This is a genomic window from Elioraea sp. (assembly GCF_022842375.1).
Classification (GTDB): Bacteria; Pseudomonadota; Alphaproteobacteria; order Acetobacterales; family Acetobacteraceae; genus Elioraea_A.
The window spans coordinates 221,006-276,389 of the sequence record NZ_JALHPR010000002.1; the positions used below are offsets into that span (position 1 = coordinate 221,006).

54 protein-coding genes and 1 tRNA gene (2 of these 55 cut by a window edge) are annotated in these 55,384 nt (G+C 69.2%); 23 read left to right on the forward strand and 32 right to left on the reverse strand.

The annotated features are described in order from the left end of the window. The 7 genes in view from Q0C38_RS02865 to Q0C38_RS02895 are tightly spaced (at most 14 nt apart) and all read left to right on the forward strand, a layout consistent with a single transcriptional unit that may run on beyond the window. On the forward strand, positions 1-715 hold the 3' portion of the coding sequence (locus Q0C38_RS02865) for a RibD family protein (RefSeq protein WP_291295542.1). The gene continues 101 nt to the left of window position 1, outside the view; the window shows 715 of its 816 coding nt (coding positions 102-816); its start codon lies beyond the left edge, outside the window; it ends in the stop codon at positions 713-715. Beyond that, positions 712-1,689 (forward strand): zinc-binding alcohol dehydrogenase, encoded by a 978-nt coding sequence (locus Q0C38_RS02870; protein ID WP_291295543.1) that lies wholly within the window; start codon positions 712-714, stop codon positions 1,687-1,689. Before Q0C38_RS02865 ends, Q0C38_RS02870 begins: the two co-directional genes overlap by 4 nt. 14 nt (positions 1,690-1,703) lie before the next feature. After that, the gene (locus Q0C38_RS02875; protein ID WP_291295544.1) at positions 1,704-2,105 is read left to right on the forward strand and encodes a 6-carboxytetrahydropterin synthase; all 402 of its coding nucleotides are present in this window, start codon (positions 1,704-1,706) and stop codon (positions 2,103-2,105) included. After that, entirely contained in the window at positions 2,102-3,145 is a 1,044-nt protein-coding gene (locus Q0C38_RS02880) for a glycosyltransferase family 4 protein (RefSeq protein ID WP_291295545.1), read from the forward strand. The genes Q0C38_RS02875 and Q0C38_RS02880 overlap by 4 nt, the downstream gene beginning before the upstream one ends. Then, on the forward strand, positions 3,142-4,002 hold the full coding sequence (locus Q0C38_RS02885; RefSeq protein WP_291295546.1) for a class I SAM-dependent methyltransferase: 861 nt from the start codon (positions 3,142-3,144) through the stop codon (positions 4,000-4,002). The genes Q0C38_RS02880 and Q0C38_RS02885 overlap by 4 nt, the downstream gene beginning before the upstream one ends. A 4-nt stretch (positions 4,003-4,006) precedes the next feature. Then, complete coding sequence (otnK, locus tag Q0C38_RS02890) at positions 4,007-5,287, forward strand: 3-oxo-tetronate kinase (protein ID WP_291295547.1); 1,281 nt, start codon at positions 4,007-4,009, stop codon at positions 5,285-5,287. Continuing rightward, positions 5,284-5,922: an aldolase gene (locus Q0C38_RS02895; protein ID WP_291295548.1), complete on the forward strand. Its 639-nt coding sequence runs from the start codon at positions 5,284-5,286 to the stop codon at positions 5,920-5,922. The genes otnK and Q0C38_RS02895 overlap by 4 nt, the downstream gene beginning before the upstream one ends. A gap of 103 nt (positions 5,923-6,025) precedes the next feature. Here the strand turns inward: Q0C38_RS02895 and Q0C38_RS02900 are convergent, their stop codons facing one another. The 5 genes from Q0C38_RS02900 to Q0C38_RS02920 all read right to left on the reverse strand — a co-directional run bounded on the left by Q0C38_RS02900 (position 6,026) and on the right by Q0C38_RS02920 (position 10,875). Next, on the reverse strand, positions 6,026-6,493 hold the full coding sequence (locus tag Q0C38_RS02900) for a hypothetical protein (protein WP_291295549.1): 468 nt from the start codon (positions 6,491-6,493) through the stop codon (positions 6,026-6,028). Beyond that, positions 6,490-6,774, reverse strand: a complete 285-nt coding sequence (locus Q0C38_RS02905; protein ID WP_291295550.1) for a hypothetical protein — start codon at positions 6,772-6,774, stop codon at positions 6,490-6,492. The genes Q0C38_RS02900 and Q0C38_RS02905 overlap by 4 nt, the downstream gene beginning before the upstream one ends. Positions 6,775-7,006: 232 nt before the next feature. Beyond that, positions 7,007-7,957 carry a branched-chain amino acid transaminase gene (locus Q0C38_RS02910; protein ID WP_291295551.1) on the reverse strand — a complete coding sequence of 317 codons (951 nt, stop codon included), beginning with the start codon at positions 7,955-7,957 and terminating at the stop codon, positions 7,007-7,009. 115 nt (positions 7,958-8,072) lie between these two features. After that, a complete protein-coding gene (locus Q0C38_RS02915; RefSeq protein ID WP_291295552.1) occupies positions 8,073-9,212 on the reverse strand; it encodes a bifunctional 2-methylcitrate synthase/citrate synthase in 1,140 nt (379 codons plus the stop codon). Positions 9,213-9,225: 13 nt separating this feature from the next. Further along, positions 9,226-10,875, reverse strand: a complete 1,650-nt coding sequence (locus tag Q0C38_RS02920) for an MmgE/PrpD family protein (protein ID WP_291295553.1) — start codon at positions 10,873-10,875, stop codon at positions 9,226-9,228. A gap of 160 nt (positions 10,876-11,035) precedes the next feature. On the opposite strand from Q0C38_RS02920, the gene Q0C38_RS02925 reads away from it, so the two are divergent. Together Q0C38_RS02925 and Q0C38_RS02930 are read left to right on the forward strand one after the other, a co-directional pair. Next, entirely contained in the window at positions 11,036-12,430 is a 1,395-nt protein-coding gene (locus Q0C38_RS02925; protein WP_291295554.1) for a dihydroorotase family protein, read from the forward strand. Positions 12,431-12,434: 4 nt separating this feature from the next. After that, positions 12,435-13,418, forward strand: coding sequence for an N-carbamoyl-D-amino-acid hydrolase (locus tag Q0C38_RS02930; RefSeq protein ID WP_291295555.1), 984 nt, complete (start codon positions 12,435-12,437; stop codon positions 13,416-13,418). Here the strand turns inward: Q0C38_RS02930 and Q0C38_RS02935 are convergent. Continuing rightward, positions 13,391-14,611, reverse strand: a complete 1,221-nt coding sequence (locus Q0C38_RS02935) for an RNA polymerase sigma factor (RefSeq protein WP_291295556.1) — start codon at positions 14,609-14,611, stop codon at positions 13,391-13,393. The genes Q0C38_RS02930 and Q0C38_RS02935 overlap by 28 nt on opposite strands. After that, positions 14,608-14,976 carry a YciI family protein gene (locus tag Q0C38_RS02940; protein ID WP_291295557.1) on the reverse strand — a complete coding sequence of 123 codons (369 nt, stop codon included), beginning with the start codon at positions 14,974-14,976 and terminating at the stop codon, positions 14,608-14,610. The genes Q0C38_RS02935 and Q0C38_RS02940 overlap by 4 nt, the downstream gene beginning before the upstream one ends. A gap of 136 nt (positions 14,977-15,112) precedes the next feature. Here Q0C38_RS02940 and Q0C38_RS02945 point away from each other — a divergent pair, with 136 nt between their 5' ends. Beyond that, positions 15,113-16,093: an N-carbamoyl-D-amino-acid hydrolase gene (locus Q0C38_RS02945; protein WP_291295558.1), complete on the forward strand. Its 981-nt coding sequence runs from the start codon at positions 15,113-15,115 to the stop codon at positions 16,091-16,093. A 178-nt stretch (positions 16,094-16,271) separates the two neighbouring features. Here the strand turns inward: Q0C38_RS02945 and Q0C38_RS02950 are convergent, their stop codons facing one another. Then, positions 16,272-16,706 (reverse strand): hypothetical protein, encoded by a 435-nt coding sequence (locus Q0C38_RS02950; protein ID WP_291295559.1) that lies wholly within the window; start codon positions 16,704-16,706, stop codon positions 16,272-16,274. Further along, entirely contained in the window at positions 16,703-17,386 is a 684-nt protein-coding gene (locus tag Q0C38_RS02955; protein WP_291295560.1) for an aspartate/glutamate racemase family protein, read from the reverse strand. Before Q0C38_RS02955 ends, Q0C38_RS02950 begins: the two co-directional genes overlap by 4 nt. Before the next feature lie 202 nt (positions 17,387-17,588). On the opposite strand from Q0C38_RS02955, the gene Q0C38_RS02960 reads away from it, so the two are divergent. From Q0C38_RS02960 to mtnA, 3 genes are read left to right on the forward strand one after another with little or no spacing between them, the layout of a single operon-like run. Further along, positions 17,589-17,948 (forward strand): DUF983 domain-containing protein, encoded by a 360-nt coding sequence (locus tag Q0C38_RS02960; protein ID WP_291295561.1) that lies wholly within the window; start codon positions 17,589-17,591, stop codon positions 17,946-17,948. A gap of 6 nt (positions 17,949-17,954) precedes the next feature. Beyond that, a complete protein-coding gene (locus tag Q0C38_RS02965) occupies positions 17,955-18,434 on the forward strand; it encodes a UPF0262 family protein (RefSeq protein WP_291295562.1) in 480 nt (159 codons plus the stop codon). Positions 18,435-18,451: 17 nt separating this feature from the next. After that, positions 18,452-19,537 carry an S-methyl-5-thioribose-1-phosphate isomerase gene (mtnA, locus tag Q0C38_RS02970; RefSeq protein ID WP_291295563.1) on the forward strand — a complete coding sequence of 362 codons (1,086 nt, stop codon included), beginning with the start codon at positions 18,452-18,454 and terminating at the stop codon, positions 19,535-19,537. Here the strand turns inward: mtnA and Q0C38_RS02975 are convergent. Together Q0C38_RS02975 and Q0C38_RS02980 are read right to left on the reverse strand one after the other, a co-directional pair. Beyond that, a complete protein-coding gene (locus tag Q0C38_RS02975; RefSeq protein WP_291295564.1) occupies positions 19,519-21,543 on the reverse strand; it encodes a TRAP transporter permease in 2,025 nt (674 codons plus the stop codon). The two genes, mtnA and Q0C38_RS02975, sit on opposite strands and share 19 nt — an antisense overlap. Positions 21,544-21,618: 75 nt before the next feature. Then, positions 21,619-22,629: a TAXI family TRAP transporter solute-binding subunit gene (locus tag Q0C38_RS02980; RefSeq protein WP_291295565.1), complete on the reverse strand. Its 1,011-nt coding sequence runs from the start codon at positions 22,627-22,629 to the stop codon at positions 21,619-21,621. 139 nt (positions 22,630-22,768) lie between these two features. Between Q0C38_RS02980 and Q0C38_RS02985 the strand changes: the two genes are divergently transcribed. From Q0C38_RS02985 to Q0C38_RS03000, 4 genes are read left to right on the forward strand one after another with little or no spacing between them, the layout of a single operon-like run. Continuing rightward, positions 22,769-23,611 carry a transporter substrate-binding domain-containing protein gene (locus tag Q0C38_RS02985; RefSeq protein WP_291295566.1) on the forward strand — a complete coding sequence of 281 codons (843 nt, stop codon included), beginning with the start codon at positions 22,769-22,771 and terminating at the stop codon, positions 23,609-23,611. Between the two features lie 7 nt (positions 23,612-23,618). Continuing rightward, on the forward strand, positions 23,619-24,377 hold the full coding sequence (locus tag Q0C38_RS02990) for an amino acid ABC transporter ATP-binding protein (protein WP_291295567.1): 759 nt from the start codon (positions 23,619-23,621) through the stop codon (positions 24,375-24,377). Between the two features lie 15 nt (positions 24,378-24,392). Next, positions 24,393-25,073, forward strand: a complete 681-nt coding sequence (locus Q0C38_RS02995) for an amino acid ABC transporter permease (protein WP_291295568.1) — start codon at positions 24,393-24,395, stop codon at positions 25,071-25,073. 3 nt (positions 25,074-25,076) lie between these two features. Then, the gene (locus tag Q0C38_RS03000) at positions 25,077-25,748 is read left to right on the forward strand and encodes an amino acid ABC transporter permease (RefSeq protein WP_291295569.1); all 672 of its coding nucleotides are present in this window, start codon (positions 25,077-25,079) and stop codon (positions 25,746-25,748) included. A gap of 3 nt (positions 25,749-25,751) precedes the next feature. On the opposite strand, the gene Q0C38_RS03005 is transcribed toward Q0C38_RS03000, so the two are convergent. Further along, complete coding sequence (locus Q0C38_RS03005) at positions 25,752-26,315, reverse strand: D-Ala-D-Ala carboxypeptidase family metallohydrolase (RefSeq protein ID WP_291295570.1); 564 nt, start codon at positions 26,313-26,315, stop codon at positions 25,752-25,754. Positions 26,316-26,438: 123 nt separating this feature from the next. Next, positions 26,439-26,855, reverse strand: coding sequence for a rhodanese-like domain-containing protein (locus Q0C38_RS03010; RefSeq protein WP_291295571.1), 417 nt, complete (start codon positions 26,853-26,855; stop codon positions 26,439-26,441). 99 nt (positions 26,856-26,954) lie between these two features. On the opposite strand from Q0C38_RS03010, the gene Q0C38_RS03015 reads away from it, so the two are divergent. Continuing rightward, positions 26,955-27,971, forward strand: coding sequence for a cysteine synthase A (locus Q0C38_RS03015; RefSeq protein ID WP_291295572.1), 1,017 nt, complete (start codon positions 26,955-26,957; stop codon positions 27,969-27,971). 10 nt (positions 27,972-27,981) lie between these two features. After that, a complete protein-coding gene (locus Q0C38_RS03020) occupies positions 27,982-28,722 on the forward strand; it encodes an SDR family NAD(P)-dependent oxidoreductase (RefSeq protein ID WP_291295573.1) in 741 nt (246 codons plus the stop codon). Here Q0C38_RS03020 and Q0C38_RS03025 read toward each other — a convergent pair. Genes Q0C38_RS03025 through Q0C38_RS03040 form a run of 4 tightly spaced genes read right to left on the reverse strand, consistent with a single transcriptional unit; the run spans position 28,716 to position 32,698 of the window. Further along, entirely contained in the window at positions 28,716-29,498 is a 783-nt protein-coding gene (locus Q0C38_RS03025; protein ID WP_291295574.1) for an ABC transporter permease, read from the reverse strand. The genes Q0C38_RS03020 and Q0C38_RS03025 overlap by 7 nt on opposite strands. Further along, positions 29,495-30,676 (reverse strand): ABC transporter permease, encoded by a 1,182-nt coding sequence (locus Q0C38_RS03030; protein ID WP_291295575.1) that lies wholly within the window; start codon positions 30,674-30,676, stop codon positions 29,495-29,497. The genes Q0C38_RS03025 and Q0C38_RS03030 overlap by 4 nt, the downstream gene beginning before the upstream one ends. A 22-nt stretch (positions 30,677-30,698) precedes the next feature. After that, positions 30,699-31,730, reverse strand: coding sequence for an extracellular solute-binding protein (locus Q0C38_RS03035; RefSeq protein WP_291295576.1), 1,032 nt, complete (start codon positions 31,728-31,730; stop codon positions 30,699-30,701). Further along, positions 31,727-32,698 carry an aminotransferase class IV gene (locus Q0C38_RS03040; RefSeq protein WP_291295577.1) on the reverse strand — a complete coding sequence of 324 codons (972 nt, stop codon included), beginning with the start codon at positions 32,696-32,698 and terminating at the stop codon, positions 31,727-31,729. The genes Q0C38_RS03035 and Q0C38_RS03040 overlap by 4 nt, the downstream gene beginning before the upstream one ends. Positions 32,699-32,849: 151 nt before the next feature. On the opposite strand from Q0C38_RS03040, the gene Q0C38_RS03045 reads away from it, so the two are divergent. Together Q0C38_RS03045 and Q0C38_RS03050 are read left to right on the forward strand one after the other, a co-directional pair. Further along, positions 32,850-33,494 carry a DUF2272 domain-containing protein gene (locus tag Q0C38_RS03045; RefSeq protein ID WP_291295578.1) on the forward strand — a complete coding sequence of 215 codons (645 nt, stop codon included), beginning with the start codon at positions 32,850-32,852 and terminating at the stop codon, positions 33,492-33,494. Positions 33,495-33,571: 77 nt separating this feature from the next. Further along, positions 33,572-34,585, forward strand: coding sequence for a calcium-binding protein (locus tag Q0C38_RS03050; RefSeq protein ID WP_291295579.1), 1,014 nt, complete (start codon positions 33,572-33,574; stop codon positions 34,583-34,585). Positions 34,586-34,595: 10 nt separating this feature from the next. Here Q0C38_RS03050 and Q0C38_RS03055 read toward each other — a convergent pair whose 3' ends face one another. The 12 genes from Q0C38_RS03055 to Q0C38_RS03110 form a co-directional block, all read right to left on the reverse strand. After that, on the reverse strand, positions 34,596-35,915 hold the full coding sequence (locus Q0C38_RS03055) for an HlyD family type I secretion periplasmic adaptor subunit (protein ID WP_291295580.1): 1,320 nt from the start codon (positions 35,913-35,915) through the stop codon (positions 34,596-34,598). After that, positions 35,912-37,582 carry a type I secretion system permease/ATPase gene (locus Q0C38_RS03060; protein ID WP_291295581.1) on the reverse strand — a complete coding sequence of 557 codons (1,671 nt, stop codon included), beginning with the start codon at positions 37,580-37,582 and terminating at the stop codon, positions 35,912-35,914. The genes Q0C38_RS03055 and Q0C38_RS03060 overlap by 4 nt, the downstream gene beginning before the upstream one ends. Beyond that, positions 37,579-39,285 carry a type I secretion system permease/ATPase gene (locus tag Q0C38_RS03065; RefSeq protein WP_291295582.1) on the reverse strand — a complete coding sequence of 569 codons (1,707 nt, stop codon included), beginning with the start codon at positions 39,283-39,285 and terminating at the stop codon, positions 37,579-37,581. The genes Q0C38_RS03060 and Q0C38_RS03065 overlap by 4 nt, the downstream gene beginning before the upstream one ends. An 8-nt stretch (positions 39,286-39,293) precedes the next feature. Continuing rightward, positions 39,294-39,980 carry a hypothetical protein gene (locus Q0C38_RS03070; RefSeq protein ID WP_291295583.1) on the reverse strand — a complete coding sequence of 229 codons (687 nt, stop codon included), beginning with the start codon at positions 39,978-39,980 and terminating at the stop codon, positions 39,294-39,296. Next, positions 39,977-41,152 carry a polysaccharide pyruvyl transferase family protein gene (locus Q0C38_RS03075; protein WP_291295584.1) on the reverse strand — a complete coding sequence of 392 codons (1,176 nt, stop codon included), beginning with the start codon at positions 41,150-41,152 and terminating at the stop codon, positions 39,977-39,979. Before Q0C38_RS03075 ends, Q0C38_RS03070 begins: the two co-directional genes overlap by 4 nt. Further along, positions 41,149-42,549 carry a glycosyltransferase family 4 protein gene (locus tag Q0C38_RS03080; protein ID WP_291295585.1) on the reverse strand — a complete coding sequence of 467 codons (1,401 nt, stop codon included), beginning with the start codon at positions 42,547-42,549 and terminating at the stop codon, positions 41,149-41,151. Before Q0C38_RS03080 ends, Q0C38_RS03075 begins: the two co-directional genes overlap by 4 nt. Beyond that, on the reverse strand, positions 42,549-44,732 hold the full coding sequence (locus Q0C38_RS03085; protein WP_291295586.1) for a hypothetical protein: 2,184 nt from the start codon (positions 44,730-44,732) through the stop codon (positions 42,549-42,551). The genes Q0C38_RS03080 and Q0C38_RS03085 overlap by 1 nt, the downstream gene beginning before the upstream one ends. Next, the gene (locus Q0C38_RS03090; protein WP_291295587.1) at positions 44,729-45,991 is read right to left on the reverse strand and encodes a glycosyltransferase family 4 protein; all 1,263 of its coding nucleotides are present in this window, start codon (positions 45,989-45,991) and stop codon (positions 44,729-44,731) included. The genes Q0C38_RS03085 and Q0C38_RS03090 overlap by 4 nt, the downstream gene beginning before the upstream one ends. Positions 45,992-45,997: 6 nt before the next feature. After that, entirely contained in the window at positions 45,998-46,789 is a 792-nt protein-coding gene (locus Q0C38_RS03095) for a class I SAM-dependent methyltransferase (protein WP_291295588.1), read from the reverse strand. After that, positions 46,786-48,945, reverse strand: a complete 2,160-nt coding sequence (locus tag Q0C38_RS03100) for a glycosyltransferase (protein WP_291295589.1) — start codon at positions 48,943-48,945, stop codon at positions 46,786-46,788. Before Q0C38_RS03100 ends, Q0C38_RS03095 begins: the two co-directional genes overlap by 4 nt. An 89-nt stretch (positions 48,946-49,034) precedes the next feature. Next, entirely contained in the window at positions 49,035-49,799 is a 765-nt protein-coding gene (locus tag Q0C38_RS03105; protein ID WP_291295590.1) for a calcium-binding protein, read from the reverse strand. Positions 49,800-49,965: 166 nt separating this feature from the next. Further along, positions 49,966-51,153 (reverse strand): hypothetical protein, encoded by a 1,188-nt coding sequence (locus Q0C38_RS03110; RefSeq protein WP_291295591.1) that lies wholly within the window; start codon positions 51,151-51,153, stop codon positions 49,966-49,968. An 89-nt stretch (positions 51,154-51,242) separates the two neighbouring features. Between Q0C38_RS03110 and rfbC the strand changes: the two genes are divergently transcribed. Both rfbC and rfbD read left to right on the forward strand, forming a co-directional pair. After that, positions 51,243-51,848, forward strand: coding sequence for a dTDP-4-dehydrorhamnose 3,5-epimerase (gene rfbC, locus Q0C38_RS03115; RefSeq protein ID WP_291295592.1), 606 nt, complete (start codon positions 51,243-51,245; stop codon positions 51,846-51,848). Then, positions 51,838-52,812, forward strand: coding sequence for a dTDP-4-dehydrorhamnose reductase (gene rfbD, locus Q0C38_RS03120; RefSeq protein WP_291295593.1), 975 nt, complete (start codon positions 51,838-51,840; stop codon positions 52,810-52,812). The genes rfbC and rfbD overlap by 11 nt, the downstream gene beginning before the upstream one ends. On the opposite strand, the gene Q0C38_RS03125 is transcribed toward rfbD, so the two are convergent. The 3 genes from Q0C38_RS03125 to rodA all read right to left on the reverse strand — a co-directional run. Continuing rightward, complete coding sequence (locus tag Q0C38_RS03125; protein ID WP_291295594.1) at positions 52,766-53,977, reverse strand: glycosyltransferase; 1,212 nt, start codon at positions 53,975-53,977, stop codon at positions 52,766-52,768. The genes rfbD and Q0C38_RS03125 overlap by 47 nt on opposite strands. A 304-nt stretch (positions 53,978-54,281) precedes the next feature. Further along, positions 54,282-54,357, reverse strand: a tRNA-Lys gene (locus tag Q0C38_RS03130). A gap of 100 nt (positions 54,358-54,457) precedes the next feature. Beyond that, positions 54,458-55,384: the 3' portion of a rod shape-determining protein RodA gene (gene rodA / locus Q0C38_RS03135; RefSeq protein WP_291295595.1), read on the reverse strand. Its footprint extends 213 nt past the window's final position; the window shows 927 of its 1,140 coding nt (coding positions 214-1,140); its start codon lies beyond the right edge, outside the window — the gene reads right to left on this strand; the stop codon is at positions 54,458-54,460.

Genomic DNA, 55,384 nt, shown 5'->3' on the forward strand with positions numbered 1-55,384 from the left:
GCAGGCGGCGATGCTCGCCGCCCTGCTTGGGCCACTGACGGTTCCCCCAATGGCGCCTGACGGCGTGTGGGTGACGGCGCATCTCGCGCAGAGCCTCGACGGCCGCATCGCGACCATGGGCGGTGTGTCGCAATGGATCAGCGATCGCGCCGACATCATCCATACGCACAGGCTGCGCGCACTGCACCACGCCATCATCGTCGGCGCCGGCACGGTCGCTGCCGATGATCCGCAGCTGACGACGCGGGAGGTGCATGGTGAAAGCCCCGTGCGCGTCGTGCTCGACACAGAGCGTCGACTACCGCCTGGCCGTCGCGTGTTCGAAGGCGGCGTGCCGACCCTGCTCGTTGTCGCCGCCGATGTACCGGGCGATGAGCGCCACGGTGCGGCGGAGGTGGTTGCCCTGCCACGCAACGCCCAAGGCGGGCTTGATCTCGCGCAACTGCTGCAACGGCTTCGCATGCGGGGACTGACCCATGTGTTCGTCGAGGGCGGTGGCGTCACGGTCGGCCGCTTCCTCGCCGCCGGGCTGCTCGATCGGCTGCACATCGTCGTTGCCCCACTGCTGCTCGGCTCCGGGCTTCCCTCCCTTGTTCTACCCGAAGCGATGAAGCCAGAGGATGGCGTGCGCGCCCCTGTGCGGACCTTCGGGCTCGGTGCCGATACGCTGTTCGATCTTGCCCTCGCCCGCGCACGGCCGGCGTGTGCGGCATGAGCGACGCCCGCGCCTTCTGGATCGTAGCACCTGGCCGCGGCGAGATCCGCGACGAGGCGCTGCGCCCGCCCGGCGAGGGCGAGGCCGCGGTCGAGACGCTGGCGAGCGGCATCTCGCGCGGTACCGAGAGCCTCGTGTTCACCGGCCGCGTGCCGCCGAGCCAGCATGACGCGATGCGCTGCCCGATGCAGGAGGGGGGCTTCGACTTCCCAGTGAAGTACGGCTACAGCGCCGTCGGCCGCGTCACCGCCGGGCCGGAGGCGCTGACGGGCAAGCGCGTGTTCTGCCTCGCACCGCACCAGACGCGCCTGGTCGTTCCGCTCGGCCTGCTCAGCGTCGTGCCCGATGCCGTGCCTGCTCCACGCGCCGTGCTTGCCGCGAACATGGAGACGGCGGTCAACATTGCGTGGGATGCGGCTGCGTTGCCGGGTGAGCGGGTGCTCGTGGTGGGCGCAGGCGTCGTCGGCCTGCTTGCTGCATTCCTCATTGCCCGCATTCCAGGCGTCAGCCTCGCGGTGATCGACCCTGACGCGGGCAAGGCACGGGTCGCTGCCGCACTCGGCCTTACCCTTCTCGCGCCGGAGGAGGCGATGGGTGACGCCGACCTCATCGTGCACGCATCGGGCGCGCCGGAAGGGCTTCGCTTCGCGCTCGCCCATGCCGCCTTCGAGGCGCGGATCGTCGAGGCCTCGTGGTTCGGCGACAAGCCCGTGCCGCTGCCGCTGGGCGAGGCGTTTCATAGCCGCCGCCTCCGCCTCATCTCGTCGCAGGTCGGGCATATCGGCGGGGCGATGCGCGGCCGGCGCAGCTACGCGGAACGAATGGCGCTCGCCCTCTCGCTCCTCGACGACGCGCGGCTCGATGCGCTGCTGGACGGGCCGTCCGCGTTCGATGATCTTCCCGCGACGATGGCGCGGCTTGCCGCCGCCCCGGGTGTTCTCTGCCATGTCGTGCGTCACAGACACGAAGCGTAAAGGAGCAAGCCGCCGTGTTCAGCCTTACCGTCTGCGACCATGTGATGATCGCCCACTCCTTCCGGGGCGAGGTGTTCGGCCCGGCGCAGAAGCTGCACGGCGCCACCTACGCCATCGAGGCGGAGTTCCGCGTGCCGACGCTCGATGGTGATGGCCTCGTCGTCGATATCGGGCTCGCGCGCACCGAGCTTCGCCGCGCGCTCGACAGCTTCGACTACGACAATCTCGACGTGCTGCCGCAGTTCACCGCGACGAACACGACGACGGAGTTCATGGCCTCGCACGTCCACGGCCTGCTGGTCGCGGCGCTGAAGGCAGGCAAGCTCGGCGAGGGCGGCAGGCGCGTCACCTCGCTCAAGGTGCTGCTGCGCGAAAGCCCCGTTGCGTGGGCTGCGTTTGAAGGACCGGTGGGATGACGCTGGCGCTGGTCGTTCCCGCGCCGTTCACGGCGGTGAGCGGCGGCTATGCCTATGACAGGCGCATGGTCGATGGCCTGCGCGCGCGCGGGTACGGCGTGCGCGTGATCGAGCTTCCGGGACGGCACCCGCTGCCAGATGCCGCGGCCGAGGCTGCCGCGTGGCAGACGCTCGCCGATCGCGAGCCCGGCGAGACGATGATCATCGACGGCCTGGCACTTCCCGCCTTCGCCGGCTGCGCGGAGGCGCTCGACGGTGCTGGTGCGATCGGGTTGATCCATCACCCGACACCGCTCGAGAAGGGGCTCTCCGACGCGGAGGCGGCACTGCTCCGCGAAAAGGAGGCGACGCTGCTGCCGCGCCTCTCCCACATCATCGCGACGAGCGGGATGACGGCGCGACAGCTCGCCGCGATGGGGATCGCGACTGATCGCATCACCGTGATCGAGCCGGGCACCGAGGATGCGCCGCGAGCGGAAGGCAGCCGTGCCGCGGGATGTTCCATCCTCGCCGTCGGCGCCCTCGTGCCGCGCAAGGGCCATGACCTGCTGCTGCGCGCGCTGGGGCGGCTGACCGACCTGCAATGGCGGCTGACCATCGTCGGCGCACCCGACCGTGACGCCGTGCATGCCGCGGGGCTTGCCGCACTCGCCGAGGAACTGGGCATTGCCTCACGCGTCACCTTCGCCGGCGAGGTGGATGATCACGCACTCGCGGCACTCTGGCACGAGACCGACGTGTTCGCCCTCGCCACCTGGCACGAGGGCTACGGCATGGCCGTGGCGGAGGCGCTGAAGCGCGGCGTTCCCATCGCCGTCACGGCCGGCGGGGCGGTGGCCGATCTCGCGCCGCTCGAGGCCTCGATCGTCGCACCACCCGGTGAGTGGATGACGCTGTCGCGCGCGATGCGGCGGATCATCTTCGACGGCGAGCTCCGCCGCCGCATGGCAGACCACGCCTTCGCCGCCGGCCAGGCGCTTCCGGGCTGGGAGGCGCAGGCCGATGCCTTCGTCGCCGTTGTCGCAGGAGCGCGCCGGTGAGCGAGGGTTTCAGCGCAGACTGGCTCTCGCGCCGCGAACCATTCGATGCGCGCGCACGCTCCCCCGCCCTCGCCGCGCGGCTGGCGGAGGTGCTGCCCGCGCGGCCACGCATCCTCGAGCTTGGTGCCGGCGCCGGGTCGCTGTTTCGCTGGCTCGCTCCCCGCATTGGCCGCGCACAGGTGTGGACGATGCTGGATGCCGACGGCGACCTCCTCGCCGATGGGTTCGACCGTACCGCTGCGTGGGCCGCGCGGCGCGGGTGGAACGTCACCGCGCCCTCGGGCGCGCTGATCGTGCATGCGCCGGGCGGTGCCTGGCGCATCGAGGCGCGCGTGGCGGATTTCGGCGCGAGCTCCGCCGCCCTGCCACTCGCGGGCCACGATGCGGTCGTGTGTTCCGCGCTGTTCGATCTGATCTCGGCGGCGTGGGTTCGCGCGTTCGCCGCGCGCCTCGCCGTTCCCTTTCTCGCCTGCCTCACCGTCGACGGCCGCGATCGGTTCATTCCCCCAGTCCCGGGTGATGCACGCGTGCGGACAGGCTTCGCGCGGCACATGCGTAGCGACAAGGGCTTCGGCCGCGCCATGGGACAGGACGCGCCGGCGATGCTCGCACGCATCCTGCGCGAGGCGGGTTTCGACGTCGCCTCCGCGCCGAGTGACTGGCTGATCCCTCGGATGGCGACGACGTTTCTCGCCGACATGGTGGAGGGGCACGCAGGTGCTGCGGCTGACGCGCTGCCGGCGCAGGCCGCGCCGATCCACGCCTGGTCCGACGCGCGGAGGAGGGCGATCGCGGCTGGACGCCTCTCGCTGGTCATCGGCCATCGCGACATCCTCGCACTTCCGAAGAAGGACTGACTCCATGGGGCTCCTGCTCGGCGCGATCGCCGACGATTTCACCGGCGCGACCGACCTTGCCAACACGCTCGTCAAGGGCGGGATGCGCACGGTGCAGATCATCGGCGTACCCGAGGCGGGCTCGGCCATGCCGGATGCGGACGCGATCGTGGTTGCGCTCAAGTCACGCACGGCACCGGTGGCCGATGCGGTGGCGGAAAGCCTTGCCGCGCTCGCCTGGCTGCAGAAGGCCGGCGTGCGGCAGGTCATCTTCAAGGTGTGCTCGACCTTCGACAGCACCGATGCCGGCAATATCGGGCCGGTGGCCGATGCGCTGCTCTCTGCCCTCGGCGCTCCCTTCGCGCCTGTGTGCCCCGCCTTCCCGACGAACGGCCGCACCGTCTACCAGGGCCATCTCTTCGTCGGCGCCGCGCTGCTGAACGAGAGCGGGATGGAGAACCACCCGCTGACGCCGATGAAGGATGCGAACCTCGTCCGCGTCATGGGGCGGCAGAGCGGCGGCACGGTCGGCCTCGTGCCGTTCGTGACGGTCGAGGCCGGCGCCGATGCGACGCGGCGTGCCTTCATGGGGCTGCGCGAGCGTGGCACGCGCTACGGCATCGTCGATGCGGTGTCGGACCAGCATCTCATGGCGCTGGGCGAGGCGGCGGCGAACCTGCCGCTGCTGGTCGGCGGATCAGGCATCGCGATGGGCCTGCCCGCGAATTTCCGGCGTGACGGCAGCCTCGCCCACGGCGCTGGGGCGGACGACCTGCCGCTGCCCGCAGGGCATGCGGCGGTCGTCGCCGGCTCCTGCTCGCGCGCCACGCTTGCGCAGATCGGGCTCGCGCGCGATGCCGTGCCGACGCTCGAGCTCGACCCGCTGGCTGAACCCGATGCAGCCGCACTCGCAGCCCGCGCGCTGGCCTGGGCGGAGAGCAGGCTCGGCGCAGCGCCGATCGTGATCGCAGCCTCCGCGATGCCGGAGAAGGTCGCGGCATTGCAGGGCAAGCTCGGGCGGGACGCTGCCGGCATGCTTGTCGAACATGCGCTCGCCAACATCGCCGAGGGGCTCGTCGCGCGCGGCGTGCGGCGGCTCGTCATCGCCGGCGGCGAGACCTCGGGTGCCGTCGTGCAGCGGCTTGGCGTCACGCGGCTTCGCATCGGCGCCGAGATCGACCCCGGCGTGCCTTGGACATTGGCAGAGGGCCAGGGAACGCCGCTGCTGCTCGCGCTCAAGAGCGGCAATTTCGGCGGGCGTGACTTCTTCCTGAAGGCATTCGCGATGCTGGAGCCCGCGTCGTGACCGATGACGAACGGCGCGGTCGGGAGGAGATGGGGGCCCTTGCCGCGAGCCTGTTCGCGCGCGGCTTCTCTGTGGGCAGTGCCGGCAACATCTCGATGCGGCTGGCTGACGGTTTCCTGATCACGCCGACCAATTCCTGCCTTGGCCGGCTCGACCCTGCGCGCATCGCGAAGCTCGACGCAGGGTTCGCGCATGTGGGCGGGGACAAGCCCTCGAAAGAGGTGTTCATGCACCGCGCCTTCTACACCTCGCGCGACGATGCCGGTGCTGTCGTGCACCTCCACAGCACCTGGGCGACGGCGGTGTCCTGCCTCGCGAATGTCGACCAGGCGAACCCCATCCCGCCGCTGACGCCCTATTTCGTGATGCGCATCGGGCGGGCGATGCCAATCGTCCGCTACTACCGACCTGGTGACGCCGCGATGGAGCCCGCGATCACCGAGGCCGCGCGCGGTGCGCGTGCGGTGCTGCTCGCCAATCACGGGCCGGTGGTGTCTGGCCGCACGCTGACCGATGCCGTCCATGCGGCGGAGGAGCTCGAGGAGGCAGCGAAGCTCTTCATGCTGCTGCGGCAGGAGCGCACGCGGCTGCTGACGCCGGCTGAGGTCGAGGACCTGCTGTCGACGTTCGGCTGACGGCATTCAGGCAGGCAGACAAACGAAACACGCCGGCGGGGCTGCCCGCCGGCGTGCTCGCATTCACATGGACGGCCCGACGCGCGGGCCGGCGATGCCGGGATCAGGTGCCCGGAGTGTCTGCCGCCGGGGTGGCAGACGCTGCCGCCTTGCGGGGGCGGCGCACGGCGGGCTTCTTCGCCGCGGGTTTCGCGGCGGCCTTCTTCGCGGCGGGCTTCTTCGCCGCGGGCTTGGCAGCCGCCTTCTTCGCCGCGGGCTTCTTCGCCGCCGCAGCCTTCTTCACCGCCGGCTTCTTGGCGGCAACGCGCTTGGCCGGGGCCTTGGCCGCCGCTGCGCGCTTCGGAGCGGCCTTCTTCGCCGCCGTCGCCCGCTTCGGTGCGGCCTTCTTCGCCGCCGGCTTCTTCGCCGCGGCTGCCCGCTTCGGCGCTGCCTTCTTGGCGGCGGGCTTCGCTGCCGTCTTCTTCACGGCTGCCCGCATCGCCATCGGCTGAGCGCGGCCTTCGCCGGCAACCGACTCTACTGCCGCACGGATGGCTTCGACCGCCGCCGGCACGACCTTCGTGATGGTCACGTGCACAAACTCCTTCTCGATGAGGTCATGGACAGGCATGCCCTTCCCCGCTGCACGGGTTCGCCGCGGCGGCGCCAGCGGGCCGCCTGGGCAACGGGAAACCGAAGACGCGTGACCATCGCCGCGGGATGCTGCTGCGATGGCTGAGTGCGCGCGATGCCGAAGTCGATGCCAGGCATCTCATCGATGCAAAGCATCTCGGCCGGGGAACGATCGCCCGCGCTGTGCGCCTCCGGGGATGTCGTCACCGCGGGTGCGGCTTCGACGAACATGCGGTCCATGGACCGTCCTTCCCTGCGCGGAGCGTTTCGATGCAGCGATCGCGAATTGCGAATCGGAATGCATCTGCTTCCGCAACATCACGCTATGCGTGTGGTGAAGATGCGTGTCAACAAAAACGACATCGCGCACACGCATTTCGTGCATGAAATCGTACAGCGCATGCGCGTCGCGCGCCGATGATGTTTACGCAGTGGCAAGAATGCGGCGCGCGACGCACATGCGCAACGCCGATCACTGCGTCGCGCGCATGTCGGGCGATGCACCGTAGACAGGCGTGCGCCACGCCGCACGTGCGGCGATGCTGCCATCGGCGATGCCGAAGTAGCGCGCCTGCACGCGGCTGGTCAGCGCACCGACGCGGCCATCACCAACGGCGAGGCGGTCGACGGAGGTGATCGGCGTCACCTCCCACGCCGTGCCGCAGAAGAATGCCTCGTCGGCGGCGTAGAGCTCGGTGCGATCGACGTCGCGTTCCTCCACCGTCACGCCGAGATCCTCGCGCAGCAGCCTGATCACCGCATCGCGCGTGATGCTCTCGAGGATGTCGTTGGTGATCGAGGGTGTGATGACGACGCCGTCACGCACCATGAAGAGGCACATGCCAGGCCCTTCCGCGACCTTGCCGCGGCTGTTCAGCAGGATCGCCGCGCCATAGCCGTTCGTGCGCGCCTCCTGCACCGCGAAGCGGCCGTTCTGGTAGTTGGCGTTCGCCTTCACGCGCATCGGCTGGGAACTGTCCTCCGGCCGCCGCCAGGAGACGACGCCAGCAGCAAGCCCTTCCGCGATCGCCTTCGTCGGCGGGCGATGAATGGCGGTGCACGCCATGCCGACAGGGCCGGTCGCGCTCATCTCGCCATCGCCTTCGAGGAACACCGAGAGGCGTATATGTGCTGGCCCGCGGAAGCGGTTGGCGCGCAGCACCTCGAGCACCGCGCGCTCCATCTCCGCGCGATCGGGCCCTGGGTCGAAGCGCATCACCTTCAGCCCGAAGGCGAGGCGGTCGAGATGCTCGGCGAGGCGGAAGACGTAGAGCTCCCCCTCCGCCGCATTCCAGTAGCCGCGCAGCCCCTCGAAAATCCCGGTGCCGTATTTCACGACGGGGGAGAACACATGAACGCGCGCTTCGTTCCACGGCACGATGCCGCCGTTGAACCAGGCGAACTCAGGCTGCGTGCTTGGCATCGTTGTGTCCTCCGTCAGGAATGCTGACCGAGGCTAGGCCGCCGGAAGGTGCCGCAGAAAGAGAAAGGGCGCGGGGGGGTGCCCCGCGCCCTCTGCAATGCGCCGAGGCCTGATGTCAGCCGCGCGCGCGGATCGGCGTCACGCTCCGCTCCGCCTCGCCGACATACTGCGACAGTGGGCGGATCAGCCTGTTGTCCTGCATCTGCTCCAGCACGTGGGCGGACCAGCCGGTGATGCGGCTGGCGACGAACAGCGGCGTGAAGAACGGAATGTCGAAGCCCATCATGTAATAGGTGGGGCCTGCCGGGAAATCGAGGTTGGGGTGGATCGCCTTCTTCGCCAGCATCTCCTCGGCGAGGATGGCGCTGATCTCGAGCCACTTCTCCCCGCCCATCCGCTTCGCCACCTGGTCGCGGTACTTCGCCATGGTGGGAACGCGGCTGTCCCCGGTGCGGTAGACGCGATGGCCGAAGCCCATCACCAGCGCACGATGCTCGAGCTTGTCGTCGATCCAGCCGCGCGCCTTCGTGGCGGTGCCGACCTCCTTCAGCATGTGCATCACCGCCTCGTTGGCCCCGCCATGCAGCGGGCCCTTCAGCGCGGCAATGCCGGCGGTGATGGCGGCATGGATGTCGGCCTGCGTGCTCGTCACCGTCCGCGCCGTGAAGGTCGAGGCGTTGAAGCTATGCTCGGCGTAGAGCGTCATCGAGGCGTCGAACGCCTTCACGATCGCCTTGTCGGGCACCTTGCCGAAGAACATATGGAAGATGTTCTCAGAGAAGCCGAGTTCAGCCTTCGGGCGGATCGGGCGAAGACCCTTGCGGATGCGCGCGATCGCCGCGACAGCCGTCGGGATCTTGGCGTAGAGGCGAAGCGCCTTCCGCCGCGTCGCCTCGACGGACGTGTCCTGCCCGTCAGGGTCCTCCATCCCCATGAACGACACCGCCGTGCGGGTCGCGTCCATCGGGTGGGCCTTCTTCGGGAACTCCTCGATCACGCGGATCAGCGGGCGGGAGATGCCGCGCTCTGCCACCTCGGCGCGGCGGAAGGCGTTCAGCTCCTTCCGCGTCGGCAGTGTGCCGACCATGAGCAGGTGCGCGACCTCCTCGAAGCTGCACTGGTCGGCGAGGTCCTGCACCGGATAGCCGCGATAGGTGAGCGAGTTCGTCTCAGGCATCACCTTCGAGACGGCCGTGACATCGGCCATCACGCCGGCGAGGCCCTTGTGGACCTCCGGGTTCGTGATCTGGTTCATGCTCGGTCCCCTCTCAGCGCTTGGTTTTCGACGGCGCGCGCACGGCCTTCTTCGTCGCACGGCCCTTCTTGCGCGCGACGGTGCGGCTCTTCGCAGTCGCAGCACGCTCGACGCGCTTGGCCTGCGCCCCAGGCTTCGCCGGCAGTGCGGCATCGAAGATGCCCTTGCCCGGCGCGAGGGTGAGCGCCTTCGGCGGCAGCGCCACGTTCAGCACCGAGAGACCGCCCGCGGGGATCGAGGCGAGATCCTGCACAGCGGCGAGGAAGCGGTTCGCCTCGCGCGTCGTGATCAGCCCATCGGTCAATGTCTGGAACTTGCGAATGTAGTCGGGCCGCGCGAACGGACGTGCACCGAGGCTGTGGGCATTGGCCACTGCCATCTCGTCGACCTGCCTCGTTCCGTCCTTGAACAGGATCTCGATTCGGGCGCCGAAGGCCTTCTCGTTCGGATCTTCCGAATGATAGCGGCGGGTCCACTCTGGATCCTCGGTCGTCTCGATCTTGTGCCAGAGCGCGACCGTGGAGGGGCGCTTGGCCCGCCGGGGCGTGTAGCTGTCGACGTGGTGCCACCGCCCGTCCTCGAGCGCGACTGCGAAGATGTACATGATCGAGTGGTCGAGCGTCTCGCGCGAGGCGTTCGGGTCCATCTTCTGCGGATCGTTCGCGCCCGTGCCGATCACGTAGTGGGTGTGGTGCGAGGTGTGGATGACGATCTTCTCGATCGCCGAGAAGTCCTTGATCTGCGCGCGCATGCGGAAGGCGAGGTCGATCAGCGCCTGGCTCTGGTACTCGGCGCTGTGCTCCTTCGTATAGGTGTCGAGGATGGCGCGCTTGGCTTCGCCCGCCTCGGGCAGCGGCACCTCGTAGGTGTGGGCGCGGTTCTCGCGGCCGGCGAGCATCCAGGCGATGACGCTGTCCTCGCCCTCGTAGATCGGGTTCGGCGCACCCTCGCCGCGCATCGCGCGATCGACCGCCTCGACGGCAAGCTTGCCGGCATGGGCGGGAGCATAGGCCTTCCATGAGCTGATCTCGCCCTTGCGGCTCTGGCGCGTGCCGAAGCTGACATGCACCGCCTGCTGCACGGCCTGGAACACCACCTCCTGCTTCAGGCCGAGCAACGTGCCGATGCCGGCCGCGGCCGCCGGGCAGAGATGGGCGATGTGGTCGATCTTGTGCCGGTGGAGGCAGATAGAGCGCACGAGGTCGACATGGATCTCATACGACGTGGCAAGCCCGCGGATCAGATCCTTGCCGGACCGCCCCACTGTCTGCGCGACGGCGAGCACGGGGGGAATGTTGTCGCCGGGGTGAGAATAATCCGCCGCGAGGAACGTATCGTGGAAGTCGAGCTCCCGCACCGCCGTGCCGTTCGCCCAGGCGGCCCACTCGGGGCTCACCGTGGTCGCTGCCGGCATGCCGAACACTGTCGCACCCCCTTTCCGCGGGTGGGAGAGCGCCATCATCCGCGCCGACACCACCGGGCGGCGGTTGATGGCGGCGATGGCGACGGACGCGTTGTCGATGATCCTGTTCACGATCATCTCCGCCACGTCCTTCTGCACCGCCACCTTGTCGACGGCGACGCCGGCGATCTTCCAGGCAAGCTGGTCCTCGCGTGCGAGCAGGTCCTTCGACGGGTGGACGCGGACGGAATGGAGCTTCATGGGTGCCTTCTCTCCTCGCTCGGCTTCGCCTGCCGGTCCTGCGTGAGGCTCCCTCACTTGATAAGGACGGCAATGCGTTCTTGACTGGCGGCGCACCTACGTAGACCCGCCGCTTGCAGCGAAGCAAGCGCACCACATGCGCCCGGGAGACAAACCACCAATGACCGCAACGCCAAGCCACGCCGCAGAGGCCGATGCCGCCTTCGACAGCATCATCATCGGTGACATCGTCACGTCGGAGACCGTGATCACTGGCGGCTTCGTCGCCGTGCGCGATGGCAGGATCGCCGCGATCGGCGCCGGCACACCGCCCGCCGCCCGCGCCGTGTCGGACCATCGCGGCATGCTGGTGCTGCCTGGCCTGGTCGATGGCCACATGCACACATCCTCCGCCATGGGCTGGCCGGGCATCGAGCATGCCACGCGGTCAGCCGCGGCAGGTGGCGTCACCACCGTCGTCGACATGCCCTACGACGTGCCGAAATCGGTGACGGATGCCACGATCTTCCGCGAGAAGGTCGATGTCGTGAACGCAACGTCGCATGTCGATGTCTCCCTCTACGGCACCATCACCAAGCAGGGCGGCACGGGCGCGATCGCGGGGCTGGCCGATGCCGGCGCCACCTCGTTCAAGGTCTCCACCTATGAATATGACGCGGTGCGCTTCCCGCGGATCGACCACCCGGAGATGGAACGCGCCTTCGCGCTGATCGCCGAGACGGGGCTGATGGTCGCGGTCCACAACGAGGACCAGGAGCTGGTCGAGCGCCTGTCGGCCGCGGCGGTCGCCTCCGGCCGCACCGACCCGATCATGCATTGCCGCACCCGGCCGCCGCTGGCCGAGAACCTGGCGAACGTGACGATCTTCGAGATGGGACTGGCCACGGGAGCGCACGTGCACATCGCGCATTCCTCCCTTGCCCGTGGCTTCGACCTTGCCGCGATCTACCGCGACCTCGGCATGAACGCGTCGGGCGAGGCGTGCATCCAGTATCTCTGCATGACGGAGGACGACATCGTCCGCCTCGGCGGGCGCGGCAAGTGCAACCCGCCCTTCCGCACGGCCGAGGAGGTCGAGCGGATGTGGGACAGGCTCGCCAAGGGTACCGTCGCCTATGTCTCGACCGACCATGCCCCCTGGCCCGCCGACCGGAAGAAGGACCCCGACATCTTCAAGTGCGGCGCGGGGCTGACGGGGCTGCAGAGCTTCGCCCCACTGATGTTCTCGCTGCTGACAGAGCGCGGGCTGTCGCCCACGGTGATGGCCAGGTACTGCGCCGAGGAGCCGGCACGGTTCCACGGCCTGCTGCCCAAGAAGGGGCGCATCGCGATCGGGGCGGACGCGGATTTCTGCGTCATCGAGAAAGGCGCGTTCACGTTCGACGAGGCGATGATCGTCGATCGCCCGGAGTGCCGGTGGAGCCCGTATCATGGCCGCGCGATGGCGGGCCGCGTCGCCGCCACCTATCTCCGCGGGCAGGCGGTGTGGGACGGCACGGCGGTGCTCAACAAGGCCGGCAGCGGCCGGTTCGTGCCGCGCCAGAAGAAGGGCTGAGGCGATGGCACGGATCGTCCGCGTCGCTGCCTGCCAGATGGGGCCGGTGCAGCGGGCCGACGCGCGGCCGGCAACGCTCGCCCGCCTCATCGCCATGCTGGAGGAGGCGGCGGCAAAGGGTGCGACACTCGCGGTATTCCCCGAACTGCCGCTGACCACTTTCTTCCCGCGCTGGCCGATCGAGGACGAGGCGGAGCTTCTCTCCCACTTCGAGCCCGCGATGCCGAACCCGAACGTGCAACCCCTGTTCGACCGCGCGAAGGCGCTCGGCGTCGGCTTCTACCTTGGCTATGCCGAGCTCGATCGCGCGGCGTTCGACGACGGCCCCAACGGCAACGGGGCGGTGCGGCGGCGCGGCTACAACACCTCCATCCTCGCCGGGCGCGATGGGGCGATCATCGGCAAGTACCGCAAGGTGCATCTTCCGGGGTCGGAACGGGTGAAGACCGGCCAGAAATACCAGCAGCTCGAGAAGCGCTACTTCGCCTATGGCGACCTCGGCTTCCCCGCCTTCCGCACGCCCCCCGATCTCGGCGCCGGCATCATGGGGATGCTGATCTGCAACGACCGTCGCTGGCCGGAGGCATGGCGCTCCCTCGCGCTGCAGGGGGCGGAAATGGTGCTGCTCGGCTACAACTCCGCCGCCTATGACCCCAATGGCGGCGAAGGCGAGAGCGAGGAACTCCGCACCTTCCACTCCACCCTCGCGGCCCAGGCCAACGCCTACATGAACGCGACCTGGGCGGTGGCGGTGGCGAAGGCCGGCAACGAGGATGGCGCGGGGCTGATCGGCGGGTCCTGCATCGTCGATCCGAACGGCATCGTCGTCGCGCAGGCGAAGACGGTGGGCGACGAGGTGCTGGTGGCCGACTGCGACCTCGACGCGACACTGCAGGGCAAGACGAAGATGTTCGACTTCGCCGCGCATCGGCGGCCGCAGCATTACCGCCGCATCGTCGATCAGGTGGGCGCAGAGCCTCCCGCCTGACGGTTCAGGAGGAAGGCGCGGACGGTGTGGTCCTCGGCCAGCGCGATGGCCCGATCATAGGCCGCACCGGCATCGCCATGGCCGAGGCGGGAGAGGATCTCCGCCCGCATCGCCCACCAGGGCTGGTACGCCTCCGCTCCCGCGATGCCATCGAGCGCGGCGAGTGCCACCTCCGGCCCGCGCGCGGCGAGCAGTGCACCGGCACGGCCAACCTGCGCGCCGATGCTGGGCGCGTGCGCGACCAGCGCCTCGTAGAGCAGGGCGATCATCCCGGGCTCCGCAGGGTGGCCGAACAGCCGCCCGGCATGGGCTGACTGGATCGCTGCCTCCAACTGGTAACGGCCCGGGTTTCGCATCGGCGATGCGCGATAGAGGGCGCGCTCCGCCTCGAGGATCATCGCGCGGTTCCAGCGCGCCGGGTCCTGCGCATCGAGCGGCACGTAGGTTCCATCCGCCGCACGCCGTGCGAGGCGGCGCGCCTCGACATGCAGCGCGAGGGCGAGAAGCCCCAGCACCTCGGCATCCTCGGGCAACACCACTGCCGTCACGCGCGCGAGCCAGAGCGCCTCCTCCGCCAGCGCGCCCCCAGCAGCCGCATCGCCATGCCCGAGCGCGAGCGCGGCATAGACGGCATCCCGCACCGCGCCCACCCGCGCTGCCCTCTCCTCGGGTGCAGACTCCGAGAACGGGATGCCCGCATCGCGCAGCTTCGCCTTGGCGCGCGAGAGGGCCTGGCCCATTGCCGCCGGGCTCGCGAGGAAGACCGCGGCGATCCGCGCGGCGTCGAGGCCGAGCACGACCTGGAGCATCAGCGGCGCCTGGATCGTTGTGGCGATGGCCGGATGCGTGCAGGCGAACATCAGCGCGAGCCGTCGGTCAGGGATCGCGCCATCCTCCCCGACATCCTCGACGACGCGCGAGGTGAGGACGAGCGAAGGCGCGGCATTGCGTCGCACGCCGGCTGCCCGGGCGGCATCGACCAGACGCCGCCGCGCCGTTGTCAGCAGCCACGCCTCCGGCCGGTCAGGCACGCCCGATCGCGGCCAGGTGGAGAGTGCTGCGGCCAGCGCATCGCCAAGCGCATCCTCGGCAGCGGCAATGTCGCGCGTCCGCACGGCGAGGAGAGCCACGAGACGCCCGTAGCTCTCCCGCGCCACACGCGCGACCTCCGCCCCGGTGGTCGCTGCCGTCACGCCGCAGCCGGCGGCGGCGGCGGCAGGACAGGGCGGATCTCGACGGCGCCGTTCAATGCCGCTGGCGCGCGCGCTGCCCAGGCCAGCGCCGCATCGAGATCGGGAACGTCGATGATGAAGTAGCCGCCGATCATCTCCTTGGTCTCGGCGAACGGCCCGTCCTCGACGTGACGCTGGCCGTTGCGGATGCGCAGCGTCGTCGCCGTCGCCGGCGGCTGGAGGCCGTTGCCGCTGACCATCACGCCGGAGAAGCGGACGGCCTCGGCATAGGCCATCCACCCGCCCCAGTAGCCTTCCGCCTTCTCCGGGTGGTCACGCTCGCTCATGGCCGCCGCGGTCTCGAGCATCGTCAGCATGTAGTGCATGGGTGTTCCCCTCGTGATGCGAAGCGGGCTGCTTCGACCATCATGACGCGGCGGTAGCGGCGATTTCGACAGGGCTGCGGGATTTTCTTGTGCCCCGGTCCGTGCTGGACTGCAGAGACAAGGCAAGGAGGGACGGATGGCACGTCGCATCACCGTTGGCGCAGCGCAGCTCGGCGCGATCCAGAAGGCTGACAGCCGCCAGGTGGCGGTCGATCGCATGCTCGCGCTGATGGCGGAGGGGCACCGGCGCGGCGTCGAGCTCATGGTGTTCCCCGAACTCGCGCTCACCACCTTCTTCCCCCGCCACTATGCCGAGAACGTCGCCGACGCCGACCACTGGTTCGAAAGCGCCATGCCCTCGAACGAGACGGCGCCGCTGTTCGAGGCGGCCCGCCGCTACCGCATGGGCTTTCACCTCGGCTACGCGGAACTGACCACGGAAGCCGACGAGACGGGAACGGTGCGGCCGCGCCGCTTCAACACCGCCATCCTGGTGAACCCCGACGGGCGCATCATCCTGAAGTACCGCAAGGTCCACCTCCCCGGCCACGCGGAGTTCGACCCGAAGCGGACGGTGCAGCATCTCGAGAAGCGCTTCTTCGAGGTGGGCAACCTTGGCTTCCCCGTCGTGCGCTCCGGCATGGGGCGCGTGTCGGACGGGTTGAACATGGGCATGATGATCTGCAACGACCGGCGCTGGCCCGAGGCGTGGCGGGTGATGGGGCTGCAATCGGTCGAGATGGTGCTGCTCGGCTACAACACGCCCTCGATCAACCAGGACGCCAAGGGCTGGGAGGCGCATCACCTGCGGGTGTTCCACTCCCATCTCTCGATCCAGGCCGGCTGCTACCAGAACGCCACCTGGGGGGTGGGCGTCGCGAAGGCCGGCATCGAGGATGGGTGCGAGCTCTTCGGCCACTCGATCATCGTCAACCCGCAAGGCGAGATCGTCGCAATGGCCGATAGCTGGGACGACCAGCTGGTGACGCATGATTGCGACCTCGACATGTGCCGGCTCGGGCGGACGAGCATCTTCAACTTCGCCGCCCACCGGCGGCCGGAGCACTACCAGCGCATCGTCGCGCAGGTCGGCGCCGTCGAGCCGCCGGTCGTCTGACCAGGAACGGGGGGAGGCGGGAGCGCGCCAGCCGCCCCCTCACCCCGTCCTCTCCCGCAAGCGGGAGAGGGAACGCCCCGCACCACCCCGCAACACGGTCCCCTCTCCCCCTCGGGCGGAGAGGGTGAGAGTGGGTGGGACGGGCTGGTCGTGAAGCGGCGGAGGGCACCGCCACCGCTCAGGAGCGCGCAGCGAAGGCGCGTTCGAGCTCGTCACGCTCCGGGCACATGGCCTCGCAGACACGCCGGAGGGTCGCGAGATGCGCCTCAGCCTCCGCGCGCGCATCATCCTCGAGCAGCATCACGCCGTAGTAGGCGAGCGCCCAGCGGTTCTCGGGCTCAAGCCTGAGCGCGAAGCGATAATGCACGCCCGCCTCCTCGCGCCGGCCGACGTTGCGCAGCGCGAAGGCAAGGTACACATGGATGTCGGCCACCATTGGGTCACGTTTGGTCGCCTCGATCAGGAAGGGGATCGAGAGCGCGAAGCGCCCCTGGTCGACCAGCGCCTCGCCCTGCACGCGATCCTCGTCCGCGTCCGGGCTCGCCGGCGGTGGCGGCATCGCGGCGGCCCCACCCATGCCGAGCATGAGGGACAGCGCTATCGCGATCCTCATTCCGCTGCCTTGCCGAGTGCTGCGCAGCGGCCAGGCAGGACGCGCGCAAGCGCTGCCGCCGCCGCCGCCTGTGCGGGCTCGACCACGGGCACGCCAGCCGCCTCCTCGATCGCGGCACGGTGATGCGCCATGCCGGCACAGCCGAGCACGATCGCCCCCGCCCCTGACGCTGCCAGTTCGCGGCCGACCGCAACCATCCGCGCCCGCACGGCAACGGGGTCGAGCAGCGTCTCCATCGTCACATCCAGCGGGATTTCGGCAGCGAGCCGCCCCTCCACCCCCATCTGCCGCAGCGCCAGCGCATGCCGGGCGACGGAGGCGCGCACCAGCGCGATGACGCCGAACGTACCGCCAAGCGCCAGCGCCTGTGCCACGGCAGAGGAGAACATGCCGAACACGGGACGGGCCGTCGCCTCGCGCGCGGCAGGCAGGGCGGGGTCGGACGCGCAGGCGATCACGAACGCATCGGTCACCGCCTCCTCTCGCCTGATGCAGGCAAGGATGGGGCCGGCGGCGGCGAACCAGTCCTCCCACGAATAGATCGCGGGCGGCCCTTCGGGCAGCGAGACGACATCGAGCGCCGGCTGGCCAGGCACCGCGAACGGCGCGAGCGCTGCCGCGATCCCGTCCCCACAGGCGGTGGAACGGTTCGGGTTGATGAAGAGGATGCGTCCGGACATGCCCGCCACTCTGCGTGAGAACCACCCCCGGCGCCAAGTGTGGCGCAACAGGCTTGCTTCAGTGTCATCAAGCGATCACCATGGTGCAGCGCAACAAGAAGGAAGCGCCAGCGCGATGGTTCCTTGGCAACCGAGCAGCCGTTCGGTTCCCGCTCCTGCATGGCCGAAGCCGCCCTTCTGGACGGCACTCGGGCGGGGCGCGGTGAACCGCTGTCCCATCTGTGGCCAGGCGCCACTCTTCGCCGGGTTTCTTCGCGTGCGCGACAGCTGCCCGCATTGCGAGGCCCCGCTCGGCCGCATCCGCGCCGATGACGCGCCGCCCTACTTCACCATCGTCATCGTCGGGCACATCGTCATTCCCCTGATGCTGATGGTCGAGCGCCAGCATGAACCCGCTCTCTGGGTCATGGCTGCGATCTTCCTGCCGATGACGCTCGTTCTCTCGCTGCTGTTCCTCCGCCCGGTCAAGGGGGCGACGGTGGGGCTGATGATGCGCCTCGGCCTCACCGGCCGCGAGCAGGGGCCGGATGCCCCAGGCGACCCGCCGCGCACGGGGGGCTGATCCGCGATGCCGCAGAGCAGCCGCATCGCGCAGCTCGTGCTCGAAGGCGAGACGCTGATGCGCCTCAACGATGAGCTCGAGGGTGATCGCGCCACCGCGGTGGCCGACCTGCTGCACGAGAACCGCTTCGTTCCCGCTGGCGCCCCGGATGGGCCATACACGCTGCATCTCGGCCTGGTCGAGGGACGGCTCGCCTTCGATATCCGGCACGCAACCGGCGAGCCGATCACCGCGATCGTGCTTGCGATGGGTCCGTTCCGGCGGCTGATCAAGGACTACCTGATCATGGTCCACGCCCATACCGAGGCCGTGTCTGAGGGGCGCGAGGGGCGCATCCAGGCGATCGACATGGGCCGCCGCGGCCTGCACAACGAGGCGGCGGAGCTTCTGCGCACGCGGCTCGACGGCAAGATCGAGGTCGATTTCGACACGGCGCGGCGCCTGTTCACCCTGATCTGCGTGCTGCACCAGCGCATCACGCATTGAGGGCGGGAGGAGGCGCGATGCGGATCGGTGGCGAAACGACGCGCAGCATCCGGCCAGGTGCGACCCGCGCCTCCTTCTCCGTGCTGGACCAGACGCTGCTGCCCTGGCGCGTCGCGTGGGTCGACATCGCGACGCCCGAGGCCGCCGCGGTCGCAATCCGCACGATGCAGGTGCGGGGCGCGCCGCTCATCGGCGCGACCGCGGCCTTCGGCCTCGCCCTTGCACTTCGCGATGACGGCAGCGACCGCGGGCTCGCCGCAGCGGCCGCGATGCTTGCCGCGACACGGCCGACGGCGATCAACCTCGCCTGGGCGCTCGCCCGCGTCTCACGTGCCGCCGCAGCGCTGCCACTGCGCGAGCGCGCCGCACGTGCCTGGGACGAGGCAGTTGCGATAGCCGACGAGGATGCTGCCGCCTGTGCCGCGATCGGCCGCCATGGAACTCCCCTGCTTGCAGCGATCGCCGCGCGCAAGGGGCGCGTGAACGTGCTCACCCACTGCAACGCTGGCTGGCTCGCGACCGTGGACTGGGGCACTGCGACCGCGCCGATCTATGCCGCGCATGATGCGGGCATCCCCGTCCATGTCTGGGTGGATGAGACGCGGCCGCGCAACCAGGGTGCCGCGCTAACGGCGTTCGAGCTCGGCGCGCATGGCGTTCCCCACACGGTTGTCGCCGACAACGCGGGCGGGCACCTCATGCAGAACGGGATGGTCGACATCGTTCTCGTGGGCTCCGACAGGGTGGCGCGCAACGGCGATGTCGCGAACAAGATCGGCACCTACCTCAAGGCGCTCGCGGCCGACGACAACGGCGTGCCGTTCTGGGTGGCGCTGCCGCACAGCACGATCGACTGGCAGGTCGCGGACGGTATGCGCGATATCCCGATCGAGGAACGATCCGCCGACGAGGTGACGCATGTGTCGGGTGCGGCGGCGGATGGATCACCGATGCGCGTGCGCGTGGCAGCGCCCGGAAGCGCTGCCGCCAACCCTGCGTTCGACGTGACGCCCGCGCGCCTCGTCACAGGCTTGATCACCGAGCGCGGGCGGTGCGCGGCCTCGGAGGCAGGCCTGCGCGGGCTCTATCCGGAGGCTGGCTGACTGCGGCTTGCGCCCAGCCAGTTGACCAAGAGCACGGGGAAGACGATCGCCGCCCCGATCAGCGTCGGTGTCAGCCCTGGCGCGATCATCAGCAGGCTCGCGGCCAGCAGCGGCGCGCGGGAGAGCCAGCCCATCGGCGCGAAGGCATAGCCCGTGAGTGCAACGCCGAGCGCGCAGACGCCGACCGCGCAGGAGACGGTGACCAGCAGGAACTCGGTGATCGTGAACCCGGGGGCGACGATGAGCATGGCCGGCGAGTAGGCGAACACGAACGGCACGAGCGCCTTGGCCGAGCCGAGGCGGAAGGCGGTCAGCCCCGTCTTGAACGGGTTCGCGCCCGCGATCCCCGCCGCCGCGTAGGCAGCGACGCAGACCGGTGGCGTCAGGTCCGCCAGCAGGCCGTAGTAGAAGATGAAGAGGTGGGCCGCGATCGGCGGCACGCCCAGCTGCTCCACCGCCGGGGCGGCGATGGCGGCGAGAACGATATAGAGCGCGGTTGTCGGGATGCCTGCGCCCATCGCGATGCAGGTGAGTGCGACGAAGAGCAGCGTCAGGAACAGCGTGATGCCCTGCAGGCTGGCGAGCTCGAACGGCAGGATCGCGAAGATCGGGTGGATCGACGACGCAAGGTTGCCGGCCGCCTGGGTGACGACGAAGGAGAGACGGAAGGCAGCCCCCGTCAGCGTGATGACGCCGACCACGATGCCGACAGCCGCCGCCGCCACACCCACGGCCAGCGCATATTTCGCCCCCGTCTCCAGCGCGTCCCACAGGTCCCGCAGCGTGATGCGGTGCATCGGGTTCAGGAAGCCCACGACAACGCAGGCGGTGATGCCGTTGAACGCGGCCAGATAGGGCGTGTAGCCGCGCATGATCGTGCCGACGAGGATGATCAGCGGGATCACGGTCGGCCAGCCGCGCTTGATGGTGTGCCACACGCGCGGCAGCTCGCTCTCGTCCATGCCGCGGATGCCGGTGCGCTTGGCCTCGAGATGCACCTGGATCAGCACGCCGAGATAGTGCATCGAAGCCGGAACGATCGCGGCGACGATGATGGTCGTGTAGGGAACGCCGAGGAACTCCGTCATGATGAAGGCGGCCGCGCCCATGATCGGCGGCGTGATCTGCCCGCCGGCACTCGCCGCCGCCTCGACCGCGCCGGCGAAGGTTCCGCGATAGCCGATCTTCATCATCGCCGGGATGGTCAGGCTGCCCGTCGTCACCGTATTGGCGATCGAGGAGCCGGAGATCGTGCCGAAGAAGGCGGAGGACAGCACCGACACCTTCGCCGGCCCGCCCGGGTACTTGCCGGCAGCGGCCGTGGCGAGGTCGATGAAGAACTGGCCGAGGCCCATCTTCGTCGCGATCACGCCGAAAAGGACGAAATGGAACACGAAGCTCGCCACGACCTTGATGGGGATGCCGAAGATCCCCTCCTGCGTCATGTAGAGCTGGCTGACGAAATTGCCGAAGCTAGCGCCAGGGTGGGCGAGAACACCAGGCACGAGATAGCCGAACAGCCCATAGAAGATGAACACCATCACGATGATCGGCAGAACGATGCCCATCGATCGCCGCGTCGCCTCCAGCACGAGCACGATGAGGATCGTGCCCCAGATCAGGTCCCACGTGTTGGGAACGCCGATCCGGAAGGTGAGCTCGTTGAAATTGATCGGCAGGTAGAAGACCGCTGCGAGCGAGAGGGCGGCCAGCAGCCAATCCGTCACCGGCACGCCGGCGAGGCGGGGGATGATGCCAGGGGCGTCGGTTTTTCCCGCACCGAACAGCAGGAAGATCAGCCCGAGAACGGCGCCGAGATAGATCGCGTTGTGCCAGTGCTCGGCGGGCAGGCCGAAGCCGGCGGTATAGTACTGGTAGAGGGAGAGACCGACGAGGACGAAGGTGACGATGCGGCCCGGCACGCCATGCAGCGTGCGGAAATTCAGCTCCTGGTCGTACTTCCGTTCGAGCTCTGCCGCCTTGTCATAGTCGATCGACGTGCTCATCGGCCCCTCTGCAATGAATGCGGCGGATGGAGGGGACCCTCCACCCGCCGCGTCTGATCCCGCAGGCGCTGCCGATCAGCGAAGCAGGCCAGCCTCGCGGTAGAAGCGCTCGGCACCAGGATGGAACGGCACGTCGCCGCGGCCCATCAGCGCCGTCTCGGCCACGATGTCACGCGCACGCACGTGGCCGCGCGAGAGCAGGCCCTTGGTGGTCTCGCTCCAGAGGCTCTTGGTGACCTCGTAGGCCAGCGCATCTGACACCTGGGCGCCGATGAGCCACACGGCGCCGACCGACAGCGTCGGCACATCCTCGGTCACGCCCTCGTAGGTGCCCTTGGCGATCACGCCACGGCTGTAGAAGGGCGCGCGCTGGTTCACCGCGTTGATCTGCGCGTCGGTGAACGGCAGCACGCGGCAACCGGCGCGCGAGCAGAACTCGGTGAATGCCGCAGCGGGTGCCGCGACGACCTGGAGCACGGCATCGAGACCCCGATCCTGCATCCGCTCCACACCTTGCTGTGCGGCGAGATACTCCGGCGTGTAGGCACCGCGCAGCCCAGCCGCCTCGAGCACGAGCTCGGAGCCGATGCGCGCACCGCTGGCCTGGAGACCGACGACCACGCGCTTTCCGCGCAGGTCCTCGAGCCTTTGCACCGGGCTGTCACGACGTACCACCGCATGCAACTGTTCACCGAACAGGTGCGCGATGAAGCGGAGTTTGTCGGCCTTCGGGCGCCCCTCGAACAAGCCCGTCGCCGTATACGCCCAGTGCGCGACGTCGGACTGCGAGAAGCCGCTCTCGGCGGCACCCGACTGGATCAGGTTCACGTTCTGCACCGAGCCCTGCGTCGCCTGCGCGACCGCGACGAGGCCGGGCACGCCAGCCGTGCCGCCAGCCTCGCGGCAGGGCGCGCCCGGCGGGCAGGAAATCGCATTCGCGATCATGCCCCCGATCGGATAGTACGTGCCACCCGCCGCGCCGGTGCCGATGCGGAAGAACTGCGGCGCCTGCGCGGTGGCTGGGCCCGTCGCCGCGAGCCCGACGAGGGCGGCGGCGGCAAGAAGCGTGCGTCGAGTGATGCTCATGGTCAGTCTCCCGTTGACTGTACGATCCGTCACGGACGCTACAGGCCCACGCCGGCGGGATCAATGTTGCCGCGCGATTGCCGGATTGGCCCGTGTGCGCAATGCTGCAGTGAAGCAAACACCGCAGGGGGCCTTTCCGATGCGAACCGCACGCCTTTCCGTCGCTTTCGCCGCACTGGTTGCCGTCAGCCTTGCAACCCCCGCCACCGCACAGGCCCCGTTGCGCTGCGCCGTCGATGGCACCTTTGCACCACATGCGATGCCGAAGCTCGGCGGCGGCATCGAGGGGTTCAACGTTGACCTCTTCACCGAGGTTGCAAGGCGCATGGGAAGGCCGCTGACGATGGACAGCGCAAGCTTCTCCGGCCTCATCCCGGCCATGAACGCTGGCCGCTACGACTTCCTCTGCGCGCCGACGACGGCGACGGCGGAACGCGCCCAGAACATGCTGTTCACCGAGGGCTATCTCTACACCGCCTTCCAGTTCGGCATCCGCCGCGGGTCTGCCCCCATCGCCTCCCTCGAGGAGCTGCGCGGCAAGGCGATCAGCGTGAACAAGGGCAGCGCCTATGACACCTGGGCGCAGCAGAACGCCGCGCGGTACGGCTTCACCGTGCAGGCCTACGACACCAACACCGATGCCGCTCAGGCGGTCATCGCGGGCCGGGCCTATGCCAACCTCGCCGGCAACACGGTGGTGAAGTTCGCTTCCACCCGCACACCGCAATACGTGCCCGATCTCCTGATGAAGGAAACCCGTGCGCACTGGGCGGCGCCGTTCCCGATCCAGTCGGTCGCGCTGCGCAACGAGGTCGACCGCGTGCTCGAATGCATGAAGCAGGACGGCTTCATCGCCCGCCTCTCCGAGCGCTGGTTCGGCGCCAAGCCAGAAGCCGACGATGCCGAGAACGTCGCGTTCCCCGGTTCGGGTGTGCCAGGACTCGCTGGCTATGATCCGACGCCGCACGCGGGTGGCTGCTGAGCCTGTGATGACAGGGCCCGCCCCGATTGTCGCCGCGCCCATCGTCGCAGCATCGGGCATCCACAAGCATTTTGGCGCCCTTCACGTGCTGAAGGGCGTCGATCTCGCCGTGGCGGAACGTGAGCTCGTGTTCGTCATCGGCCCCTCCGGCAGCGGCAAATCCACGCTGCTGCGCTGCTGCAACCGGCTGGAGACGCCCTCTTCCGGCCGCATCATCGTCGACGGGATCGACCTGCTGGACAGGCACACCGACATCAACGCCGTGCGCCGGCGCATCGGCATGGTGTTCCAGCAGTTCAACCTCTACCCGCACATGACGGCGCGCGGCAACGTCACGCTCGCGCTGCGCAAGGTGCTCGGCAAGGGACGGGCGGAGGCGGACGAGATCGCCGATGCCGCACTCGCGCGCGTGGGCCTCGCCGAGAAGGCGAACGCCTACCCGCTCGAGCTCTCGGGCGGGCAGCAGCAGCGCGTCGCGATCGCGCGCGCCATCGCGCTCGAACCTCGCGTCATGCTGTTCGACGAGCCCACCTCGGCGCTCGATCCGGAACTCGTCGGCGGCGTTCTCGCCGTCATGCGCAGCTTGCGCGAGGCGGGGATGACGATGGTGGTCGTCAGCCACGAGATGGGCTTTGCCCGTGCCGCGGCTGACCGGGTGGTGTTCATGGACCATGGGCTGGTGGTCGAGGAAGGGCCGCCGGCGCAGATCTTCGGCGCCCCGGAGCAGGAGCGCACGCGCGCCTTCCTGCGCCAGCTCGACCATTGATGGTGCTGAGCCGCAATGGATAGCTGGGATCGTTTCGTCTTCACCTTCTTCAACGCACAGGTGATGGCGACCTACCTGCCGAGGATCGTCGAAGGGTTCTTCCTCACCGTCCAGCTTGCGCTGCTCATCGTCATTTCCGGCCTGGCACTTGGGCTCCTGCTCGCGGTGGTGCGCAGCTTCGGCATCCGCCCGCTGAACTGGCTGATCATCTTCCTCGTCGACCTGTTCCGCGCGCTGCCGCCGCTCGTGATCATCGTGCTGATCTATTTCGGGCTGCCGAGCCTCGGCGCCGCTCCTTCCGGCTTCGTCTCGACCTGGATCAGCCTCACCCTCGTTCTGGCTGCCTTCGCCGAGGAGATCGTCTGGGGCGGAATCCTTGCCGTTCCGAAAGGGCAGTGGGAGGCGGCACGCTCCACAGGCCTCGGCTTCGCAACGACCCTCACCCATGTCGTGCTGCCGCAGGCGCTCCGGCTGTCGATCCCGCCGCTGACCAACCGCACCATCGCCATCACCAAGGGAACCGCACTCGGCAGCGTCGTCGCGGTGGCGGAAATTCTCTCGGTCGCGTCCGGTGCCGTCGGCTTCTCGTCCAACCCCTCGCCGCTCACCCTCGGCGCGATCGCCTATCTCATCCTGTTCGTTCCCGTCGTCGCGTTCGGCCGCTGGGTCGAGACGCGCTTTGCCTGGAAGCGCTGAGGGATGGACGAGTTCATCGCCACCTTCTTCAACGTCGAGGTGATCAGGGCCGCCTCGCCGATCCTGCTCCAGGGCCTCTGGATGACGCTGCTGCTCGTCCTCGTCGCCGTCCCGCTCGGGATTGCCGGGGGGGTGCTTCTGGCGGTGCTGTCGGTGTTCCGCCACCCAGCTGTGCGCTGGCCGCTGATCGCCTGGGTGGATTTCTTCCGCGCCTTCCCACCCCTCGTACTGCTCGTGTTCATCTATGCCGGCCTGCCTTTCGCCGGCATCGAGATCGGCGCCTTCGGATGCGTCGCCATCGGCTTCTTCCTCAACACCTCGTCCTACTACGGCGAGATCCTGCGCGCGGGGATCGAGAGCATTCCTCGCGGCCAGGTTGAGGCGGCACGCTCGACCGGGCTCTCGGCGGCGCAGACGATGACGTGGGTGGTGCTGCCGCAGGCAGTGCGCAACGTGCTGCCTGACCTCGTGTCGAACACGCTCGAAGTGGTGAAGCTCACCTCCATCGCCTCGGTGGTGGCCCTGCCGGAACTTCTGTTCCAGGCCCGCCAGGCGCAGAGCGTGACCTACAATCCCTCGCCCATCGTCGCGGCGGCGATCATCTACTTCCTGCTGCTCTGGCCCTTCGTACGCCTTCTCAGCAGGCTCGAGCACAAGGCGGTGGCGCGGCGCTGACGCCTATTCGCCGTCGTCATCCTCGCCGGCCAGCACGCCGCGTGTGTCGAGATGGGTGAAGTTGTGCTTCATGTAGGGCTTCACGAAGCCGCGGAACGTGAACCAGCACCCGAGCACGCCTGCCGAGACTTTCCGCGGCATCTCGCCGAACGGGATGTTGCCCTTGCTCACCTTCACGGGCTTGCGCTGGAAATCGATCGGAGACCAGAACCACTCCTTGTTCTCCCATCCTCGCAGGATGGGAACGATCGCGTCCGGCTTCATGCCGGTGACGCGGAAGTCGATCGCCGTGAAGGCCTGGTGCTGGCTCAGCGGCGCGCGGCCGGCGTTCTTCGACGGGTCGTTGTAGGCTTCCGTGCGATACGCGCTGATCAACTTCACGCCGACGCCGAGATGCTCGCGCAGGTGATCGAGGATAAGGATCGTCGGCACGATGTTGTGCCAGAGGGTCAGCGGCGGCGGCCCGTTGTCGGGCCGGTAGCGGCCGACAAGAAGTTCGTTCGCGTTGAAGAAGTTGAGGCCGAGCGAGCCGACGAAGTCCTCGAACAGCGTCTTGTTGAACGACATCGCATCCTCCTGCCAAGGCAAGTTCCAGGCGGCAGGGTGGGCGCAGAATGTGTCCCTTTCGTTTCAGCAGCGGAGCGGTGTGCGCGGGCTCACACCCGCCCGCGCACGCAGCCGTGCGTGACCTCAGCCCTGCTTCCAGGGAAGCCCCGACGCGATCCAGCCCGCCTTCGTTCGCCGATGGCCCGCCTCGTCCGGCGGCCCCTCGAACCCGTCGGTGATGTTGATGGCGTGCGGGAAACCGGCCTCGACCGCCAGCTTCGCCGCCGCGAGGCTCCGCACGCCGGAGCGACAGAGGAAGTGGATGTGGTGGCCTGGCGTAATGCCGGCCGCGCGCATCGTGTCGATGAACCCCTCGTTCACCGTCATCGCCGGGAAGAGCTGCCAGGCAATGCGATGCACGGGCTTGTCCACCGCGGAAAGGTCGGGCAGGCCGACATAGGTCCACTCCGCATCGGTGCGGACGTCGACGAGCACGGCCTCAGCCTGGTCTCGCAGCGCTGCATAGGTCTCTGCCGGCGTCCTGTGGGTGATCTCGCTCATCCCTCGTCCCTCCCATTGGCTCCGGCCCGGTTGCATCCAGGCCTCAAGGGCGCTTGTGTAGCGCGCGTGTGAGGGCTGAGGGAACAGGGAGGGAGCCGCGTGGCAGGTGCATGGGCAGGGACGGCCGAGGGATTGCTCGGCGCGATCGGCAACACGCCGCTGATCCGGCTGCGGCGCGCATCCGAGGCAACGGGCTGCGAGATCCTCGGGAAGGCGGAGTTCATGAACCCGGGCGGCTCCGTGAAGGACCGCGCCGCGCTCGCCATCATCAGCGACGCCGAGCGAAGCGGCGCGCTCCGGCCCGGCGGCACGATCGTCGAAGGGACGGCCGGCAATACCGGTATCGGCCTCACGCTCGTCGGGAATGCCCGCGGCTATCGCAGCGTGATCGTGATGCCCGAGACGCAGAGCCGGGAGAAGATCGAGTTCCTGCGCATGATCGGCGCCGAGCTTCGCCTCGTCCCCGCTGCCCCGTTCAAGGACCCCGGCAACTACGTCCACGTCTCCCGCCGCCTCGCCGGGGAGATGGCGGCCACCGAGGCGAACGGCGCGATCTGGGCCAACCAGTTCGACAACCTCGCCAACCGCGAGGGCCACAGGATCACCACTGGGGCGGAGATCTGGGGCCAGACAGGGGGGCGCGTCGATGCGTTCACTTGCGCCTGCGGCACGGGGGGAACATTGGCTGGCGTGGCGCTTGCGCTGAAGGAGCAGAAGCCGTCGGTTCGCATCACTCTCGCAGACCCGATGGGCAGCGCGCTTTATGCCTGGAAGACGCGCGGCGAGCTCGTTCTCGAAGGCTCCTCGATCACCGAAGGCATCGGGCAGAGCCGCGTGCCCGGCAATCTCGACGGTGCGCCGATCGACGATGCAATCCAGGTGACCGACGAGGAAGCACTCGAGCAGGTGTTCGACCTGACGATCCACGAAGGCATCTCGATCGGCGGCAGCGCTGGGCTGAACGTGGCGGCAGCGATCAGGGTCGCGCGCAGCCTCGGGCCAGGGCACACGGTGGTGACCATCCTGTGCGACGGCGGCGCGCGCTATCAGAGCAAGCTGTTCAACCCCGAGTTCCTGCGCGGCAAGGGGCTTCCCACCCCGCCCTGGATGAATTGAGGAGAGCGTGATGACGACGAAACGTTTCGAGGGGCGCGTTGCCGCCGTGACCGGTGGCGCGCGCGGCATCGGCCTTGCGGTGGCGGAACGGCTCACGGCAGAGGGCGCGCGCGTCGCTCTCTGGGACATGGACGAGGGTGAGGGCAAGGTGGTCGCCGCCCGCCTCGGTGGTGCCGCGATGCGGGTGGATGTCGCCGACGACGCCTCGGTCGCCGCCGCGGTCGCTGCGACCGAAGCCACGCTTGGGCCCGTCGACATTCTCGTGAACAATGCCGGCATCACGGGGCCCAACGGGCCGGTCGAGACCTACCCCGTCGATGCCTGGCGGCGCGTCGTGGATGTCGATCTCACCGGCGTGTTCCTCTGCTGCCGCGCCGTCGTTCCGGGCATGCGCGCGCGCAACCGCGGGCGGATCGTCAACGTCGCCTCCATCGCGGGGAAGGAGGGCAACCCGAATGCCGCCGCCTACTCGGCGGCGAAGGCGGGCGTGATCGGTCTGACAAAGGCACTCGCCAAAGAGCTCGCGGCAACCGAGGTGCGCGTCAATTGCATCACGCCGGCGGCCGTCAAGACCGACATCTTCGCGCAGATGACCGAGCAGCACATCGGCTGGATGCTGTCGAAGATCCCGCTTGGCCGCTTCGGCCTGGTCGACGAGGTGGCGGCGATGATCTGCTGGCTCGCCTCTGACGAGGCGTCGTTCTCCACCGGTGCGGTGTTCGACGTGTCGGGCGGCCGCGCGACCTACTGAGAGCGGCCGCGCGCCCATTCGGTGAGGGCGAGCAGCAGAGCGGAGCAGAGGAACAGCAGCACCGCCGCGGCACAGATCGTGGGGGACAGGAACTCACGCACCGAGGCGTAGATCTGCCGCGGCAGCGTGTATTGCGCCGGGCCTGCGATGAACAGCGTGATGATGAACTCGTCGAACGACGTCGCGAAGGCGAACACCGCGCCAGTGAAGATGCCCGGCGCGATCAGCGGCACGATGATGCGCAGGAACGCGACATGCGGTGCGGCGCCGGAGGCTGCTGCCGCGCGCAGCAGCGTCATGTCGAAACCCTTCAGCGCGGCGAGCACCGCGATCAGCACGAAGGGAACGGCAACGACCGTGTGCGCGAGCACAAGGCCCACGAACGTTCCGGCGAGCCCCACCATGGAGAAGGCAAGGAACATCGCTGCCGCCGTCACGATCGAGGGGGTGATGATCGGCAGGCTGAGGGCCGCGATGACAACAGCCTTGCCGCGGAAGCGGCCGAGCGTCAGCCCAAGTGCCGCGAGCGTGCCGAGGCTCGTTGCCAGCGCCGTAGTGGCCAGCGCGACCATCAGGCTGTTGCGGCCGGCGAGCAGCCACCGGTCTGACGACAGCAGCTCGCGATACCAGCGCAGCGACAGCCCATCGGGCGGGAAGCGCATCACCTCGGTCGGTGAGAGCGACAGCGGAATGATCGCGGCCATCGGCGCTAGCAGGAATGCGAGCACGAGCAGCGCCATGGCAGCAAGCATCGCGCCGAGCATGCGCGCGCTCACGGCGAAAGCCGCCCCTTCATCGCACCCGGTGCGATCACGCGTGCCGCCACGACGGCCGCTGCGGCGAACAGCATGAGCAGCGCCGAGAGTGCCGCGGCCATGCCCCAGTTCACCTCGCGGTTGATGAAGAAGGCGATGAAGGAGGCGACCATCTGATCGCGTGGCCCGCCGAGCAGCGCGGGCGTGATGTAGAAGCCGACAGCGAGCAGGAACACGATGAAGCCACCCGCCGCGATGCCTGGCCAAGCCAGCGGGAGATACACACGCAACGCCACCTGCGCGGGCGACCCGCCGAGCGATGAGGCGGCGCGGAGAAGCGTGCGATCGATCCCCTTCATCACGCTGTAGGCCGGCAGGATCGCGAAGGGCAACAGCACGTGAAGCATCGCGATGATCACCGCGACGCGCGTGCCGACAAGTTGGATGGGTGCATCCGCCAGCCCAAGTGCGACGATCGCGGCATTGATCGGCCCCTCGCGTTGCAACAGCACGAACCACGCTGTCGTGCGCACGAGGATCGATGACCAGAAGGGAACGAGGACGGCGAGAAGCCCAAGCCCTGCCCAGCGCCGTGGCAGCCCAGCGAGCAGCCAAGCGACGGGAGCGGCGAGCAGCATTGCCAGCGCCGTGACGAGAAGGCTGACACCGAGCGTGCGCAGGAACAGCGTGCGGAACAGGCGCTCATCCTCCGCCACCGCGACGATGCCGCCGCCCGGCGCGAGATCGAGGTCGAGCGCGCGCAGGAGGTAGAGCGGCGTGAGCGGCCCGGAGGCATCGCGCAGCGCGAGCCATGTGTCACGCTCAGCCCAGCGCGCATCGAGCGCAGGCATTGCCGTGGCGTAGGGGGCCGCGAGCGTGTCGGCCGCCCGCGCGGTGCGGAGCAGCAACGCGCGCGTGCCGGGCCTGGCGAAGTTCACCCGTTGCAGGAGCCGCCCGAGGCGACGGTCGGCGAGCGCGGCACCGAGCTCGTCGGCGAGTGCGGCGAAGGCCGTCTCGTCAGGCAGCCCGGCGCCATCCCAGGCGACGAGCGCTGCATGGGTGCGCGGCAGGCTCTCGCGCAGCTCCGGGTCCGCAAGGGCGGTGAACAGCGTCGTGCCGAGCGGCAGCAGGAACACGCACGCGATCAGCAGTACGAGCGGCGCGACGAGAAGGGCCGCGAGCGTGTTCTGGCCCCTCACCGCACGCCTGCCCAGCGGGCTGCTACCTGTTCAGCCAGGCAGCGAAGCGCCGCTCGAGCTCGGGCCCATGCTCGATCCAGAACTCGGTGGAGATGTTGAGCCCCTGGTCGACATGATTGCTCATCATCAGCGGGTTGCGTGTCCGCAACTCGGCGTCGGTGGCGACAGCGGCCGTCACCGGGTTGATCGGCCAGAGCTTGGTCAGCTCGAGAAGCGGTGCGGGATCGGTGATGAACTCGATCATGCGCATCGCCTGCTGCGCATTCGGCGAGCCGCGCACCACGGCCCAGAAATCATAGGCATAGAGCAGCGTGCTCCACTTGAGCGCGTAGCGTGAGCCGGCGCGCATCGCATTCGTCGTCCGCCCGACGAAGCCGACGGCGTAGGCCACCTCGCCGGCGTTGATCAGCTCGATCGGCTGCTGCCCGCCTGACCAGAACATCAGGTCAGGCCTGATCGCATCCAGCTTGGCGAAGGCACGGCGCTGCCCCTCGGGCGTGGCGAGAACGCGATAGACATCACCCGCGGCAACGCCGTCAGCCATCAGCGCGGCTTCGAGCGTGATGCGCGCGCCGCGGCGCAGCGCCCGCTTGCCCGGGAACTTCGCCGTGTCCCAGAACTCGGCGTAGGTGGAGGGGCCGGTGGCGTTGCGCGCCTGGTCATAGAACACAGCCACACCCCAGCCGATGGCGCCCGCGCCGCACGTCGTCGCCCCGCCGGGGAGGAACTTGTCGCGGCGCACGACTGACCAGTCGATACGCTCGAACACGCCATCCTCGCAGCCCTGCACGAGATCGGGCGCCTCGACCATCACGACATCCCACGTGACGTTGCGCGCCTGAACCATCGCGCGGATGGGCCCGACGTTGTAGTCGTACGACGTGTCGGCGACGCGGATGTTGTTGGCCCGCGCGAACGGCTCGAACAGCGTCGCGCGCATGTGGTTCTGCAGCGGCCCGCCGCCTGCGACGATCGTGAGGTCACGCGCCCCGGCCGGGAGCGCGAGGGCAGCGACAAGGGCCGCGGCAGCAAGCGTGCGAAACGTCATCCTCATGTCCCCCTTCCCGCCGCGGACGCCAGCAGCCTGGCGACGGGCGTGATGTTCCAGCCGTCATTCTTCCGGCGATAGTAGGTGTTCAGCAGGCGCGTCGCCACAGGTCCTGGACGCCCCGGACCGATCGGCACGCCATCGACGCGCGTGACCGGGAACAGCCCGCAGGAGGTCGAGGTGATGAAGGCCTCGTCAGCCGCGCGCAGCACGTCCGGCGCGAGCCGTCCGTAGCGGCCGGGAATGCCGAGTTCCCCCGCGATCTCCATCATCGTGCGGCAGGAGATGCCCTCGAGCACCCCGGAATCGGCCGCAAGCAGCCCCTCGCGCGTGACCGCGACGACGTTGAACCCGGGCCCCTCGGCGACACCGCCGCCGTGGTCGAGCAGGATCACGGTATCGAACCCATCATCCTTGGCGAGCAGCAGGGCGCGCGTGAAATCGCCCCAATGCGTGTTCTTCCACACCGGGTTGACCGAGGTTTCCGGGATGCGGCGGATCGTCGTGGAGATCGTCGCGTGCAGGCCGCGCCGCATCTCCTCGGGCTGGCCACGCAGCACCAGCGGCTGGGCGTAGGCGAAGAAGCGATTGCTGGCGAGCCGCGGGTCGCGCGAGCCAGGCGGTGCCGTGCCGCGCGTGCAGGCGAAGTAGACGAGCGCATCAGCGAGCCCCGATCGATCGACGAGCGTGGCAAGCAGCGTGGTGAGTTCGGCACGCGTGAAACCTGGATCGAGCCTGAGGCCGGCGCAGGAGGTCTCGAACCTGTCGAGGTGATCATCGAGGCGGAAGAACCCGCCGCGCCACGTGTGCACGACATCGTAGGTCATGTCGGCGTACATCAGGCCGAGATCGCGCACAGGGATGCGCGCCTCGGCAAGCGGCACGAAGCCTCCGTCGATCCACGCAAGAGCGCGCGAGAAATCGGCGCGCGCGACGCTCAGGTGATCGGGAACCTCGAGAATCTCATCGATCACGCGCTTCACTGGTCCGTTGTGCTGCCTCGCGGCATCGTGCGAGCAGCGCGCGTCCAGTGTCAACGCCACGCGGCGGCCCGTCGACCAGCCTGCATCTCGACGCGCGGGCGTCCATGCGCGACAACGCTGCATCTCGATCGCGGAGGAGCCGATGAACACGACCGCCGAACGCCTCGCCGCCTGGGCCGAGGGCGAGGAGGCGCGCTTCCTCGGCAGGCTCGAGGACGAGGAGCCCTGCAACGGCTGGATCGCCGAGTATTGGCGAATCGTCGGCGATGCAGCAGGCCGCCCCCATTACCGCCATGTCGATGGCAGAACGGTCGACGAAGCGGGTGACCGCTGGGCCTGGTCGGCCGCGTTCATCGGCGCCGGCGCATGGGTCGCCACGGGAGGTGCGCCCTGGTTCGCCTATTGCGAATGGCACAGCAGCTACACGCGCGACGCGATCCGCCGCGCCTCGGCCGGCGGTGCCCAGCCTTATCGCGCCCTGCCGGCCGCAGGAGCCGTGCTCCGCCGCGGCGACATCATCGTGCAGTGGCGCGCAGGCATCGGCGATGGTGGGCGCGACATCCCCGTAACATGGGAGAGCGCGCCGCGGATCGACCCCTTCACCAGCCACGGCGACATCGTGGTTGCCGCCGGGCCGGGCGCGGCGGAGATCATCGGCGGCAACCTTGGCGATACGGTGCTGCGCCGGCACCTGGTGCTCGACGAGCACGGCAGGATGGCCGACACGACGCAGCTGCGCGGGCACTGGTTCGCGCTGCTGCGCTTCGCAAACGACGCAGCCGACTGAGGCGGGCCGCCTTCGTCCCGTTTACCAGCCGTTCATCGATGTCGGCGAGCCTCACCAAAACGGTGAGGGAGACGACAATGCGGCCAACCAGCCTCCACCCCTTCTCGATGTTCCTGCTCGACCCCGTGTCGATCTGGCTCGCCGACACGCAGGGCGGGCTCGTGATCTCGACCGGCTGGGCCGGCGATCCGCCAGGCACGCGGCAGGCCGGCAGCGCGGTCGCGGTCGACACCCTCGGCGCGCGTCTCGCGACCGACCCTCTCGCCATCGCCGGCGGCGAGTACCAGCGCGTCGAGCAGACAGGGGTCTGGAACGCGCTGAAGAACATCTCCGTCACCGGCAGCGCGCTCGATGCGGACAGTGGCGGCAGGCTGCTGGTCGCCAACTTCGTCGATACGCGCATCGACCTGACCGGCGCCGATGGCGATGGTGTCGATATCGTCGTGCTTGGAGCCAAGCGTGGGCTGATCCGCACCGATGATGGCGAGGGAAACGACAGGATCACGCTCGTCTCCCACAGCAACGAAGGAACCTGGTCGAACCTGATGCTGATCGAGACCTTCGGCGGGGATGACAGGGTCGATGTCACCACCGTCGGGCTCTCGCAGCTCGATGACCTCGTGCTCGGCGACAATGCAGGCAGCAACGGCCCTCTGTGGAATGCCGCATACGATGGCCGTTTCTCGCGTTACGTGATTGACGTCGGAAGCGGTGACGATATCGTCACCGTCCGCGGCATGGGCAAGGCCGTCATCCTCGGCGGCGACGGCAGCGACATCCTGCGCGGCGGCAGCGGCGCAGACTGGATCGACGGCGGCGCTGGTGCCGATGTTGTATTCGGCGGCGGCGGAAGCGATGTGTTCGTGCTGAATAACGGCGAGATCGACGATGACGTAATCAGCGACTTCTTCCGCGATGAGGGCGACAGCCTTCTTCTCCTCGGCTTCGCCGACGATGCAACGCTGTTTGTGATCGACGCTGCGTCGGGCCTCTACGGCATCATGAACGGCGATGGTGGCGGTCTGTCGCTGCTGCTGATCTCCGGCCTCGGCGGCACGCTGCTCGAGGAAGGCGACTACCTCTTCGGCTGAGCGCGCCGGCCTACTCCTCGCGCATCGCCCGGCGCATGCTGTCGAGGATCGGGCTCAGCAGATAGTCGAGCGCGCTCCGCTCCGCCCCGATCACGAGCACATCGGCCGGCATGCCCGGCGACAGCGACACCCCCTCCGGCAGCGCAGCGAGCGCACCCGGATCAAGTGTGGCGCGCAGCAGGAAGAAGGTGTCGCCGCGGCTGTTCACCTGGCGATCGGCACCGACATAGACGAGGTGTCCAGGCAGCGGCGGCACACGCCGGTGCGAGAATCCCGTGAGCCTCACATTGACGCGCGACCCAGGGGCGATGCGCTCGATGTCACCTGGGTTGATCGCTGCCTCGACAAGCAACGTATCGTCGGACGGCACGATGTCGAGAACCGGCTGCCCCGCGCCGATGCTGCTGCCCGCGGTGAAGAAACGCAGATCCGTCACCACCCCGGCCTCGGGGGCGAGAACGATGGTGCGTGAGAGGATGTCCTCCGCCGCGGCGAGTCGCGCGCGGCCCTCCGCGACCTGCGCCACGGCATCCTGCATCTCGCGTGCTGACTCGTTGCGGCGCGTGGTGCGCAAATTCAACATCTCATGCTCCGCTTGCGCGATCGCTTGGCCGGCTTCCGCCGCCCGCGCCTCGAGCTCACCGATCTCCCCGACCAGCTGCGCCTCGGCGCGCTGGAGCTCGAGCGCGCGCGTGCGGGTGGCAAAGCCGCGCGAGAGCAGGTCATTCACCCCGCGAAGTTCCTGCCTGATCAGGCCGAGCCGTGCGGTATGCGCGGACCCCTGCGCCCTCAACGCCGCAATCTGCTGCTCGAGCTGTGCCGTGCGCCGTTGCTGCACGGCGACCGCGCCGCGGAAACTCTCGCCCCGCGCCTCGAACAGTGCCTTCTCCGCGGCGAGCAGGGGCGCGATCGTGTCGTCGGCTGCCATCGCGCCCAGCCGCTGTGGCATCACGAAGGCGTCGCGCTCATCGAGCTCGGCGGCAAGCCGGGCCACGCGCGCCTCGGCACCGACCTGGCGCGCGCGCGCCTGCGCGACCATCGCCCGCGCCTGGCTGTCATCGAGGCGAAGCAGGGGCTGCCCGCCGGCGACGCTGCTGCCTTCGGCGACGAGAAGCTCGCGCAGGATACCGCTTTCGAGGAGGCTGACGGTCTTGCGCTTGCTCTGCACCACGAGCGTGCCGGAGGCCGGCACAGCGCTCTCGAGCCTGGCCACCGCCGCCCAGGCGCCAAGCCCGCCGAAGCCGAGTGCCATCGTTGCCAGCCCGGCAAGTGCGAGCCGCCGCAGTGAGGGGCCGTGGGCTGGCGCCTCGTCATGGGTGATCGCAGTCATGCTCCGTCCCCCGCCGTTTGGGCCATGGCCACGCCGTCATCCGCAGCTGTACGGCGCACCGGCACAATCGTCCCGCTTTCGATCCGAAGCACGCTGTCGGCGATCGCGACCATCGCGCGACGATGCGTGACTGCCAGGATCGCCGCGCCCGATTGCCGCGCTGCCTCGATCACTTCGACGAGCACGGCCTCGCCGGCATGGTCGAGGCTCGCGTCAGGCTCATCGAGCACGAGCAGCCTCGGGGCGCCGAACAGCGCGCGCGCCAGCGCCAGGCGCTGCCGCTCGCCGCCGGACAGTGCGGGGCTCTCCGGTCCAACCTCCGTCGCGTAGCCATGCGGGAGACGCCCGATCACGCCGTGCAGCCCCGCGCGCTGCGCCGCGGTGACGATCGCCTCCGGGTCAGCCTCAGCGAACCGGGCGATGTTCTCGGCGACGGTTCCCTCGAGGATCTGTGGCCGCTGCGGCAGGTAGCCGACCATCCCCGATGCCCCGGCATCCGCCGCGGCAAGGCCGCCGATGGACACCGCCCCCTCCGTCGGCGCGAGGATGCCGGCAGCAAGCCGCGCGAGTGTCGATTTGCCAGCACCGTTCGGCCCCGTCACGACAACCATCGTACCGGGAGGGATGGTGAGCGAGACATCCGCGAGCACGGGCCGCTGCGCATCCGGCGGCGTGAAACCTGCACGCGCGAGGACCAGGCCTGCATCGGTGGAGCAGGCAGGCGCGTGCACGGGATGGCTCTCGCCAGCAAGGAGGGCCGTGAGCCTGCGCCACGCGAGCCTCGCCATGGCGATCGTGCGCCACTGCGACAGCACCTGGTCAAGCGGCGCAAGCAGCAGCGCGAGCAGCAGGTTGGCGCCGACGAGAACGCCGGGGGTTGCTTCGTTGCGAAGTATCAACAGTGCGGCGAAGGCGAGCATGCCGCCCTGCAACAGTGCGCGCAGGAATCGTGAGAGCGAAACGAGCCCCTCGCCCCGCAACGACGCGCGATCGAGCGAGGCCAGCGCGCCCCTGTGGTTCGCCCCCCACCGCCGCGCGATCGCCCGCTCCATGCCGAGCCCCTCGCGCAGCACGGGATCACGCAGCAGCGAGGCGGCATCGTGGAGCGCATTGTCCATGCGCCGCTGCGCATCCGCGAGCGGTGGCTCTGCCAGCGCATCGGTCGCGACCGCGAGTGCGAGCATGATCAAAGCCGCACCGAGCGCGTACCAGCCGAGGAGAGGATGCAGCAGCGCGATCACCCCGAGCAGCAGGGGCGCGCACAGCAGGTCGAATGGCGCGGCAGCAGCGCCACCGCCGAAGAAGAGGCGGATCTCCTGCACATCGGCGATCGCTCGGCCGGCGGCGCGTCCATCGCCGGTCACCGCGCGCCTGATGCCGGCGGCGGCAGCGGGGCTCGACAGTGCATCGGCAACGCGGTCACCGATCGCGGCAAGCACAAGGCCGCGGATCGTGACGAGAGTCCCGTAGAGCAGGAGCCCGACGATGCAGATCACGCTGAGCAGCAGTAGGGTGTCGAGGCTGCGGCTGGTCAGCACACGATCGAACAGATGCATGTCGTAGAGCGGCACGACGAGAACGCCCGCGTTGATGCCGAGCGTGAGCACAGCCGTCGTGGCGAGGCCGAGCGCGAGGGCCGCACGGGCGCGCGCAAGCGGCGGAGTCATGCCGCGGCACCGATGGCCGACCGCGCCGGCGGGGCGGCCACGAGGCGGACCGGTGGCTGCCCGAGCTCGGCCAGCACGGCCGTCCGCTCGCCGTACCGGTCGACCAGCCCCTGCTTCAGCACCAGCAGCTTGTCGGCGCTCTCGATCACGCCGCGGCGATGGCTCGTCAACACCACCATCGCGCCGCGTGCGCGGAGGGCTGCGATCGCTCCCGACAGCGCTGCCTCGCCGTCGGCGTCGAGTGCCGCATCAGGCTCGTCGAGCACCACCAGCACGGGATCGCCGTAGAGCGCGCGGGCGAGGCCAAGGCGCTGGCGCTGGCCGCCTGACAGCACGAGGCTAAAGGCGGCGAGCGGCGTCGCGTAGCCGAACGGAAGTGCCGCGATCGCCTCGTGCAGCCCGGCCAGCTTCGCTGCCCTGATCACGGCGGCATGATCTGGCACGGCGAGGCGCGCGATCGTCTCGGCGATCGTCGCGTCGGCCAGTGCGAGGTGCTGGGGCAGGAAGCCCACATGGCGCGCGAGGTCGCCCCTGTCCCAGAGCGCGGTGCCGTAGCCGTCGAGCGTCACGCTGCCGGCGGTGGGCGCTGCCATGCCCATGACGAGGCGAAGCAGCGTCGACTTCCCCGCGGCCGACGGGCCAATGACGCCAAGCACCTCGCCGGCGCCGAGCGAGAACGACACGCCGCGCAGCACGGGCCTGTCAGCGCCGTCCGGGATCGCCACAAGCCGATCGGCGACAAGCCGCGCTGCGGGACGGGGCAGCGCGCTCCGGTCGCGCCGCTCCTGCGGCAGGCCGAGCGCCTGGTCGAGCCTGCGCCACGCGGCGGTGGCATCGGCGAACTGCCGTGCGGCGGAGGCGGCGTTCTCGAACGGCAGAAGCGTCCGCGCGAGGATGAGGTTGGCGGCGATCATCGCGCCCGGCGTGATGCTGCCCTGGATCACCAGCACGGCCCCGAGGGCGACCATCCCGGCACCCGCCGCGAGCCGCACCGTGCGTGCTGCACCGTCGGCCCGCTTTGCAGCCGCGACGGCGCGCGCAACGAGACCAAGCGCATGGCGCTGCCTTCCCTGCCAGCGCGCGATCAGGGCGCCGAGCATGCCGAGCCCGACCACCGCCTCGGCACCTCGCACCGCGGCGCCGATCTCCACCACGCTCTCCGCTGATGCAGCGTTCGCGGCCATGAAGCCGCTGCGCCCCGATCGAGCGAGGCCGAGGTTGAGCGCGAGCAGCAGGGCAGCGGCCACGATCGCGTAGAGGGCGAACACGGGTGCGAGGGCTGCAAGCACGAGCAGAAACAGCGGTGCCCAGAGGATGTCGAGCAGCGCGCCGGCAGCGGGAGAGACGGCAAAGCCACGCAGGGTCTCAACATCCCTGAGCGGCTGCACCGCACCACCGAGGCGTGAGGATGCATCGAACGCAGCATTGGCCACCGCATGCCCGAGCCGCGTGCCCGCGAGCTGCAGCGCCAGGCCGCGCAGCCCCTCGATCAACGCAAGTGCGACGAGCGCCACGGCGAGACCGGCGAACAACCAGGCGAGCGTCATCTCGCTGCGCGTCGCCAATACGCGGTCGAACACACCCATGAGGAAGGCAGGCAGGGCGAGGCCGAACAGCGCCTGGCCAAGGTTCAGGCCGAGCAGCAGCGGCACCACGCCGCCCGCCGCCGTCACTCCCCGCCCGAGGCCGTGATGCGCCGTCACCGGCGCACTCAGACGAACGCCGGCGCGAGCGCCCAGCCGAGTGCTGCGAGACCGAGGGCACCGATGATCGCCGCGGCGACAAACCCACCGCCCCGCGCTGCCGGCCGCGGCGCTGCGGACGCGAGTGCTGCAAGCCGCTCATCGAGCCTGGCGACGAACACTTCGAGCGTGCCCACCGCCCGCTCGATGCGCTGCTGCTGTTCGGCGATTGCGGCAAGCGCGTCGGCGAGCTCCGCGCCGCGATCGGCGGGCGGCGCCTGCACGGCCTTGAGCAGGGCGCGTTGCCCCGCCGCGAGGGCGGCAAGGCCACGCTGCATCTGCTGGATCGGCACGGCGGCAGGCTCGGCTTGCGCAGAGGGCAGACGGATGAGCGCGCCCTCCTCGCCCATCACGGCGACATCGAGCGTGGCGGCCCGCGAGCGGAGGCCGTCATCGAGCAGGAAGCCGAAGGCATGCGCGCCATCGCCGATGCCGTTGCGCGCGAGGTCGTCACGGCCCTGATCAGCCACGGTGCGCGCGACGATACGCTCGCCATCCACCAGCGCGATGCCAAGCCGCGCCTCCGGCCGTCCCGGGTCCCACGCCCAGCCAAGGATGCGGTCGTGCGTGCGCGCCTCGACGAAGCCGACCGGCGCGGGACGGGCGGAGGGGGTGCTTTCCCCCGCCCTTTCGATGGCGTGCGCGGCCTCGGTCATGCCACCTGCTGGCGCGGCTGCGCTGCGGCCTCGTCGACCATCTTGTGCGAGACGCCGTTCTCGTCGAGGAACAGGCGCATGTCGCGATAGCGCTGGTAGTACGCGCGGTTGAACCGCTCGAACAGCGCCTGGTCCCAGTAGTCCTCGAGGCGGAAGGTCTTGGCACCGAACACGTCGAACGAGGGGATCGACAGTGTCTCGGCGAACTCGACCGTACGGCTGTCATAGGTGAAGTAGACCGAGGGCACGCGATTGGCGAGCGCCATCAGGTTGCCGTGCAGGCGATAGCCGAGAACGAGGTCACGCGCGGAGACGAATTTCTCGATCTCGGCCACGACATCCGAGTAGAAGAGGCGGCCGTCGTACATCTTCTCCATCGGGTCGCCCTCGCCGCGAAGCCAGCCCTCGTGCCGGAGCGTGGCGAGCCCTTCCTCGCGCTGCGCGGCCGTTCCCCAAAGGATCTTCTTCTCCTCGATCTCGCCCTGCGCCATCACGTTCAGGTCGAAGCGCTGCGCGAGGTCGAGGATCGTGTCGCGCTGCAGGCCGAGATAGCGGGGCAGGTCCTGCGCATAGTCGCCGCCAACCTCGCGGCGCAGCGTGAACACGGCCGAGCGAACCTTGTCGAGCGGCGGCAGATCGATCCGCAGCGTCGGGTCGTTGCGGCGGAATACGGTCGGGCAGCCGATGATGCGGGTGTTGCGGATGCCGAGCTGCCACAGCACATCGGCCGTGTAGGTGCCGCGCACACCGAGCGAGGCCGAGCGTTCGGCGATCAGCGCGAGCACGCGCTTGGTGGCTTCCGAGAGCTGCAGCGCGCCCTTCTTCGGCGCCTGCGCGCCGATGCCGAAGGCGATCACCGGGATCTTGAGCCGCGACAGCACGCGCGGCGCATTCTCCCAGTCCATCGTCGGGTGGATGTAGTTCGAACCGCGCAGGAACGCGTAGTCGTACTCGGCGTTGTAGCGGTCGATGTCGGCATCCGTCGGCTGGCGGATCTTCAGCGGCTCGAGCTTCGAGAAGTTCAGCAGCTTGAGCGAGCTGTCGAACACGAAGGCGTCACCGATGTTGTGGTAGTGGTGCAGGCTCGCCTGCACGTTCGTGTGGTCGTACCATCGCACGCAGTCATGGTCGTAGACCTCACCCGAGGGGCTGATGACCAGGATACGCTTCATCGCATGACCTCCCTTCGCTGCGCACCCGCACGCGCACGCGGCCCATGACCCTGGACCGGGAGTGCTGAAGAAGCCTGAACGCGGGGCCGTTTCGTTGCTGGTTTCTCGATCGTGGACGCTGGCGTGTTCGCGCCGCGACGTGCTGCAAGGGCGCGGTGATAGAGCGCGAGATGCGTCTCGGCGCAGCCGGCGGCATCGATTGGCGTGGGTGCCGCGTCCACCAGGCGCTGCCACAAGCCAGGCTCCGTCATCGCGCGGGCGAGCTTGTCAGCGAGGTCCTCGGCCGAGCCGGTGCGGAAATGCAGGCCGTCGATGCCGTCGCGCACCTTCTCGGCCATGCCGCCGATGTCGCTCACGATCAGCGGGCGGCGGTGGTGGAACGTCTCCTGGATCACCACGGGGCTGTTCTCCCACCAGATCGACGGCATCACCACCCAGTCGACCGAGCCCATGAGCCGCGGCAGCTCGTCACTCCGGTACGCGCCGAAGAACCGCGCGCGCCTGCCGGCCGCCTGCATCAGCGCCTCGAACCGGGTGCGGAACGCCTCAGGCTGGTTCTCGAGGTTGCCGCCGAACACCATCAGGGCCGCATCGTCGCCCCAGACGCTGTCGGGCACGCGCGCGATGGCATCGAGCAGCACGGCAAGGCCCTTGAACTCCGTCACCTGGCCGAAGAAGCCGAAGCGTCCGCGGCGCCCGCCCTCGGCAAGCGCGCGCGGTGGGGCGGACGGGCTCGGCGCAAGCCCGTTCTCGATCACCGCGAACCGTTCCTCCGGCAGGCCCCACGCGACGTGACGCTCGGCGAGGAAACGGCTCGGCGACACGAAGGCATCGGCGAGCAGCAGGTGATCCTTGAGGAACCGTTCGCGCAAGTGCACGCCCTCCGGCGTCCATTCCGGGAAGCAGGCACTGCACTCGGCGGGGCTCGCGCGCGAACAGAGGCGGTGGTGGCCGGTCTTCACCATCTGGCCGTGGTTGAGACAGATCGACAGATACTCGTGGAAGGTGACGATGATCGCTGCCTGCGGCAGCACGCGGCGCACGAGGGCAAGCATCTCGGCACCGAAGCCGATCAGGTGATGGAAGTGGACGACATCGGGGTTGAGATCACGCAACCAATCCGCCACGGGGCCGGCAAGCTCGCCGATCGCACGCGAGGAGATCCAGCGATGATCATACGCATCGAGATGGACGAAGGTCTCGCGCGGCCCCTGCCGCAGGCTCATCAGCGGCGTTTCCTCGTGTCGCGCAACGGGAGAACCGGTGCGCGCGAGGTAGTGCGCCTCAACCCCCTCCATCGCATCGAGGCCGCGGAACAGGGCATGCGAGGCCACCTCCGCACCGCCGATGGAGAAAGCCGGATGGCCATGCGAAACGACGAGAACGCGCATCTTCATCACCTCCCTGCCCCGCCCCAGAGCGCCCTGAGCGCATGGCCTTCCGCGAGCCGTGCCGCGTCGTGCCATGCAGGCCCGCGCTCCTTCGCCTCAGGTGCCACGACGGCAATGTCGCCATGCCACGAGCAGATGCCGCCGGCATCGGCGAGGCGAAGGAAGAAGCCGGTTTCCTGCGCCGGCGTGCGCAGCCCGAAGCGCGCGAAGCCCCCGCCGCGGCGATGCGCCTCGCGCGTCACCAGCGCGCCGGCGAGAACCGCACCGCGGCGCATCGCACCGTCCGCCCGATCTCCCGCGGGAATCGCTGCTTGCGGCATCCCGGCATGGGGTCGGCGGAGGCGGAGATAGGGTGGCGCATCCGACGCGATCAGCTGATCGAAGCCGGTGCTGCGTACAGAGCCATCCTCGTACAGAAGCGTCGGCACGATCACGCGTGGATCATTCTCTCCCCCCTCCGGCAGGGCGGCGACAAGTGCCTGTCGCCACCCCGTGGCCGCCGCCAGTCCTGTGCCGGGAAGGCACAGCAGCAGCGGTGCCCGTGTCGCTGCCGCACCGATTTCCCACGCCTCGGCGATGGAGATCCGCTCCTCGGCAATCATGATCGCAGGCGAGAGACCGCAGAGGTCGATCACGGCCAGGAGCTCGGTGAGCGCCGGCCCTCGCCAGGCGGGGCCAAGAACGAGCACGAGCTCCTCCTCGCCAGGGACCGGTGGGTCGTTCAGGAATGGCGAGAGCATCGCCGCCGGTGGCGCCTCCGGCTCGGGCAGCGGCAGGATGAGCGCGGTGCGCGATGCGCGTGGCGCGCGAAGGATCGTCGCTTCCGTCCCGGCCTCGCACATCGCAGCGGTGGCGAGCAGTGGCGAGAGCTGTGCCTCGACCACGGAGAGCCCCGTTGGCTTGTGCAGGTCGATCGACGCGGCGATCCGCTGCATCAGCGCCCGTGCCCCCCCGGGAGCGACCTGCACCGGCAGGTAGGCCACGCCACCGCCAGAGATCTCGAATGCGAGGTGCAGCCCATCGGACCGGTCCGGCAGCGCGCAGGACACGAACGCGGCGAAGCCGTGCGCATCTCCAGCGATCGCAGCGAAACGACAGTCGCCGCTCACGCCAGCGACGACGTCAGGCCGCGCGACCCGCGTCCATACGTCATCGAGCCGCGCGGCGAAGCCACCCTCGCCGCAGAGCGTGACGCCAGCGACCGCAGCGCGCGGATCGAGGAGCCACCCGGCGACGTAGACGCCGACACCAGGGATACAAGCGCAGAGATCAAGCGCGGCCGAGAGTGGAGCGGCAGCGCGCGAGAGCGTCTCGTGCCCCTCATACGGCGGGCGCGCGGCACGGCCGAGCGAGGCAAGCGCCTCCGGGTCGGCGTCGAGCCGCTTCATCATCTCTGCCAGGTGCGCCGCCGTCTCGAGCGAGCCGAGCAGTTGTGGCGCGGCGACGAGAGACCGGCGCCTGATGCGCCCATCGGCGATCACGTGCAGGCTCTGCGGCACCCCGCCTTGCCAGGGCTCCGACAGCATCAGGGCCTCGACGAGACCTGTCGCCGGCAGCGCGATGTCAGGCCGCGCGAACGTGGCAAGAGCGATCGGCACACGCACCACGGGCCCTTCGGCAAACACCGCCTGCGCACCAGGCTCGGCCGTTCCCCATCCCTGGAGGATGAGCATCGTTCCGTGCCGCCCGGCGATCTCGACCGCACCGTCCGCGACCGCGACCGAGCCAAGGAACCGGCGCAGGATGCCGCGAAGCACGGTGCCGCGCGGTGCCTGCTCCACCAGCTCGGCGAGGAACAGCGCGACATCACCGGGCCGTGCCGTCGCGCGTCTCGCGACCTCCTCGGTGAGTTCGCGCGCCCCGATCAGCTCAGCTGGCCACGTCGAGAGGAGGCGGTCAGGCATGCCCTGGGCGTGCAGCGTGACGAGAGCGCCAGGGGATGGCAGCGCACCATGAAGCTGGATCGCGGCGACGAACCAGCAGAGGCCAGGCTCCTCATGCGCCCACGCCGTCAGGCGGAATGGCCCGCGCGCCTCGCCATCGCCGCCGGAGGCGACGCCACGGCGCGGCAGCCTGTCACGATGCCAGCCGAGAACGAGCGCAGCCCCCTTGCCGAGCATCGTCGCCGCAACGATGCCGCCCTGCTCCGGCTGCCGCGCCCGATCCGCAAAGGAAACGACCCTGCTCATGCCGCCCTCCCCTGTCGTGCTGCCATCGATCCCGCCATGAGCTTGCGATAGAGTGCGAGATGTGAGCGCGCTGCCGCGGCAATGGTGACCGGCTTGCGGATGCCGCCGACAAGCCGCTTCCAGAGCCCAGGCTCGGCCGCCGCACGCCGCATCGCGGCAGCGAGTGCGGCGGGATCGTCCGGCGGCACGAGAAGCCCGTCGATGCCATCGCGTACCATCTCGGCCATGCCGCCGATGCCGGACGCGATGACCGGGCGGCCATGCTGGAACGCCTCCTGGATGACGAGCGGCGCGTTCTCCCACCAGACAGAGGGCATCACCACCCAGTCCGCCTCCGCAATCAGGCTGGGCATCGCCGCGGGGCCGTAGCCGCCCGTGTGGCGCGCATCGGGGGCGGCCTCGAGGAGGACTGCAAAACGGGTCATGAAGGCTTCCGTCTGGTAGTCGCTGCCGCCGTGCAGTGCGAGGCTGTGCGTCACGCCCTCACGCGAGAGAAGCGCGGAGGCACCGAGTGCCACCGTGGCACCCTTGAAGGCGTTGATGTGGCCGAAGAACGCGAACCTGTCGCGCCGCCGCGCAGCCTTCCGGTGCGCTGCCGGCGCAGACTCGGCCAACCCGTTCGGCAGCACCGTGATCGCCTCCGCGGGAAGGCCCCAGGCGACGTAGCGGTCTGCGAGGAAGCGGCTCGGCGCGACGAAGTGGTCGACCAGCCGGTACATCGCGCGAAGATGCAGCTCGCGCAGCCTGAAGTCCGTCGCGCTGCGATCGGGAAGGCAGCGGCGGCACGCATCGGGCGAGGCGCCATGGCAGAGCCGACCATCGGTCGTGCGCATCAGCCCCTCATGCGCACAGATGGCGTAGTAGTCATGCAGCGTCATCACGATGCGCGCAGCGGGCAGGATGCGTCGGATCAGGTGGATCGTCTCGACACCGATCAGAAGAGGATGGTGGATGTGAACGATGTCGGGGCGCTGCTCCTCCAGCAATCGCGCGAATTCGAGACCGATGCCGTGCAGGTCTGTCTGCGACAGGAAGAAACGATCGAACGCCTCGGTGCGCATCAGCACCTCGTCGGCCGCATCGCCGATGGCCTGGAACGGCGTTCCCGGGCTTGCCGGACGATGCAGGCCACTGACACCGGCGACAAACAGGCCCTGATGGCCCTCGTTCCGCATGGCACGGAACAGCGCGTGCGCGGCGATCTCGGTTCCGCCGGCCTGAAGGGCGGGATGACCATGGCAAAGGACGAGAATGTTCATCGCCGCTCACCCGTGCTCGAAGATGCAGATGTCCTGGAACCCGATGCCATGTTCGCGCCCGCTCCAGCCGCCATAGGCTGCAGGGCGCCGGCGCCGGAGGCCTGCCGCGACGAAGTGCGACAGCAGCAGGTCCTCATCGAACGCGATCGCCGCGAGCGGTGCCTCAGGATCGGCGAAGAGCACGCTCGCCCCCGGATCGTCGGGAAAGGCGGGGCGCGCGCCACCACCGGCGATCGCCGCACGCGACGGGCCGTTCAGCAGGAAGGCAGTGGCGAAGCAACGCCCGCCAGGTGCCAGCACGCGCGCGATCTCGACTGCGTAGCGGGCGATCGATGCTTCATCAAGATGCGTCAACACCGAGACGAGCGCGATGAAATCCGCCGACGCATCGTCCACCGGCAGCGTGACCGCCTCGGGAACAATCGTTCCGATCGGGTGGTACAGCGGGTGCGCGACATCGAGATGCGCGAAGGTGAAGGCGGGATAGACGGGCGTGATCGCAGCCGAGCACCAGGCAATTGCAGGCGCGATCACGTCGATGCCGTGATAGCTGCCGGTCGTGAGGTACTGCGTGAGCGGCAGCGCCATGCGGCCCACGCCACAGCCGACATCGAGCACGCGATCCTCAGGCGTGAGCCCGCCGCGGCGAACGAAATGCTGGAGGAACTCGGCCCCGATCGCGCGGAAATCGCCATCGCCGCAGAGCATGAGCTCCGGCGGCGGAACCGGCATGAAGCGGTTGCCCGCAAGCACCGCGGCGAGCGTGTCGAGCCCCGCCTCATCGTGACGAGCGCTCATCGCCGCGCTCCCTTCCGCTCGTCGAAGCGGCGCGTCAACGCCGCGATCGCCTCACCCCAGCGCGCGGCATGGAGGCGGCGGTTGTAGAGAGAGGCGAGCGTGCCGGTGTAGCCGGCATGCAGGCCGATCGACCGCCGCTCGAAATGCCAGAGCTCGACGGCGGGCTCGTAAACGATGTCGGCCCCGGCGCGGCGCAGCTTCAGGCAGAGGTCGCTGTCCTCGTAGTCGCCGACGACATAGTCCTCCGTCAGCCCATCGACCGCATCGAACAGTGCGCGGCGCACCATCAGCGCCGCCCCCGTCACGCCCGGAACGCGGTGCGGCACGCAGGCGGGCGCATGGTGGCGCGGCATGCCCTTGAAGTAGTGCCGGTTGTACCAGAGCCCATCGATATCACGCGCAAAGGTGAGGCCCGCGTGCTGGATCGATCCATCATCGAACAGGAGCTTCGGGCCCGCCGCACCCGGCTTCCGCGCCGCCGCCGCGAGCTTCAGCAGCCAGCCGGGCCGGTCGGGGATCACGTCGCTGTTCAGCAGCAGCAGCATCCGCCCTGCCGCAAAGCCGGCCCCGACATTGTTCGCACCCGCATAGCCGAGGTTGCGCGGCAGCACCACGAGGATGAGCGGCAACCCGTGCATGATGTGGAGGCCTCGGAGCAGGTGCTCCGCCTCCGCTGCCTGTTCGGGGTTGTCGAGAACGAAGATCGTCTCTGCCTTCGCCCAGTCCGCGTCGGCCGCGAACGCAGCGACCTGGGCGCGGAGGAAGGAGAGGTTGCGGTAGAGCGGCACCAGCACCGTCACCTCGGGCCGTGCCGGCATGCGGCCGAGGCGAATGACATGCGGCGTGCGCGGGCCGGCGAGATGCGCGCGCTGCATCCGCGACGCGGCAGGGCCGAGGCAGGTTTCGAGAACCGTCACGCTCGCATGCTCGGGGCGGACGGAGGCGAGCACCGCATCGCGCGACGCTGCCGGTCCGAGGGTGCGCAACCCTGGCGTCAGCCGCATCGTGCCGCCACCGGAAAGGCCGATGACGAGCTCGGGCTGCGCGAAGCTGCGCGGTGCTGCGGCGATGTGCGCAACAAAGCCCTCGGCCCCCTCGCCGGGCGCATGAACGGCGCGACGGAAGCGCTCACCGAGATCACGGCGCGGGAAACGGTGCAGCGCCTCTGCTGCGACCGGCCGCACCTCGGCACCCGCCGCGAGGCTGAAGCCGGCGACGAGGCGGTGGGGATCGCGCAGCCAGCCGCGCAGGAAAAGCCCACCCTCGCCATCGGGGAGGGCAAGCTCGAGTGCGGCCGTGACGGGGCGCGTCGCGTCGCTCCGGCTCCTTGGCCGCGCGGGTGAGAGCAGCGAGGCAACGCGGAGGAGATCTGCCGCCTGCGGATCGCTTGCCGCGCGCTGGCCGATCGCTGCCGGAAGCAGCGTGGCGAGTGCAGCCGCAGCAGGCCCGCCGCCAGCGATCACGTCGAGCAAGGCAGGCAGGTCGCCCTCCGGCGGCGCGATCCGCCGCAGCCAAGGCGCGTCGCCGCCACCGCAGACGGTCTCGCCGGCAGCGGGCGCTTCCGCAAGGAGAAAGACCGTCGATGCGCCCGCGGCCGCGATGCGCTGCACGCGAGCGGAACCGATGATCGAGATCGCGCCGGGCGACGGCGCCGGTCCCTCGGCGCGCAGCAGCCGAAGGCCGAACGGGCCGGTGGCGATCGGCACGGCGTGCGGCGCATCGGCCGCTCCGTCACGCGCGAGCATCGCCACGAGATCGAGGAAGCGCTGGCCAGGCACGATACGGAACAGGCCGAGGCCGGCATCGAGCAGCAGCGTCAACAGCCGCACCCGTGCGGCGGGCGCGAGCGTGTCGACGAGGCCCACGCCATCTTCCGCGAGAGCCGACAGGGAGAGCGAGGGCGCACCGCCTGGTGGGTCGCCGATCGAGAGCGTTGCCGTCGCGGGCGTGCCGCGGCGGACGCGCAGAAGGCCGATGCGTTCGCCGCCATCGGCCAGGCGGATGCAGAGCAGCGGCGCGCCAAGCAGTGTGCGGCCGAGGCGCGGACGGAACGCACCCGGCCAGATCGCGCCATCCCACACGACGAGCGCCACGTCAGGCGCGATCCAGGCACCACGCAGCGCAGCGGCTCTGGCATCGGGCAGACGGTTCAGCATGCGAGCTCCTGCGTTCGGCGGGCCACGCACCCTCCCCTCGGGGGGACGGAAAGAGCGGCGTGGCCCGCCTTGGTCTCAGTGTCGTTGCGTCAGGTGATGGTGATGTAGCCGGCGGGGTTCGCCTTCACGTCCTCGGCCTTCACGCCGATCAGCGTGACGCTGTCGCCGTTGCCGAGGTCGATTACCGCGTTGCCGCCGACCGAGCTCACCGAGTTGACGAGATCGGCCGGTGCATTCACCGGCATGCCGTTGATGTTCTTCTGGATGTGCAGGATGTCGCCGGCGGAGAAGTCCATCACGACGTCCTTGCCGCCGCCGGAGGTGAAGACGAACGTATCGGAGCCGGTGCCGCCGATCAGCGTGTCGTTGCCGGCGCCGCCCATCAGCACGTCATTGCCGCTGCCGCCGACCAGCGTATCGTTGCCGTTGCCGCCATCGAGGAAATCATTGCCGGAGCCGCCGATCAGCGTATCAGCGCCGTTGCCGCCAAAGATGTTGTCGTTGCCGTCGCCGCCGGCCAGCGTGTCCGATCCGTTGCCCCCGGAGATCACATCGTTGCCGGCACCGCCGAAGATCGTGTCGTTGCCGTTGCCGCCGTCGAGAACGTCATCGCCGGCACCGCCGTCGATGAAATCGTCGCCCGAGCCACCAAAGATCGTGTCGCTGCCGGTGCCGCCGTCGATCGTGTCGTCGCCGCTGCCGCCGTCGATGTAGTCGTCTCCTTCGCCGCCGAACAGCTCGTCATCGCCGCCGAGGCCAAAGATCACGTCATCGCCGAGGCCGCCATCGAGCACGTTGCCCTGGTTGTTGCCGGTGAGAAAGTCGTCGAAGGTTCCGCCGGGTATTGTCGACATCGAGTGCCTCTCCTTGCTGCCTGTGCAGTGTCGCCGCATGGATCGCAGGCAGGGACCGCCATCCCCGACCATGAAGACCCGCTAACGAACCGTCCCACCATCGGTCACACGTCCTAACGAGTGCTTAACGAGGTGCTGCGATTGCGAGATCGTCATGAAAACGCCGTCAGCGCACCTGCATGCGCGCGGTGATTCGCAACGGAATTCGCACGAGGTCACGGTCACCGTCGATCCTGCAGGCGGGGACGTTGAAACGCGTGAGGAAGAGGTCGGCCGCTTTGCCAACCGTCGCGAAGGAACGGTCCTCGCTCGCGGAATCGAGCAGCGAGGGATAGGCGACGGGCCTCGGGTCACCGCATGTGTAGCGGCCATGGCCGATCGCCGGCATGACGAGCGCAGGCTCAGACCAGGCGAGGAGATCGGGGCTTGTGGCGATGTAGATGCCGGGGCGCGGCTCGCTCGCCTCCGGACGGTGCGGCGCACCCTGCATCACCGCGAGGAAGAGGCCGGAGGGTGCGTGTCGCACGAGTGCCGTCACAGGCCACTGCAGCCGCCCGACGCCGACCGGCGCGCAGACATGCGCACTGCGCGCGGCATCATCGGTGAAGCGCTGGACATAGGGGTTTGCGAAGCGCACCGCGAAGCCCGCACCGTTCCACGCACGCCAGGCGGAGGGATCACCGATCTCGGTCGTGCGCAGCAGGCAGTTGCCGCGGCGCTGCACCCCGCGCGCCTCCGTGAAGGCCAGCATGTACAAGGCATTTTCGTGGGCGACGATGCCTGTCGGGTTGAAATAGCCGGCGTGCTGGCCGCGCAGTTCCGCTGCCGTGTAGGGCAAAGCTGCGACGAGTGATGGCGGTGTTCCGGCCGGCACGAAACGTCGCGCACCGTCGGTCGAGACAGCAGCGGTCAACGCATTGAACCAGCAGTCGCGATAGCGGCGCGTCGGGCACTGGCCGTCATGCCTGTGGCCCTGGTGCTCGTTGTGCACGATTGCGTGAACGGTCCTGCCGTCACCGGTCCAGAGGGAGACGATCCATGAACGGTCGCTGAAGCGAGCAGGATCGGGATGCTCGGCACCGGCAAAGGTGATCGCGCAATCGGGCCGCACGTCATGCAGCGCGGGGCCGCGCAGGGCGCGGTTGTCGAAATGCGTCGCGAACAGCGCGACGCTGCCGTCTGCCCTACGTACCGCGCGGGCGGGCGCATCGGGCGTGTCGTAGCGGCCGCAACCATCGCGGCGACGCTCGAATACGACGATCGGGCGGCCCTCGACGGTGACCTCGAGCGCCGGCGGCGCGGCGACCGCGGATGTGGATGCGAGTGCGAACACGAGCGTGAGCAGATGCAACATTTCACGATGCTGCAACGCCGCGGTTAACGCTTCCGTAAGCACGGCTAAACACTCTGTTCGCATCCGGATCAGGAATGAGGAGAGCCGCGGTGGATGTGATCGAGACGCTGATCCCGGACGTGAAGCTGATCCGCATGCGGCGGCATGTGGATGAGCGTGGGTTCTTCTCGGAAACCTACAGCGCGCGGGCTCTTGCGGATGCCGGCATCGCCACGCCGTTCGTGCAGGACAACCACTCCCTGTCGGCCCATCGCGGCACGGTGCGCGGGTTGCATTTCCAGATCCCGCCGCATGCCCAGGCCAAGCTCGTGCGCGTGGTGCGCGGTGCCGTTCTCGATGTCGCCGTCGACCTCCGCGTCGGTTCATCCACATTCGGCCGCCATGTCGCAGCGACCATCAGCGCGGATGAGTGGAACATGCTGTTCATCCCCGAGGGCTTCGCGCACGGGTTCTGCAGCCTCACCCCAGAGACCGAGGTGGTCTACAAGGCCTCGCGCCACTACGCGCCGACGCATGATCGCGGCATCGCCTGGGACGATCCCGAACTCGGCATCGACTGGCCCGTTCCCCATGAGGCCGCGATCGTTTCGGCCAAGGACCGCGCGCTGCCACCCTTCGCGTCGCTCATGCCCTGGTTCGCGATGACGGCTGGTGGCTCGGCCGAGGCGGAGCGGGAGGTGAGCCATGCCGGCTAGCCCCCAGCACGGGCCCCGTATCGTCGTTCTCGGGGGCACGGGCCAGCTCGGTGCCGCCCTCGCGCGCGCGGGTGGGCCGGATGTGCGCGCGCTTTCCCGCGCGGCGGCCGACGTGACTGATGCCGCGGCACTGCGCTCGGCCCTCGTCGCGGCGCGGGCCGACATCGTCATCAACGCCGCCGCATACACCGCTGTCGACCGTGCCGAGAGCGAGCCGGGACCCTGCTTCGCGGTGAACCGTGACGGTGCTGGCAACGCAGCCTCGGTCTGCGCGGCGCTCGGCATCCCGCTGGTGCATCTCTCGACCGACTATGTGTTCGACGGCCGGAAGGGCGCGCCCTACCTGGAGAACGACGCACGCAACCCGCTCAACGCCTATGGTGCTGCAAAGGCAGCGGGCGAGGACCTGGTGCTGGCGCGGCATGAGCGGGCGATCATCCTCCGCACCGCCTGGCTGTTCGGGCTGGATCGCCCGAACTTCGTGCGCACCGTGATGCGGCTCGCGCTCGCGGGGCGGCCGCTGCGCTTCGTCGCTGACCAGCACGGCTCGCCAACGCCGGCCCCCGGCCTCGCACGCGTCGTGCTCGCGATGGCAGCGCGGCTGCACGAGGGCACCGCGCGTGGGGGCATCGTCCACGCGGCCGGCGCCCCGCATGCGACGTGGCATGACGTCGCATCCTCCGCCGTCGCTGCCGTGTTCCCAGCGTGGCAGCGTCCGCCGGTCGCTGCGATCACCACCGATGCCTACCCGACGCCGGCACGGCGCCCAGCCGATACGCGGATCGACTGCACGCGGCTTCGCACCGAGCATGGCATCGAGGTTCCGGATTGGGTTCGTGCGCTGCCACGACTCGCCGCCGCGCTCGCCGCCCAGGAAGCCGACAGGCTGCGCAGCGAAGCGGCCTCGGAGGTCTCGGCTAGGCCTTCCCTGCAGCCCGCGCCAGCACTGCACGCTGGCGAGTGAGCGCGGCCTCGCGCCCGAAATTCAGCACGATGGTGCGCCGCGCTGCACGGCGCACGGCACCCAGCGTGTGATGCGCGGCGAGCAACTCCGCCGCACGCGCGGCATAGGATCGGGCATCGCGCGGGTCTGACAGGAAGCCGTTGACGCCGTCGCGGATCACCTCGCGCAGCGGTGCCGTATCGGCGCCGAGGATCACCGCGCCTGCCGCCAGCGCCTCCGTCACCGACCAGGACAGGACGAATGGCGCCGAGGGGTGCAGGTGAAGCCGCGTAACCTGCAGCAGCGCGAGGTAGTCGCCGTAGGGAAGCGGGCCGGTGAAGTGCACGCGCGGCGGCAACGGCCCGATCTCGGCACAGAGACGCGCGCGCCATGAGCCGCCACCGGGCGGGCGGCGGCCGTAGCTTACGCCATCGCCGCCGCAGATCACGACATGCGCCGCGGGCCTGGCGGTGAGCAGGTCGGGCAGTGCGCGCATCAGTGCGGGGAATCCGCGCACAGGCTCGAGATCGCGCGCAACATAGCTCACGACCTCGTCCACCGCCGAAAGGATGGTCCCGTCCGCCAGTCGGAGCCGGGCGGCGCGGTCCGGCCTGACCGTTTCTGTGTCGATGCCTTCATGGACCACCGCGATCCTGTCGCGATAGGCGGCGGGATGGAGATCGCGCTGCCAGCGCGTCGGCGCGATCGCGGCCGTGGCGGCGTCGAGCGCGAGGAGAAGCGGCGCCTGGCGCATCACCAGTGCGCACCGCCCCTCCTCGTCGAGGGCGAGGTCATCGTCATGGCCGATCTCGGTTCCCGCGGCGCGCGGGAAATACTCGGCGTAGGCGACGATGGGTGTGCGCGGCAGCAGTTCGGGCAGGAACAGCGCATCGCCCCAGCCTGGGTGGACGAGCACCACATCGGGGCGGAACCCGTCGCGGGCAAGAGCAAGCACTGCGCGCGCCGTCGCCTGGCCGTTCAGCACGGCCTGTTCGGTGGCGACGAGATAGGGATGCGTCTCGCGCCGCGGCCGGCGCGAGGGCGGTGCGGCGATCATCCTGCACGGCGGGCCATCGACCACCGCGCCGGCAATCATGACCGCGCGATCCGGCCCCTCGGCCGCGACGCGGCGCGCGAGATGGGCGAACTGCCCGGGCCCCTGGCGATGGATGAACAGCACCTGCATGCCAGGACAGAACACTGGCGGGGAAGTCGCTCGGAACCGTTAACGCCGGGCGGTGCAGGCCCTGTCGGAGGCGACGATGATGCGTATGATGGTGGCGCGGCGACCTATTCTACAAGCGTCGGCCCGCCATGCTGGGGCCTGAGCACCGAGGGATCATCCGGTGGCCCGGCACACGCCGCGAGCACGAGAACGAGAGCGGGAAGGATGCAACGCATGGGCAGAGCATGCGTCCCTGATACGCCAGTCGATGACGCTGGGCAGGGGGAAGCCGCTTCAAGCGGTCATCGGTCTGCGCTGGCGAAGGTGGTGGGCGCACAAGGACTCGAACCTTGGACCCGCTGATTAAGAGTCAGCTGCTCTACCAACTGAGCTATGCGCCCCCGGAGACCGGGAAGCCACCTCGCGAGGCCCGGCGCTATAGCAAAGCCCCCCCCGCCTGTCGAGGGGCCGCCCCGAACGGGGCACCGCCAAGCGAGCGGGTCAGCCCTGCTGTTCGCCCTCGATCTCCACGTCCCGGTGCACGTGCACGCTCATCAGCACGCCAAATCCGATCATCACCGTGATCATGGCCGATCCACCGTGGCTCACCAGCGGCAGGGGAACGCCGCCGACGGGGATCGCGCCCATCACCATCGCGATGTTCACGAACACATAGAGGAAGAAGTTCGTCGTGATGCCGACCGCGACCAGTCGCCCGAACTGGTGGCGGCAGGAGAACGCCATCGCAAGCCCATAGAGCACGACGAGAAGGTTCAGCCCGATCAGCGCGGCGGCACCGATGAAGCCGAACTCCTCGGCCAGCATGGTAAAGATGAAGTCGGTCTGCTTCTCCGGCAGGAAGTTCAGCTGGCTCTGCGTCCCTTGCACGAAGCCCTGGCCGAACATGCCGCCGGAGCCAAGCGCGATCTTCGACTGGATGATGTGATAGCCGGTGCCGAGCGGGTCGCTCTCCGGGTTCAGGAAGGTCAGGATGCGGTTCTTCTGGTAGTCGTGCAGCCGCTCATACGCGATCGGCGCGGCGACCGCGGCCACCCCGCCGACCAGTGCGAATTTCCAGAGGCGCACACCCGCGGCGAACAGCATCACGCCAGAGAGCATGCAGGTGATCAGCGCGTTGCCGAGGTTCGGCTGGCGCAGCACCATCAGCACTGGGATCGCCACCGCGACCAGCGGCGGGATCAGGAACAGCGGGTTGCCGACGCGCTCGATGCTCGCGCGATGGAACCAGGAGGCGAGCATGATGACGATGAAGATCTTCATCAGCTCCGACGGCTGGATCTGGATCGGGCCGAGGTCGAGCCAGCGCTGAGCCCCCTTGCCCACCGCCCCGTGCAACGCCACGAGCACGAGCAGCCCGATGCCGACGAGGTAGAGCGGCCAGGCAAGCTTCATGATCAGGCGGATATC

Excerpts from the sequence above, each read along its gene's own strand:
- Q0C38_RS02920 (WP_291295553.1), bottom strand. The coding sequence starts at position 10,875 with ATGAAGCTCCATTCCGTCCGCGTCCACCCGTCGAAGGACCTGCTCGCA.
- Q0C38_RS03100 (WP_291295589.1), bottom strand. The coding sequence starts at position 48,945 with ATGCTGAACCGTCTGCCCGATGCCAGAGCCGCTGCGCTGCGTGGTGCC.
- Q0C38_RS02965 (WP_291295562.1), top strand. The coding sequence starts at position 17,955 with ATGCCGCAGAGCAGCCGCATCGCGCAGCTCGTGCTCGAAGGCGAGACG.
- Q0C38_RS02950 (WP_291295559.1), bottom strand. The coding sequence starts at position 16,706 with ATGAGGATCGCGATAGCGCTGTCCCTCATGCTCGGCATGGGTGGGGCC.
- mtnA (WP_291295563.1), top strand. The coding sequence starts at position 18,452 with ATGCGGATCGGTGGCGAAACGACGCGCAGCATCCGGCCAGGTGCGACC.
- Q0C38_RS02905 (WP_291295550.1), bottom strand. The coding sequence starts at position 6,774 with ATGGACCGCATGTTCGTCGAAGCCGCACCCGCGGTGACGACATCCCCG.
- Q0C38_RS03045 (WP_291295578.1), top strand. The coding sequence starts at position 32,850 with ATGAACACGACCGCCGAACGCCTCGCCGCCTGGGCCGAGGGCGAGGAG.
- Q0C38_RS03070 (WP_291295583.1), bottom strand. The coding sequence starts at position 39,980 with ATGACCGAGGCCGCGCACGCCATCGAAAGGGCGGGGGAAAGCACCCCC.
- Q0C38_RS03000 (WP_291295569.1), top strand. The coding sequence starts at position 25,077 with ATGGACGAGTTCATCGCCACCTTCTTCAACGTCGAGGTGATCAGGGCC.
- otnK (WP_291295547.1), top strand. The coding sequence starts at position 4,007 with ATGGGGCTCCTGCTCGGCGCGATCGCCGACGATTTCACCGGCGCGACC.
- Q0C38_RS03075 (WP_291295584.1), bottom strand. The coding sequence starts at position 41,152 with ATGAAGCGTATCCTGGTCATCAGCCCCTCGGGTGAGGTCTACGACCAT.
- Q0C38_RS03010 (WP_291295571.1), bottom strand. The coding sequence starts at position 26,855 with ATGAGCGAGATCACCCACAGGACGCCGGCAGAGACCTATGCAGCGCTG.
- Q0C38_RS02930 (WP_291295555.1), top strand. The coding sequence starts at position 12,435 with ATGGCACGGATCGTCCGCGTCGCTGCCTGCCAGATGGGGCCGGTGCAG.
- Q0C38_RS03085 (WP_291295586.1), bottom strand. The coding sequence starts at position 44,732 with ATGAGCAGGGTCGTTTCCTTTGCGGATCGGGCGCGGCAGCCGGAGCAG.
- Q0C38_RS02975 (WP_291295564.1), bottom strand. The coding sequence starts at position 21,543 with ATGAGCACGTCGATCGACTATGACAAGGCGGCAGAGCTCGAACGGAAG.
- Q0C38_RS03110 (WP_291295591.1), bottom strand. The coding sequence starts at position 51,153 with ATGTTGCATCTGCTCACGCTCGTGTTCGCACTCGCATCCACATCCGCG.
- Q0C38_RS02980 (WP_291295565.1), bottom strand. The coding sequence starts at position 22,629 with ATGAGCATCACTCGACGCACGCTTCTTGCCGCCGCCGCCCTCGTCGGG.
- Q0C38_RS02985 (WP_291295566.1), top strand. The coding sequence starts at position 22,769 with ATGCGAACCGCACGCCTTTCCGTCGCTTTCGCCGCACTGGTTGCCGTC.
- rfbD (WP_291295593.1), top strand. The coding sequence starts at position 51,838 with ATGCCGGCTAGCCCCCAGCACGGGCCCCGTATCGTCGTTCTCGGGGGC.
- Q0C38_RS03050 (WP_291295579.1), top strand. The coding sequence starts at position 33,572 with ATGCGGCCAACCAGCCTCCACCCCTTCTCGATGTTCCTGCTCGACCCC.
- Q0C38_RS02995 (WP_291295568.1), top strand. The coding sequence starts at position 24,393 with ATGGATAGCTGGGATCGTTTCGTCTTCACCTTCTTCAACGCACAGGTG.
- Q0C38_RS03055 (WP_291295580.1), bottom strand. The coding sequence starts at position 35,915 with ATGACTGCGATCACCCATGACGAGGCGCCAGCCCACGGCCCCTCACTG.
- Q0C38_RS03035 (WP_291295576.1), bottom strand. The coding sequence starts at position 31,730 with ATGAGGATGACGTTTCGCACGCTTGCTGCCGCGGCCCTTGTCGCTGCC.
- Q0C38_RS03090 (WP_291295587.1), bottom strand. The coding sequence starts at position 45,991 with ATGAACATTCTCGTCCTTTGCCATGGTCATCCCGCCCTTCAGGCCGGC.
- Q0C38_RS02945 (WP_291295558.1), top strand. The coding sequence starts at position 15,113 with ATGGCACGTCGCATCACCGTTGGCGCAGCGCAGCTCGGCGCGATCCAG.
- Q0C38_RS03020 (WP_291295573.1), top strand. The coding sequence starts at position 27,982 with ATGACGACGAAACGTTTCGAGGGGCGCGTTGCCGCCGTGACCGGTGGC.
- Q0C38_RS03060 (WP_291295581.1), bottom strand. The coding sequence starts at position 37,582 with ATGACTCCGCCGCTTGCGCGCGCCCGTGCGGCCCTCGCGCTCGGCCTC.
- Q0C38_RS03125 (WP_291295594.1), bottom strand. The coding sequence starts at position 53,977 with ATGCAGGTGCTGTTCATCCATCGCCAGGGGCCCGGGCAGTTCGCCCAT.
- Q0C38_RS02925 (WP_291295554.1), top strand. The coding sequence starts at position 11,036 with ATGACCGCAACGCCAAGCCACGCCGCAGAGGCCGATGCCGCCTTCGAC.
- Q0C38_RS02870 (WP_291295543.1), top strand. The coding sequence starts at position 712 with ATGAGCGACGCCCGCGCCTTCTGGATCGTAGCACCTGGCCGCGGCGAG.
- Q0C38_RS03095 (WP_291295588.1), bottom strand. The coding sequence starts at position 46,789 with ATGAGCGCTCGTCACGATGAGGCGGGGCTCGACACGCTCGCCGCGGTG.
- Q0C38_RS02915 (WP_291295552.1), bottom strand. The coding sequence starts at position 9,212 with ATGAACCAGATCACGAACCCGGAGGTCCACAAGGGCCTCGCCGGCGTG.
- Q0C38_RS02990 (WP_291295567.1), top strand. The coding sequence starts at position 23,619 with ATGACAGGGCCCGCCCCGATTGTCGCCGCGCCCATCGTCGCAGCATCG.
- Q0C38_RS02940 (WP_291295557.1), bottom strand. The coding sequence starts at position 14,976 with ATGCACTACATGCTGACGATGCTCGAGACCGCGGCGGCCATGAGCGAG.
- Q0C38_RS03105 (WP_291295590.1), bottom strand. The coding sequence starts at position 49,799 with ATGTCGACAATACCCGGCGGAACCTTCGACGACTTTCTCACCGGCAAC.
- Q0C38_RS02955 (WP_291295560.1), bottom strand. The coding sequence starts at position 17,386 with ATGTCCGGACGCATCCTCTTCATCAACCCGAACCGTTCCACCGCCTGT.
- Q0C38_RS03080 (WP_291295585.1), bottom strand. The coding sequence starts at position 42,549 with ATGAAGATGCGCGTTCTCGTCGTTTCGCATGGCCATCCGGCTTTCTCC.
- Q0C38_RS02910 (WP_291295551.1), bottom strand. The coding sequence starts at position 7,957 with ATGCCAAGCACGCAGCCTGAGTTCGCCTGGTTCAACGGCGGCATCGTG.
- Q0C38_RS03005 (WP_291295570.1), bottom strand. The coding sequence starts at position 26,315 with ATGTCGTTCAACAAGACGCTGTTCGAGGACTTCGTCGGCTCGCTCGGC.
- Q0C38_RS02880 (WP_291295545.1), top strand. The coding sequence starts at position 2,102 with ATGACGCTGGCGCTGGTCGTTCCCGCGCCGTTCACGGCGGTGAGCGGC.